Below are 47913 nucleotides of genomic sequence, written 5' to 3'. Positions count from 1 at the left end.
AAGCGGTGCGCGTGTGATTCTTGAGAACTCAACAGTGTGTCATATAAGTCGACGAATTAGTTTGTTTGTTTTTGCCTCGTCGGCTCTGCTCGGTGGCCAGCTTTGGTTGTTTGGGTGGGGTTGATGTTTCTTTGGTAGAGACGATGATATCGATGTCTATATGGATGTCGGTGTTTGTTTCTGTCAGGAAGATGGCTCTGTTTATTGTTGAAGCACGGGTTTTCTCGTGTTTTGTTTTCAATGGAGAGTTTGATCCTGGCTCAGGACGAACGCTGGCGGCGTGCTTAACACATGCAAGTCGAGCGGAAAGGCCCTTCGGGGTACTCGAGCGGCGAACGGGTGAGTAACACGTGAGTAATCTGCCCCTCACTCAGGGATAACCGCGGGAAGCTGCGGCTAATACTTGATATGACCACGTCTCGCATGGGGTGTGGTGGAAAGCGTTTAGTGGTGAGGGATGTGCTCGCGGCCTATCAGCTTGTTGGTGAGGTAGTGGCTCACCAAGGCTTCGACGGGTAGCCGGCCTGAGAGGGTGACCGGCCACACTGGGACTGAGACACGGCCCAGACTCCTACGGGAGGCAGCAGTGGGGAATATTGGACAATGGGCGAAAGCCTGATCCAGCAACGCCGCGTGAGGGATGACGGCCTTCGGGTTGTAAACCTCTTTCACCTCTGACGAAGCGCAAGTGACGGTAAGGGGAGAAGAAGGACCGGCCAACTACGTGCCAGCAGCCGCGGTAATACGTAGGGTCCGAGCGTTGTCCGGAATTATTGGGCGTAAAGGGCTCGTAGGCGGTTTGTCGCGTCGGGAGTGAAAACCAGGTGCTTAACACCTGGCTTGCTTCCGATACGGGCAGACTAGAGGTATGCAGGGGAGAATGGAATTCCTGGTGTAGCGGTGAAATGCGCAGATATCAGGAGGAACACCGGTGGCGAAGGCGGTTCTCTGGGCATTACCTGACGCTGAGGAGCGAAAGTGTGGGGAGCGAACAGGATTAGATACCCTGGTAGTCCACACCGTAAACGTTGGGCGCTAGGTGTGGGATCCATTCCACGGGTTCCGTGCCGCAGCTAACGCATTAAGCGCCCCGCCTGGGGAGTACGGCCGCAAGGCTAAAACTCAAAGGAATTGACGGGGGCCCGCACAAGCGGCGGAGCATGCGGATTAATTCGATGCAACGCGAAGAACCTTACCTGGGTTTGACATACGCCGGAAAGCTGCAGAGATGTGGCCTCCTTTTGGCCGGTGTACAGGTGGTGCATGGCTGTCGTCAGCTCGTGTCGTGAGATGTTGGGTTAAGTCCCGCAACGAGCGCAACCCTCGTCCTATGTTGCCAGCACGCCTTTCGGGGTGGTGGGGACTCATAGGAGACTGCCGGGGTCAACTCGGAGGAAGGTGGGGATGACGTCAAGTCATCATGCCCCTTATGTCCAGGGCTTCACGCATGCTACAATGGCCGGTACAAAGGGCTGCGATCCCGTGAGGGGGAGCGAATCCCAAAAAGCCGGTCTCAGTTCGGATTGGGGTCTGCAACTCGACCCCATGAAGTCGGAGTCGCTAGTAATCGCAGATCAGCAACGCTGCGGTGAATACGTTCCCGGGCCTTGTACACACCGCCCGTCACGTCACGAAAGTCGGCAACACCCGAAGCCGGTGGCCTAACCCCTTGTGGGAGGGAGCCGTCGAAGGTGGGGCTGGCGATTGGGACGAAGTCGTAACAAGGTAGCCGTACCGGAAGGTGCGGCTGGATCACCTCCTTTCTAAGGAGCTTTTATCAGTCACACGTCTGCTGCTCGTGCCAATCGTGGTGCGGGGGCTTTTAATTGTGTGGCGGCTCTTTTGTGGAATCGTCGATGAAGGGCATCCGGTTGTCTGGGTGTTCCTCGCTAGTACTGCAGCCTTCCTGGGTGACTGGGGAGTGGTGTGGGGAACGTGGGGGGCGTCGGGGTGGTTGGTTGTCTGTGTGGCGCACTGTTGGGTCCTGAGGGATCACGCGAGTGATACTTCAGTACCAAGGGCTTCATCCTTGAGGGGTTCGTTCCTTGATGGGGTGGGGTTGCCTCCTTTGTCTCATCACCTGGCCTTTGTGGTTGGTGGTGGGGGGTTGGTGGGTGTGTTGTTTGAGAACTGGACAGTGGACGCGAGCATCTTATTAATAGTGCTTGGTAGTTTGCGATAGATTTTGCAGCGTTTCTTTTCGCAGCGCATGCCCTTTGATTGGGGGTTGTGTTGTGTTGTGGTTTGTTTGACAAGCTATTAAGGGCACATGGTGGATGTCTTGGCACCGAGAGCCGATGAAGGACGTTGGAGCCTGCGATAAGCCCTGGGGAGTTGGCAACCGAGCGTTGATCCGGGGATGTCCGAATGGGGAAACCCAGCTGGAGTCATGTCCAGTTACCCGCACCTGAATATATAGGGTGTGTGGAGGGAACACCGGGAAGTGAAACATCTCAGTACCGGTAGGAAGAGAAAACAACAGTGATTCCGTGAGTAGTGGCGAGCGAAAGCGGAAGAGGCTAAACCATGTACGTGTGATACCCGGCAGGGGTTGCGTATGTGGGGTTGTGGGGTGCGTTTTGATCGGTCTGCCGGCTGGTCGCACAGTAAGAAACCAGAGTCGAAGTCGAAGCCCATTGGAAAGTGGGGCCGTAGAGGGTGATAGCCCCGTAGACGTAAAGCTCTGGCTGTGTGGACGTATTCCCAAGTAACACGGAACCCCTGAAATTCCGTGTGAATCTGGCGGGACCACCCGTTAAGCCTAAATACTCCTCGGTGACCGATAGCGGACAAGTACCGTGAGGGAAAGATGAAAAGTACCCCTGGCGGGGAGTGAAATAGTACCTGAAACCGTGTGCCTACAATCCGTTAGAGCCTTGAACTTGTTCGGGGTGATAGCGTGCCTTTTGAAGAATGAGCCTGCGAGTTTGCGTTGTGTTGCGAGGTTAACCCGTGTGGGGAAGCCGTAGCGAAAGCGAGTCCGAATAGGGCGTCTGAGTAGCACGATCAAGACCCGAAGCGGAGTGATCTATCCATGGGCAGGTTGAAGCGTGGGTAAGACTGCGTGGAGGACCGAACCCACTTCAGTTGAAAATGGAGGGGATGACCTGTGGATAGGGGTGAAAGGCCAATCAAACTCCGTGATAGCTGGTTCTCCCCGAAATGCATTTAGGTGCAGCGTTACGTGTTTCGCCTCGGAGGTAGAGCACTGGATAGCCGATGGGCCCGACCAGGTTACTGACGTTAACCAAACTCCGAATGCCGTGGCGTTAGAGCGTAGCAGTGAGACTGCGGGGGATAAGCTCCGTAGTCGAGAGGGAAACAGCCCAGACCATCAGCTAAGGCCCCTAAGCGGTGACTAAGTGGAAAAGGATGTGGAGTCGCAGTGACAACCAGGAGGTTGGCTTGGAAGCAGCCACCCTTGAAAGAGTGCGTAATAGCTCACTGGTCAAGTGATTCCGCGCCGACAATGTAGCGGGGCTCAAGTCATCCGCCGAAGCTATGGCATTCACATCCTCTTGAGTGAGGAGCCTTAACGGGTGTGTGGATGGGTAGGGGAGCGTCGTGTCGCGGGTGAAGCGGCGGAGTGATCCAGCCGTGGATGCGACACGAGTGAGAATGCAGGCATGAGTAGCGAATCACGTGTGAGAAACACGTGCGCCGAATGATCAAGGGTTCCAGGGTCAAGCTAATCTGCCCTGGGTAAGTCGGGACCTAAGGCGAGGCCGACAGGCGTAGTCGATGGACAACGGGTTGATATTCCCGTACCGGCGAAGTAGCGCCCATGACGAACCTGGTGATGCTAACCGTCCGAAACCCGTGTGACTGATCCCTTCGGGGTGAGGCGCGCGGGCGTAGCGCGGGACCCGAGCTGGTAGTAGTCAAGTGATGGGGTGACGCAGGAAGGTAGTCGGACCACGGCGATGGTTGTTCCGTGGCTAAGAGTGTAGGGAACCACTTAGGCAAATCCGGGTGGTTGTGTTTGATCACGATCCTGAGACTTGATGGGGACCCCGTATGGGGGAAGCCGATGATCCTATGCTGTCGAGAAAAACCTCTAGCGAGTTACGAGCCGCCCGTACCCCAAACCGACTCAGGTGATCAGGTAGAGAATACCAAGGCGATCGAGCGAACCATGGTTAAGGAACTCGGCAAAATGCCCCCGTAACTTCGGGAGAAGGGGGGCCGGATCCGTGACACCACTTGCTGGTGGTAGCGGTGATGGCCGCAGAGACCAGGCCCAAGCGACTGTTTATTAAAAACACAGGTCCGTGCGAAGTTGTAAGACGATGTATACGGACTGACTCCTGCCCGGTGCTGGAAGGTTAAGGGGACCGGTTAGACGCCTTTGGTGTCGAAGCTGAGAACTTAAGCCCCAGTAAACGGCGGTGGTAACTATAACCATCCTAAGGTAGCGAAATTCCTTGTCGGGTAAGTTCCGACCTGCACGAATGGAGTAACGACTTGGGCGCTGTCTCAACCGTGGACTCGGCGAAATTGCACTACGAGTAAAGATGCTCGTTACGCGCGGCAGGACGGAAAGACCCCGGGACCTTTACTATAGTTTGGTATTGGTGTTTGGTTCGGCTTGTGTAGGATAGGTGGGAGACTGTGAAACCTCGACGCCAGTTGGGGTGGAGTCAACGTTGAAATACCACTCTGGTCGTACTAGATGTCTAACCTAGGTCCATTATCTGGATCAGGGACAGTGCCTGATGGGTAGTTTAACTGGGGCGGTTGCCTCCTAAAGTGTAACGGAGGCGCTCAAAGGTTCCCTCAGCCTGGTTGGCAATCAGGTGTTGAGTGTAAGTGCACAAGGGAGCTTGACTGTGAGACAGACATGTCGAGCAGGGACGAAAGTCGGAACTAGTGATCCGGCGCTGGCATGTGGAAGCGGCGTCGCTCAACGGATAAAAGGTACCCCGGGGATAACAGGCTGATCTTCCCCAAGAGTCCATATCGACGGGATGGTTTGGCACCTCGATGTCGGCTCGTCGCATCCTGGGGCTGGAGTAGGTCCCAAGGGTTGGGCTGTTCGCCCATTAAAGCGGCACGCGAGCTGGGTTTAGAACGTCGTGAGACAGTTCGGTCCCTATCCGCCGCGCGCGTAGGAAACTTGAGAAAGGCTGTCCCTAGTACGAGAGGACCGGGATGGACGAACCTCTGGTGTGCCAGTTGTTCTGCCAAGGGCACGGCTGGTTAGCTACGTTCGGGAGTGATAACCGCTGAATGCATCTAAGCGGGAAGCACGTTTCAAGATGAGGTTTCCCACCCACTTGATGGGTTAAGGCCCCCAGTAGATGACTGGTTTGATAGGCCGGAGGTGTACAGCAGTAATGCCTAGCCGACCGGTACTAATAGGCCGAGGGCTTGTCATACAAGCCATCATCACCACACAAACCCCTCACGCTGACTGGTTGTTGGTGGGGTGTTGTGAAGAGGACATGCAGAATCTGTGTGTGCTGCCGAAGCGTTATTGAGAAACTTTTTGTGAGTGTTCGCGTCCACTGTCTGGTGTCTGAGACAACACACCATGCACACCCGAGCCGTCGATGGTTCCCCGTTGGTGGGGGGTTGTTGGTGGTGGGCGGGTGGGTGTCAAGTCAATAGAGTTACGGCGGTCATAGCGAGAGGGAAACACCCGGTCCCATTCCGAACCCGGAAGTTAAGCCTTTCAGCGCCGATGGTACTGCGATCGAGAGGTCGTGGGAGAGTAGGACGCCGCCGGACATTTCTTCTAGTAGGGGTTGTCGTGACCTTCGGGTCACGACAACCCCTACTTTCATTTCTGCACGTCGGCACGGGCGCTCGGCCCGGTCAGGACGGCTCAGAGCACCCGCATCATCGCGCCGATGCTCGGCTTCGGCTGGAACGACGTGGCCTTCTCGGGCAGCAGACGCCCCGCAGCGACGGTGCGGGCGAGCGCGTCGTAGCCGACCGTGGGCACGAGCACCACGAGGCGTGGCTCGTCCTGACGGGCCGGCGACACGAGGCGCGCCAGTGCGCTCTCGGCGGAGTGGTGGTGCTCGATGGTGTGGTCGGGGACGACGCTGAGCAGGTCCCGGTGGAGCACCTCCACCGGAAGGACCCCCTCGTCGACGTCGACAGCCCACGAGCGCTCGCCGTCGGTCACGACCATGGTCTGCGGACCGAGCGCCCGGAGCTGCTGCTCGGCGGTGAGGTCCCGGAGGCGTGCTGTCGGCGCGACGCGCGCCGCGTCGACCAAGGCGGCGGCGTCGATGCCGCGCACCACCCGGTGGATGGCACCGAGGAAGAGGGGCGTGGACGTCTGGTCGACGATCATGACCAAGCCGTGCTCCCAGCCCGTGCCGGGCTCGGTGCGTTGCAGCTGCTGGTAGGCCGCGAGGCGGTGGTGCCCGTCGGCCACGACGAGGTCCGCTCCGTGGTGTGCCGCGACGAGGCGTGCCTGGAGGTCGGGATCCGTGACGCGCCAGTACTGGTGACGCTGGCCCGCGCGGTCGACGAAGTCGGTGTCCGGGGCGGCGTCGGTGGCGTCGTCGATCGCGGTGCGCGCTTCCGCGGTGCCGCGGTGCACGAGCAGCAGCGGGGCGGGGTTCACCCGCATGGCCCGCATGCGACCGGCGAGCTCGACGGCCTGCCGGCGGTCGACGTGCTCGTGGGGGCGGATCGCCGGCGTACCGGTGCCGGGCACGAGGTCGGCCAGGCCGACCACGGCGCGGACGGTGAGCCCCTGACTGCTGTACTCGTGGACGTACAGCGCCGGTGCGTCGTCCTGCGTCAGGTTGCCCAGGCGTCGCCAGCGCTGGATGCGTTCCGTGACCGCGCGGTGGGGCCGTGCGAGCAGGCGTGCGGACGCCGGGTCCCCGACCCGGGCGGGGGAGAGGCGCGTCGCGCCGAACGGTGCGAGGCGGAAGGGCCCTCGGACCGCGTGGGCGGCGGTCTCGTCGGCGGGGTCCACTGTCGCATCGTATTGTGCAGCGGCAAGGCTGACCGAAGGGGTGCGTGGTGCTGGAGTCGACTTCTGGTGCGTTGGCGGAGGAGCACGACGTGGTCATGCTCGACCTCGACGGCGTGGTGTACGTCGGGCGGGCGGGTGTGCCCGGAGCCGCGGCGTACCTGGGGGAGGCGCGCGAGCGGGGCGCCCGCCTGGCCTTCGTGACGAACAACGCCTCGCGTCCCCCCAGCACGGTCGCCGCGCACCTCGCCGAGGTGGGCGTGCCGGCCGAGGAGGCCGACGTGGTGACGTCGGCGCAGGCGGCGGCACGCGTGCTGCGGGAGCGGTACGGCGCGGGTGCCCGCGTGCTCGCCCTGGGGGCCGAGGGGCTGCTCGAGGCCCTGGCGGCCGAGGAGCTCGTCCCCGTCGGCGTGGAGGACGACGCCGACGCCGCGGTCACGGGCTACGGCCCCGACGTGCTGTGGCGCGACATCATGGCGGCGTCCGTGCGGATCCGCGACGGTCTGCCCTGGGTGGCGTCGAACACCGACCACACCATCCCGACGCCGATGGGCGTGGCGCCCGGGCACGGCGTGCTCGTCGACATGGTGCGGCGGTTCACGGGAGTGACGCCGACCGTCGCCGGCAAGCCGGAGCGGCCGCTCCTCGACACCACGACCGACCGGTGCGGTGCCACGCGTGCCCTCATGGTCGGCGACCGCATCGACACGGACATCGTCGGGGGCCGTGCCGTCGGCGTACCCACGCTCCTCGTCATGACGGGAGTCACCGGTGCACCGGAGCTCGCGGCGTGCCCGGCGGAGGAGCGGCCGACCTACGTCGCAGCGGACCTGGGTGGGCTGCTGGAGCCGCAGCCCGCGGTGGCGCCCGGCGCGACCGGGGACGGGGTGACGGGCCGTGCGGACACCGGTGGCTGGAGCGCCGCGGTGCACGACGGCGTGCTGCGCGTCGACGGCGAGGGCTCCGCCTCCGACTGGTGGCGTGCCGTCGCGGTCGCCTGCTGGCAGCACCTCGACGCGACGGGCACGGCTGCGGACACGACCGCTGTCCACAGCCCGGTGGCGCCGTCCGCCGCGGGGACGACCGACCGGTAGCCTCGGACGCATGCCGGAGAACCCAGGTGCGCCCGACGTCGACCTCGACGACCGCGCGGCACCCGTGTCGCCGACACCCACCGGCCACGACGACGTGGACGCCCTGCTCGCGGAGCTCGGGAGCCTCGCCGGCGCCCCGGTGGCGGAGCACGTCGCCGTCTTCGAGCGACTGCACCTCGGGCTGCGCGGCGTGCTCGACGCCACGACGGCGGGCTGACCGTGCCTCCCCGACGACTGCGCCTCGACGCCGAGCTGGTACGGCGCCGGCTCGCCCGCTCCCGCGAGCACGCCAGCGAGCTCATCGCCGCGGGCCGCGTGCGGGTCTCCGGGGCCGTCGCCACGAAGCCGGCCACCGGGGTGACCACCGACGTCGCGATCGTGGTGCGTGAGGATCCCGACCGCCCTGACTTCGTCTCGCGCGGCGGCCACAAGCTCACCGGTGCGCTCGACGCCTTCGGCGCGCGCGGCGGGCTGACGGTGGCGGGGCGCCGCTGCCTCGACGCCGGGGCGTCGACCGGCGGGTTCACCGACGTCCTGCTGCGCCGCGGGGCGGCCGAGGTGGTCGCGGCGGACGTGGGCTACGGCCAGCTGGCGTGGAGCATCCGCCAGGATCCGCGCGTCCTCGTGCGTGACCGCACCAACATCCGCGACCTGACCCTCGAGCACACGGCGGGTCCGGTCGGTGTCGTCGTCGGCGACCTCTCCTTCATCTCCCTCACCCTCGTCCTCGACGCGCTGGTGGCGGTGACCGACCCGGACGGGGACCTGGCCCTCATGGTCAAGCCGCAGTTCGAGGTCGGCAAGGAGCGGGTCGGCAAGGGCGGCGTCGTGCGCGAGCCCGGGCTGCGCACCGAGGCCGTCGCGACGGTGGCCGACGCGGCGGCGTCCCGCGGCTGGGGAGCGATCGACGTCGTCACCAGTCCGCTGCCCGGCCCGTCCGGCAACGTCGAGTTCTTCGTGTGGCTGCGTCACGGGCCGGCGCGCATCGGCGTCGCCGAGATCGAGGCCGAGGTGGCCCGCGGACCGCTGGCCGAGGCGGAGCACGGCGAGGAGGTGTCGTCGTGACCGACGCACCACGCCGGGTGCTCGTGCTGACGCACACGGGCCGCGAGGACGCGCGCGCGGTCGCCGAGGAGATGGTGCGGGAGCTCGCGCGCGGAGGACTGGACGTCGTCGTCCCCTCCGACGAGGCGCCCGACCTCGAGCTCGCGAGCGTGCCGGGCCCCGTGCACGTCGCGGAGGACCACGAGCTGCCGGGCCTCGGGCTCGAGCTCGCGGTCGTCATCGGCGGCGACGGCACGATCCTGCGTGCCGCGGAGCGGACGCGCGCGGCCGGCACTCCGCTGCTGGGGGTCAACCTGGGCCACGTCGGGTTCCTCGCCGAGGCCGAGTCCGACGCCGTGGCGACCACGATCGAGGCGATCCTCGCGCGGGCCTACGCCATCGAGGAGCGCCTCGCGCTCGCGGTCACCGTGTTCCACGGCAAGGAGGTCGTCGCGCGCACCTTCGCGCTCAACGAGGCCTCGGTCGAGAAGGCCTCGCGCGAACGCATGCTCGAGGTCGTCGTGGAGATCGACGGTCGTCCGCTGTCGCGCTGGGGGTGCGACGGTGTCGTGCTGGCGACGCCGACCGGGTCCACGGCGTACAACTTCAGTGCCGGGGGCCCGGTGGTCTGGCCCGAGGTCGAGGCGCTGCTCATGGTGCCGATCTCGGCCCACGCGCTGTTCGCGCGGCCGATGGTGGTGGCGCCGACCTCGGTGCTCGCCGTCGAGCTCGTCGCCCCGGGCGTGGGGGCGGGCGTGGGGGCGGGCGTGCTCTGGTGCGACGGCCGCCGCACCGAGGACCTGCCCCGTGGTGCTCGGATCGAGGTCACCCGCTCGGACCAGCCGGTGCGGCTGGTGCGGCTGCACGCGGCGCCCTTCGCCGATCGGCTGGTGGCGAAGTTCGGGCTCCCCGTGGAGGGGTGGCGCGGAGCCGCGGAACGACGACGCAGCGAGCGCGAGGCGCGGGACGGAGGTCGTGGTGCTTGAGGAGATCCGGATCAGCTCGCTCGGGGTCATCGACTCCTCGACCCTGCAGCTGGGCCCGGGCCTGACGGTCGTCACGGGTGAGACGGGCGCGGGCAAGACGATGGTGGTGACCGCCCTGGGACTCCTGCTCGGCGGCCGCGCGGACTCCGGCGCCGTGCGCACGGGGGCGCGAGCTGCCCGGGTGGAGGGCGTCGTCGACGTGTCGGGGCTCGGTGGCTTCGCCGCGGCGGTCGAGGACGCCGGCGGCGTCGCCGAGGACGACCGGGTGGTGCTGGCGCGCAACATCGCCGCCGAGGGGCGCAGCCGCGCGTTCGCCGGCGGCGCCTCGGTCCCGGTCGCGGTGCTCGGCGAGCTGGCCGGCCCGCTCGTGGCGGTCCACGGACAGTCCGACCAGCACCGGCTGCTCCGTCCGGTGGCACAGCGCGAGGCCCTGGACCGCTTCGGGGCCGCTGAGGTCGGGGAGCTGGCTGCGGCGTACCGGACGGTCTTCGACGAGCTCGTCGCCGTCGAGCGCGAGCTCGCCGACGTCGTCACCCACGCCGCGGAGCGCGCCCAGGAGGCCGACCTGCTCCGCTTCGGTCTCGAGCAGATCGCCGCCGTGGAGCCGCAGCCGGGGGAGGACGAGGAGCTGGCGGCGGAGGAGTCGCGGCTGGGGTACGCCGACGAGCTCCGCACGGCCGCCGAGCGTGCCCGCGAGGCGCTCTCGAGCGAGCAGGGGACGCCGGACGCACTCGGGGCCGTCGCGGCGGCGCGGCACGCCCTCGACGGCGTCGTCGAGCACGACCCGGCCATCGCGGCGCTCGCCCAGCGGCTCGCCGAGGTCGGCTACCTGATGACGGACGTGGCGGCCGACGTGGCGTCGTACGCGTCCGGGGTCGACACCGACCCGCAGCGGCTCGCCGCGGTCTCGGAGCGACGGGCGGCGCTGACGGCGCTGACGCGGAAGTACGGCGAGACGATCGACGCCGTGCTCGCCTGGAGCGAGCGGTCCGCGCGGCGGCTCGCCGAGATCGACCTCGCCGACGACAGCGTCGGCGCGCTCGAGGCGCGGCGGGCGGAGCTGCGCGGCCGCCTCGCGGCGGCGGGACAGGCCCTCAGCGCCGCCCGTGCGTCGGCAGCGGCCGACCTGGGGGCCCGGGTGGAGGAGGAGCTCGCCCACCTCGCCATGCCCCACGCCCGCTTCCGCATCGCCGTCCGCCAGGTCGAGGTCGCGCCCGGCGAGGGTGACGGCGAGCGGGAGCCGCTCGAGGTCGACGGTCGGCGGCTGCGCTTCGCGGCCCACGGCCTCGACGAGGTCGAGATGCTGCTGGCCGCCAACACCGGCAGCGACCCGCGGCCCCTGTCGAAGGGCGCGTCCGGCGGCGAGCTCTCCCGGGTCATGCTGGCGCTCGAGGTCTCCCTCGCCGCCACCAGCCCCGTGCCGACCTTCGTCTTCGACGAGGTCGACGCCGGGGTCGGGGGCAAGGCAGGCATCGAGATCGGACGCCGCCTCGCGGCGCTCGCCGTGCACAAGCAGGTGCTGGTGGTCACCCACCTGCCGCAGGTCGCGGCGTACGCCGACACGCACGTCGTGGTGCGCAAGGAGAGCGACGGATCGGTCACCAGCTCGGGCCTCGACGTGCTCGACGACGCGGCGCGGGAGCACGAGCTCTCCCGGATGCTGGCCGGCCTCGAGTCGTCCGACACCGCGGTGGCCCACGCCCGGGAGCTCCTCGCGACGGCCGCGACGAGCCGCTCCCGGCGGCCGCGGACCCGCGCGGGCTGATCCCGCCGGGCCCGTGGCCCGTGCCACCCGACGCGCCCGGCCCGGGGTGCGCGATCCGGGGCTCCATCGCTGTCACCATGGTCCCGCCATGAGACTCCGCACGCGCTCCGACGCCACCGACGTCCTCCCCGGCCACCGCGGCACCGTCCGTGTCGGTCGCCGGGTCTCGAACCTGTTGCCCCGCATCCGCAGCGGGGACGTCGCCTGCGTCGACCTCGTCGACATGGACACGAGCACGGCCCAGGCGCTCCTCGACGCCGGCGTGTCCGCGGTGCTCAACGTGCAGCCGATGATCTCGGGCCGCTACCCCAACCGCGGTCCCCAGCTGCTCGTCGACGCCGACGTGCTCGTCGTCGACTCGCTCGGCGAGGCGGCGCTGACGACCATCCGGGACGGCGCTGACGTCCGCGTCCACGAGGGCGCCGTGCACGCCGCCGACAAGGACGGCGCGCTGCTCGCCGAGGGGCGCGAGGTCGACGGGCCGCTCGTGCAGCGCCTGCTCGCCGGTGCCCGGGAGGGCCTGACCAGCCAGCTCGACACGTTCACCCACAACGCCAGCGAGTTCCTGCGCCGGGAGCAGGACCTGCTGCTGCACGGTCAGGGCGTGCCGGAGATCGAGACGGCCATCGAGGGTCGACCGGTCGTGCTCGTGGTGCGCGGGGAGAGCTCCGCCGCCGAGCTGGGCGACCTGCGACGGTTCATGGCCGAGCAGCGTCCCGTCGTGATCGGCGTGGACCGCGCGGCCGACGACCTGCTCGAGGCGGGGCACCCGGCCGACGTCGTCGTGCTCAGCAGCGGCGTCGACTCCGCTCTGCCCTCGACGAAGGCGCTGAAGGCCGCGACGGACGTCATCGCGGTCGTGCCCGAGGGGATCAGCCGCGAGGCCACGGCGCAGCTCGACCGCCTCGGCGTGCGCCCCAACAAGGTGCAGACCCAGGCGACGGCCGAGGACGTCGCGCTGCTCGTCGCCGACCGCGAGCAGGCGTCCGTGATCGTCGGCGTCGGCGTCGCCGCCACGCTGCCCGACTTCCTCGACCGCCAGCGCTCCGGCCTGGCCAGCACCTACCTCACCCGGCTCAAGGTCGGGCGCCGCCTCGTCGACGCCTCGACCGTGCCGACCCTCTACTCCGGGCGCCTGCGTCCCGTGCACCTGCTCCTGCTGGTGCTCGCGGGCTTCGTCGCGCTCGTCGCCGCCATCGCCGTGACGCCGGCGGGCCAGCTGTGGGGCGAGGACATCGCCGCCTGGTCCCGCGACGTCGTCGACTACCTCCGAGGACTCCTCCCGTGATCTCGTTCCGCCACCACGTCGCCTCCCTCGTCGCCGTCTTCGCCGCCCTCGCCGTCGGCGTGGTGCTCGGCGGCGGCCCGCTCTCCGAGCTGGGCCGCGACGACGACGAGCCGGCCCCCCAGCAGACCTCCGACTCCTCCGCCCACGCGGCGTACGGCGACGAGTTCGCCGAGGCCTCGGCCTCGACGCTCTATGGCGACCGCCTGAGCGGCCAGCAGGTGGCCGTGCTCTCCCTGGCGGGGGCGGACACGGAGATCACGGACGGGGTCGTCACGCAGCTCGAGGCCGCCGGCGCGCAGATCGCGGGTCGCTACGAGGGGCGCACCAACCTCACGAGCCCCGACCAGCAGGGCATGGTCGACTCGCTCGCCACGCAGCTGACCGAGGACCTCGACCTCGGCGACGCCGTGCCGAGCGACCTGGCGTCGCACGAGCGGATCGGCCGTCTCCTCGGCCGGGCGGTCGTGAGCACCCAGCCCGAGGGCGAAGCCGCGGACACGACGTCGGGCACGATCCTCGACGTCATGGAGACGGGCGAGCTCGTCACGGCGCCGACCGAGCGGGTGGGCCGCGTGCCGTTCCTCGTCGTGGTGATGGGGGAGGAGCGCGATGACGCGACCGCCACGGCGCTGCTGACGGGTCTCGTCAGCGGCCTCGGCTCGGCGGCCCTCGGTGAGGTGGTCGTGGGCTCGACCGACTCCGGGGACGACGGCGACCTCGCGCGGCTCCGGGCGGAGGACCTCGGCGACGTGGCGACCGTGGACGGTGGCGAGACGCTCGTCGGCCAGGTCAGCGCGGTGCTGGGCCTCGCCGCGGTCCGCGACGGCGTGGCCGGCGCGTGGGGTGCGTTCGGCAACGACGGCGCCGTGCCCGTGGCCGCCGCGGGCGCGCCCGGCGGCACCGACGACGACACCGCCGACGGCGAGTGACCGGCTCGGGGCGGTCGACACGCACCGCTCCGAGCCCGCCTGGACCGACCACGACGATTTCTCCGGTAGGGTGGAAGCCCGTGAAGAACCCGACCCCCACGAAGCACGTATTCGTCACCGGGGGCGTCGCCTCCTCGCTCGGCAAGGGGCTCACCGCCTCCAGCCTCGGCAGCCTGTTGAAGGCGCGCGGGCTCACGGTCACGATGCAGAAGCTGGACCCGTACCTGAACGTGGACCCCGGCACGATGAACCCCTTCCAGCACGGTGAGGTGTTCGTCACCGACGACGGTGCGGAGACCGACCTCGACATCGGTCACTACGAGCGGTTCCTCGACACCGACCTCAACCAGATCGCCAACGTCACCACCGGGCAGATCTACTCGACGGTGATCCAGCGCGAGCGCCGCGGCGACTACCTGGGCGACACCGTGCAGGTGATCCCCCACATCACGAACGAGATCAAGGACCGGATGCTCGCCATGGGCGGCGAGGGCATCGACGTGGTCATCCACGAGATCGGCGGCACGGTCGGCGACATCGAGTCCCAGCCGTTCCTCGAGTCGGCCCGCCAGGTGCGCCACGAGGTCGGCCGCGGCAACGTCTTCTTCATCCACGTCTCGCTGGTGCCCTACATCGGGCCGTCCGGCGAGCTGAAGACGAAGCCGACGCAGCACTCGGTGGCCGCCCTGCGCTCCATCGGCATCCAGCCGGACGCGGTCGTGTGCCGCGCCGACCGCGAGCTGCCGCAGTCGATCAAGAGCAAGATCGCCCTCATGTGCGACGTCGACGAGGAGGCGGTCGTGACGGCGGCCGACGCGCCGTCGATCTACGACATCCCGAAGGTGCTGCACCGGGAGGGACTCGACGCCTACATCGTGCGCCGCCTCGACCTGCCGTTCCGCGACGTCGACTGGACGACGTGGGACGACCTGCTGCGCCGCGTGCACCACCCGGCCGACGAGGTCACGGTCGCGCTCGTGGGCAAGTACATCGACCTGCCCGACGCCTACCTCTCCGTGGCCGAGGCGCTGCGGGCCGGCGGGTTCGCCCACGCGACGAAGGTCCACCTGCGCTGGGTGCCCTCCGACGAGTGCGCGACGCCCGCGGGGGCTGCGCGAGCGCTCGAGGACGTCGACGCGATCTGCGTCCCGGGCGGCTTCGGCGTGCGCGGCCTCGAGGGCAAGCTCGGTGCCCTCACCCACGCACGCACCAACCGCATCCCGACGCTCGGGCTCTGCCTCGGCCTGCAGTCGATGGTCATCGAGTACGCGCGGAACGTCGCCGGCCTCGCCGCGGCGGACTCCACCGAGTTCGACCCCGCGACGCCGGAGCCGGTGATCGCGACGATGGCCGAGCAGGCGGCGTACGTCGAGGGGGCGGGCGACCTGGGCGGCACCATGCGCCTCGGGCTCTACCCGGCCGACCTGGCCGAGGGCTCCACGGTGCGGCGGGTGTACGGCGCGGCGCAGGTGCACGAGCGGCACCGCCACCGCTACGAGGTGAACAACGCCTACCGGGAGCGCCTCGAGCAGGCGGGCCTCGTGTTCTCCGGGCTGTCCCCGGACCACGAGCTCGTCGAGTTCGTCGAGCTGCCGCGCGAGGTGCACCCGTACTACGTCTCCACCCAGGCGCACCCGGAGCTGAAGTCGCGCCCGACGCGACCGCACCCGCTGTTCGCCGGTCTCGTCGAGGCGGCGCTGGTGCGTCAGCGCGAGCTCCTCATCCCGCTGCGCGAGGACGGCGCGGCCGCCGAGGCGACGCACGGCGACACCGCCGTCGCGACCGAGGAGGTCTGAGCCGTGGCCGAGCTGCGCGACGAGCCGGCCTCCTGGCCGGTCACGGCGTCCGAGGACCTGCACCGCGACGGCTGGGTCGTCGCCCTGCGGGCGGACCGCGTCGCGCGGCCCGGCGCCGACGACGAGGCGCCGTTCCGCCGCATCGTGCTCGAGCACCCGGGTGCCGCGGTGATCCTGGCGCTCGACGCCGAGGACCGCGTCTTCTGCCTCCGGCAGTACCGCCACGCGGCGCAGATGCGGTTCGTCGAGCTGCCCGCGGGCCTGCTCGACGTCGCCGGCGAGGACGCCCTCGGCGTCGCGCAGCGCGAGCTGCGCGAGGAGGGGGCACTCGTCGCCGAGCGCTGGACCCACCTCGTCACGACCTACCCCTCGCCGGGCATCAGCAGCGAGAAGGCCTCGATCTTCCTCGCCGAGGGGCTGACGGAGACCGACCGCGGCGACTTCGTGCTCCGGCACGAGGAGGCCGACATGGAGGCCCTGTGGGTGCCGTTCCAGGAGCTCCTCGACGGGGTGCTGGAGGGGCGCATCACCGACGCGCCGGTCGTCATCGCGGTGCTGACGCTGCACGCCCGGCGGGCGCGTGGGGCGGGGGAGCCGTCCTGACGACCGTCGACGCGGGCCCGCCACCGGCCCTCGGCGAGCCGGTGGGCGCCGGGGACCCGGTCGGGCACGCCGTCGCGGCGTACCTCGACCACCTGCGCACCGAGCGGGGCGCGGCGGGCAGCACGCTGGCGTCCTACCGTCGCGACCTGCGGCGCTACCGGGCGTTCCTCGACGGTCGTGGCGTGCACGACCTCGCCGCCGTCACGCCCGAGCTGCTGGGCGGCCTCGTGCCGGCGCTGCAGGGCGGGGACGGCGAGCACCCCCCGCTCGGCGAGGCGTCCGTCGCCCGCACGCTCGTCGCGGTGCGCGGCCTGCACCGCTGGGCGTGCCGCACGGGGGCGACCGCCCTCGACCCCGCGGCGACGGTGCGCGCCCCGGTCCTCGTCCCGCGCGCCCCGCGCTCGCTCACCACCACCGACGTCGAGGCGATCCTCGCCGCCGCAGGAGCCCCGGGCACGCCGCTCGCGCGCCGCGACCGCACCCTGCTCGAGGTGCTCGCCGCGACCGGTGCCCGGATCTCGGAGACCGTCGGTCTCGACCTCGCCGACGTCGCCCTGGGCGACCGCACGGTGTGCCTGCGCGGCCCGGGCGGGCGGAGCCGCGTCGTACCCCTGCCGGAGTGGGCGGCCACCACCCTGCGTGCCTACCTGCTCGAGGTGCGGCCCGCCCTGGCGCACGAGACGACCGCCGTCTTCGTCAACGCCCGCGGCGGCCGGCTGTCGCGCCAGAGCGCGTGGACGGTGCTCGTGCGGGCCGCGGAGCGGGCCGGCGTCAGCGAGCACGTGTCGCCCCACACGCTCCGCCACTCCTTCGCCGCCCACCTCGTCGAGGCCGGTGTCGACGTGCGCGAGGTGCAGGCGCTGCTCGGGCACGCCTCGGCGGCGACCACGCAGCGCTACGCGCCGGGTCAGCCGGGTCAGCCGGGTCAGCCGGGTCAGCCGGGTCAGCCGGGCGTCGGGGGCGACCGGTGACGGCCGACGCGTCCGTCGCGACCGGCACCGGGCCGCTCCTGGCGGTCGCGGACGCCGGAGCGGACGCCGACGCGCTCTATGAGGGCTTCGCGGCGTGGGCCGCCTCGCGGGGCACGGCCCTCTACCCGCACCAGGACGAGGCCGTCATCGAGCTGCTCGGCGGCGCCAACGTCGTGCTCGCGACGCCGACCGGCTCCGGGAAGTCGCTCGTGGCGGCCGCGGCCGTGACGGCGGCGCTGGCCGAGGACCGCGTCAGCTTCTACACCGCCCCGATCAAGGCGCTCGTCAGCGAGAAGTTCTTCGACCTGTGCGCGCTGTTCGGCGCCGACAACGTCGGCATGCTGACCGGTGACGCCGCCGTGAACCCCGATGCGCCGATCATCTGCTGCACGGCCGAGATCCTCGCCAACCTCGCGCTGCGCGAGGGGGAGCGCACGGACGTCGGCCTCGTGGTGATGGACGAGTTCCACTACTACGGCGAGCCCGACCGCGGCTGGGCCTGGCAGGTGCCGCTGCTGACCCTGCCCCACGCGCAGTTCCTGCTGATGTCGGCGACGCTGGGCGACACGACGCGGCTGCGGGAGGACCTGACGCGCCGCACGTCGCGGCCGACGGCCCTCGTCGACGACGCCCCCCGGCCCGTGCCGCTCGACTTCCGCTGGTCGCTCACGCCGCTCGGCGAGACCCTCGAGGAGCTGGTGACGACGCGGCAGACGCCCGCCTACGTCGTGCACTTCACCCAGGCGGCCGCGGTCGAGGGCGCGACGGGCCTGCTGGGCTCGGGCGGCCTCACCGCCCTGACCGGCCGCAAGGACGAGGCGTGGAAGGATCAGAAGGCGCGCATCGCGGAGCGCATCGGCGACTTCCGCTTCGGTGCCGGCTTCGGCAAGACCCTGTCGCGGCTGCTGCGCTCCGGGATCGGCGTCCACCACGCCGGGATGCTGCCGCGCTACCGGCGCCTCGTCGAGCAGCTCGCCCAGGAGGGCCTGCTCGCGGTCATCAGCGGCACCGACACGCTCGGGGTGGGCATCAACGTGCCGATCCGCACGGTGCTGTTCACCGGGCTCGCCAAGTTCGACGGGTCCCGCCAGCGCATCCTGCGCACGCGCGAGTTCCTCCAGATCGCCGGCCGTGCGGGTCGGGCGGGCTACGACACGATGGGGTACGTCGTCGTCCAGGCGCCCGAGCACGTCATCGAGAACGAGCGGGCGAAGGCCAAGGCCGAGGCGAAGAACGCCGCCAACCCGAAGAAGAAGAGCAAGGCGCAGCTGAAGAAGCCGCCGGAGGGCGCGGTCGTGTGGTCGGAGCAGACCTACGACAAGCTGGTGGCCGGCGCGCCCGACCCGCTCGTGCCGCGGATGCGCGTCACCAACGCGCTGCTGCTCGCCGTGCTGGCCCGGGAGGAGGACGCGTTCGGCGTGCTCCGGGCGCTGCTCCTCGACAACCACGAGGACCGCCGCACGCAGCTCAAGCTGGCCCGCCGCGCGCTGCGCCTCATGCGCAGCCTCGTGACGTCGGGCGTCGTCCGGCGGCTCGACGAGCCGGACGAGCACGGGCGCCGCTACGTGCTGACGGAGGCGCTGCCCGTCGACTTCGCCCTCAACCAGCCCCTGGCTCACTTCGCGCTCGCGGCCCTCGACGTGCTCGACCCGGAGTCGGAGACCTACACGCTCGACGTGCTCTCCGTCGTCGAGGCCGTGCTCGACTCCCCGCGGCAGGTGCTCGCGGCGCAGCAGTTCACGCTGCGGGGCGACGCGGTCGCGGAGATGAAGGCCGACGGTCTCGAGTACGACGAGCGCATGGCGCTGCTGGAGGAGATCACCTGGCCGCAGCCGCTCCGCGAGCTGCTCGAGGCGCTCTACGAGACCTACCGCGCCGCGCACCCGTGGCTGCCGGAGGACGCACTGGCCCCGAAGTCGATCGTGCGGGAGATGTTCACGCAGGCGATGGGGTTCACCGACATGGTGAGCCGCTACGGCCTCGCCCGCTCCGAGGGCGTGCTGCTGCGCTACCTGTCCGACGCCTACCGCACGTTGCGCCACACCGTGCCCGAGCGCCACCGCACGCCCGAGCTCGACGAGATCGTCGAGTGGCTGGGGGAGACGGTCCGCCAGACCGACTCCAGCCTCGTCGACGAGTGGGAGGCGCTCACCGCGGACGATCCCGACGCCGTACGCCGCGCCGCGGCCGAGCGCGCCGCCGGCGGCTCGCCGGTGCCCGGGGGCGGCCGTCCCCTCTCGCAGCAGCCGGCGTTCCGCGTCATGGTGCGCAACGCCGTCTTCGCCCAGGTGCAGCGCTTCGCCCGCGACGACCTCGACGGGCTGGTGCGCGCCGAGCGGCTGGCGGCCGACCGGGTGGAGCCGCCGCGGGCGGTGCAGGTGGGCCGCTCGGTCTGGGACGCCGCCATCGAGGACTACTTCGCCGAGCACGACGAGCTCCGCACGGGCGCCGATGCCCGGGGCCCGGCGCTGCTGTCCGTCGTCGAGGACCGCGGGCCCGCGCCCGGCTGGCCCGACGGGCCGGGCGACGAGGAGCCGCCCGAGGTGCGCCGCCTGCGGGTGACGCAGACCCTCGACGACCCCGAGGGCCACCACGACTGGGTGATCGAGGCCGTGGTGGACCTCGACGCCTGCGACGACCTGGGCGAGCTGGTGATGCTCACCACCGGGGTCCGCCGGCTGTAGAGTCGCGGCGTACGACGAGTCGCCGTGTCGACATCGACGAGCGCTGCACCGAGGAGCCGAGGAACGCGTGACCGACCCCCTGTTCGACACCGCACCGGCGGTGACGCCCACCGTCCCCGTGGGCGACCTGGGACCGACGGGTCGCCCCATGCCGTCCTTCCCGGAGCCGCCGCCGGTGACCCACCACGGCAACGCCCGCGTCGTGGCGATGTGCAACCAGAAGGGCGGCGTCGGCAAGACGACGACGGCGATCAACCTGGGTGCGGCTCTCGCGGAGCTGGGCCGCACGGTGCTGCTCGTCGACTTCGACCCGCAGGGGTCGCTCTCGGTGGGCCTGGGCCTGAACCCGCACGAGATGGACCTCTCGGTCTACAACCTGCTCATGGAGCCCGACGTCACCATCGACGACGTCGTGGTCGAGACCGGCGTGCCGGGGATGGACCTGCTGCCCTCCAACATCGACCTGTCCGCCGCCGAGGTGCAGCTGGTGCACGAGGTGGCCCGCGAGCAGACGCTGTCGCGGGTGCTGGCGTCGGCGGTGGAGCGCTACGACGTCATCATCATCGACTGCCAGCCCTCCCTGGGGCTCCTGACCGTCAACGCGCTCACCGCGGCCGACGGCGTGATCGTGCCGCTGGAGTGCGAGTACTTCGCGCTCCGCGGCGTCGCCCTGCTCAAGACGACCATCGACAAGGTGGCGCAGCGGCTCAACCCCCGGCTCGTCATCGACGGCGTGCTCGGCACGATGTACGACGGCCGCACCCTCCACGGCCGCGAGGTCATGGAGCGGCTCGTGCAGGCCTGGGGCGACACCGTGTTCCACACGGTGATCCGCCGCACCGTGAAGTTCTCCGACTCGACGGTCGCGGGCGAGCCCATCACGAGCTATGCCTCGAAGTCGACCGGCGCGGACTCCTACCGCCAGCTCGCCCGGGAGGTGCTCGCCCGGTGGCCCGGCGCGTGAGCCTGCCGTCGGCGGACGACCTGTTCCGGCCGACGACCGAGCCCGCGCCCGCCCCGCAGCCCGCACCCGAACCGGCGGCACCGCCCGCGGGGGCCGCGACGTCCGCGGGGGCGGCTGCGCGCCGTACGAGCGGCCGGGTGAAGCACGACGAGAAGATGACGGTCTACGTGACGTCGGCGGAGCTGCTCGAGCTGGAGTCCGCGCGACTGCGGCTGCGTGCCGAGCTGGGGACGGCGGTGGACCGCGGGCGCCTCGTGCGCGAGGCCGTCGCCCTGGCGCTGGCGGACCTCGACGAGAACGGTGCGGACTCGGCGATCGCCCGTCGGCTGAGCGGCGAGGGATGACCGCGCCGGCGCCCGAGGCCGTCGCCGGCGGATCGGCGTTCGCCGTGCGCCTCGACAACTTCGAGGGGCCGTTCGACCTGCTCCTCACCCTCATCTCCAAGCACAAGATGGACGTCACCGAGGTCGCGCTCTCCCAGGTGACCGACGAGTTCATCGCGCACGTCAAGGCCGGGGGACCGGTCTGGGACCTCGAGCAGACGACGTCCTTCCTGCTCGTCGCGTCCACCCTGCTCGACCTCAAGGCGGCGCGCTTGCTGCCGTCGGCCGAGGTGGAGGACGAGGAGGACCTGGCCCTCCTCGAGGCGCGGGACCTGCTCTTCGCGCGGCTGCTGCAGTACAAGGCCTACCGCCAGGTCGCAGGCGTGCTCGAGCGCCGGCTCGCGGACGAGTCCCGGCGGCACCCGCGCGCAGTCGGGCTCGACGAGCGCTTCGCGACCCTGCTGCCCGAGGTGCTCATCGGGATCGGGCTGGAGGAGTTCGCCCGGCTCGCCGCGGCGGCGATGGCGCCGAAGGTCGCGCCGGAGGTGTCGCTCACCCACATCCACGCGCCCGCCGTCAGCGTGCGCGAGCAGGCGGCGCTCGTCGTCACCGTGCTGCGCCGCCAGGGCACGGCGACCTTCCGCACCCTCGTGGCCGACGCCCCCGACCGGCTCACGACGGTCGCGCGCTTCCTGGCCCTGCTGGAGCTGTTCCGCGAGGGGCTCGTGGCCTTCGACCAGGTGGTGGCCCTCGGTGAGCTGAGCGTGCGGTGGACCGGTGAGGACGCCGACGCCGACGTGCTCGACGGGGTGGACGAGTTCGACGGCGCGCCGGCGACCCCGGTGGGTCCGGCCGCCGGTCGGGAGGAGGACGCATGAGCGAGACCGCAGGTCCGGACCAGGTCCCGGCCTCGGACCCCGACGGGCCGGTCGTGGTGCCCGCGGCCGAGCTGCGGCCCAGCCTCGAGGCGCTCCTCATGGTGGCCGACCAGCCCCTGCCCGCCGTCGTGCTGGCCTCCGCCGTGGGGCGGGGCACGGCCGAGGTGGAGGCGGCGCTGCACGCCCTGGAGGCGGAGTACGCCGCGGACGGGCGCGGCTTCGAGCTGCGCAACGTCGCGGGCGGCTGGCGCTACTACACGCGCGAGGCGCACGCGGCGGTGGTCGAGCGCTTCGTGCTCGACGGGCAGTCGTCCCGCCTCACGCAGGCCGCCCTCGAGACGCTCGCGATCGTGGCCTACCAGCAGCCGGTGTCCCGCGCCCGGATCTCCGCGGTGCGGGGCGTCAACGTGGACGGCGTCATGCGCACCCTGCTCGCCCGCGGACTGGTCGCGGAGTCGGGCCAGGACCCCGTGACGGGCGCGCACCTCTACCGCACGACGTCCTACTTCCTGGAGCGCATCGGCATCACGAGCCTCGAGGACCTGCCCGAGCTGGCGCCCTACCTGCCCGGGCTCGACGAGATGGAGGAACCCCCGGCATGACCATCGAGACCGACGACGAGGGCCTCATCCGCCTGCAGAAGCTGCTCGCCCAGTCGGGCGTCGCCTCGCGCCGCAAGTGCGAGGAGCTGATGCTGGACGGCCTCGTCACCGTCGACGGCGAGGTGGTCACGCGCCTCGGCACCAAGGTGGACCCGCGGGTGGCGGTGATCCGCGTCGACGGCCGACGGCTGCCGCCGGTCTCGCCCCACGTCTACCTCGTGCTCAACAAGCCGCTGGGCGTCGTGTCGACGATGAGCGATCCCGAGGGCCGGCGGAACCTGGGTGACCTCGTGGCGGACCGGCCCGAGCGGCTCTTCCACGTCGGGCGGCTCGACACGGACACCTCGGGCCTCATCCTGCTGACCAACGACGGGGACTTCGCGCACCGCATGGCGCACCCCTCCTTCGAGGTGGACAAGACGTACGTCGCGGAGGTCGACGGCCAGGTGAGCCGCGAGACCCTGCAGGAGCTGCGCGACGGCGTGACCCTGGACGACGGGCCGGTCACCGTCCGGTCCGTCAAGGTCGTCGAGAAGGGTGCCGGCGGCGCGACCGGACGCACGATCGTCGAGCTCGTCATCCACGAGGGTCGCAACCGGATCGTGCGGCGCCTGCTCCAGCACGTCGGTCATCCCGTGCGCCGGCTGACGCGCACGAAGATCGGGCCCGTCGAGCTGCGCGGACTGCGGGGCGGCGAGCTGCGGGACCTCACGCGCGAGGAGCTCGGCGCGCTCCTGGACCGCGCGCAGCTCTGAGGCGGGCCCGGCCGCGCCGTACGGCGCCGCTATCCTCGCCCGGTGCCCGATGAGCCCGCCGGTCGAGACCCGCAGCCCCGTGACCCCCGGGCGGGGGACCCGGTCACGGGCCCGGTCCTCGTCGTCGGCGTCGGCCTGATCGGCACCTCCGCGGCCCTCGGCCTCGCCGCCGTCGGCCACGACGTGCTGCTGCGCGACCGCGTCCCCGAGAACGTGCGCACGGCCTCGGGGCTCGGCGCGGGACGGGCGGCCACCGAGGCCGACGACCCCGACGTCGTGCTCGTCGTCGTGGCCGTGCCCCCCGACCTGGTCGGCCGCGTGGTCTCCGAGGCGCTGCTGCGCCACCCCCAGGCGGTCGTCACCGACGTCGGCTCGGTGAAGGAGGCGCCGCTGCGCGAGGTGCTGGCCGGGCCGGCCGCCGCGCACGCGGAGCGGTACGTCGGCTCGCACCCCATGGCGGGCAGCGAGAGGTCGGGCCCGCTGGCCGCCTCGGCCTCGTTGTTCGAGGGCCGGCCCTGGGCCATCACGCCCCACCCCCGGTCCGCGCCGGACGCGGTCGAGCTCGTCGAGTCCGTCGTGCGCGTGTGCGGGGCGACGCCCGTGTGGCTGACGCCCGGGGAGCACGACCGCGCGGTCGCGCGCACGTCGCACGTCCCGCACCTGGCCTCGGGGCTCGTCGCCGGTCTCCTCGACGGGGCCCCGGAGCAGCACCTCACGCTCTCGGGCCAGGGCCTGCGGGACGTGACGCGCATCGCCGCCGGCGCGCCGGGGCTCTACGGCCAGATCGTGGCGGGCAACGCGGAAGCGGTCGTCGAGCTCCTCGGCGACCTGCGCGCGCAGCTCGACGTCCTCATCGCCACCGTCTCGGCCGGCGACCGCGCCGGGCTGGAGGAGATCCTCCAGCGCGGTGTGCGCGGCACACGGGCGATCCCGGCCAAGCACGGCGGGCCGCCACGCCCGATGCGGTCGGTGTGGGTCTCCGTGCCCGACCACCAGGGCGAGCTCGCGCGGCTGTTCGGCGACGCGGTCGCCAGCGGCGTCAACATCGAGGACATCCGCATCGACCACGACCCGGGCCGCCCCGTCGGCCTCGTCGAGCTCGTCGTCGACGAGCTCCGTGCCGAGCACCTGCTGACGTCGCTGGAGGAGCGGGGCTGGGTCACGCACCGGTAGGGTGCTCGCCCGTGAGCACTCCGACCACGCCGACCTCCGCCCACCCCGACAGCCCCTCCGCGACCCTCGTGATCGCGGTCGACGGCACCTCGGGATCGGGCAAGTCGAGCACCTGCCGCGGCGTGGCCGACCGGCTCGGCCTGGCCTACCTCGACACCGGCGCACAGTTCCGCGCCGTCACCTGGTGGATGCTCCGGGCCGGCGTCGACGTGCACGACGCCGACGCGGTGGCCGCGCGCGCGCACGAGCCGCGGCTCGTCTCGGGCACGGACCCGCTGGCCCCCACCATCGTGGTCGACGGCGAGGACGTGTCGGGCCCGATCCGCACCGACGAGGTCAACGCCGCCGTCAGCCCCGTCGCGGTCGTGCCGGCCGTGCGGACGCGCCTGCTGGAGCTGCAGCGCAGCATCATCGCCGGTGTGCTCGCCGAGGGCCGCGGCATCGTCGTCGAGGGCCGGGACATCGGATCGGTCGTCTGGCCGGACGCCCCGGTCAAGGTGTACCTGACCGCCGACCCGGCCGCCCGCGCCGCCCGGCGGTCCGCGGAGGAGGGCGGCTCGGACGTCGCGGCCACCGAGCAGTCGCTGCTCGCCCGGGACGCGATCGACTCCGGCCGCACCACCGCCCCGCTCGTGCGGGCCGACGGGGCGGTCGAGATCGACACGACGCCGTACACCCTGGAGCAGGTCGTCAGCCAGGTGGCGGCCCTCGCCGCGGGCGCGCGTGCCCCCGGGGTGGTCGAGGCGCGGTCGTGACGGTCGGCCCCTCGCGGCCGGTCCGCCTGCCGTCCCGCTGGCTGCTCCACGGCGGTCGGCCCACGACGCGGTTCCTCATCCGGCGGCGCTTCGCGGTGCGGGTGCACCACGCGGAGAACGTGCCGCGGCGGGGCGGCGTCGTGCTCGCGGCCAACCACATCGGCCTCGTCGACGGCCCCCTGCTGGCGATCTTCAGCCCACGTCCGGTGCACGCCCTGACGAAGTCGGAGATGTTCGCCGGGCCGCTCGGGGCGTTCCTCCGCACCTGCGGACAGATCCCGCTCGACCGGTTCCACGTCGACCGCGCGGCGATCCGCACGTGCCTGCGGGTGCTCGCCGGCGGTGGCGCGGTGGGCATCTTCCCCGAGGGACGGCGGGGCCCGGGCGACCTGTCGCGGTTCCACCGCGGGGCGGCGTACCTCGCCCTCGTGGCCGGGGTCCCCGTCGTACCGGTCGCGATCCTGGGGTCGCGCGAGCCCGGCGGACGGAGCAACGACCTGCCACGACGTGGTGGAACGGTGGATCTCTACTACGGTGAGCCCCTACGGCTGCCGCAGCAGCCGTGGCCCCGCACCCGGGAACAGGTGGAGGAGGCCTCGTTGTTGCTGCGACGCCACATGTTGAGCACGATCGACGCCGCGCGTGCGGCGACCGGGCGCGAGCTGCCCGGTCCGCTGGCGCCCGACGACCTCGACGAGGACCCGTACACGGGGCTCGTCCACCGCGAACCAGGAGCACCATGACCGAGCACGACGACCAGCCCGCCCTCCCCGACGACCCCTCGACGTTCGAGGGGTTCGAGGGGTCTGAAGGGTTCGAGCAGGACGGTCCCGTCGCCCCCGTGCCGGTCCTCGCGATCGTCGGCCGTCCCAACGTGGGCAAGTCGACCCTGGTCAACCGCATCATCGGCCGCCGCGAGGCCGTCGTCGAGGACCGGCCGGGCGTGACGCGCGACCGGGTGTCCTACGACGCGGAGTGGAACGGACGCGCCTTCACGGTCGTCGACACCGGCGGGTGGGACCCCGACGCGCGGGGCCTCGCCGAGCGCATCCGCGAGCAGGCGGAGATCGCGGTGTCGCTGGCCGACGCCGTGCTCTTCGTGGTCGACGCGACCGTCGGCATCACCGACGCCGACGAAGCGGTCGTCCGGGTGCTGCGACGCGCGGAGAAGCCCGTCGTGCTCGCCGCGAACAAGGTCGACGACCAGCGCACCGAGGCCGAGACCTACGGGCTGTGGAACCTCGGCCTCGGCGAGCCGCACCCCGTGTCCGCGATCCACGGCCGCGGGTCGGGCGACCTGCTCGACGCCGTGCTCGAGGTGCTGCCCGAGCCGCCGCCGGTGCAGCCGACCGAGGTGGGCGGCCCGCGTCGCATCGCCATCGTCGGCAAGCCCAACGTCGGCAAGTCCTCCCTCCTCAACAAGCTCGCCGGCGAGAACCGCGTCGTCGTCGACGACGCCTCCGGCACCACGGTCGACCCCGTCGACGAGCTCATCGACTTCGGTGGCCGGGCCTGGCGCTTCATCGACACCGCCGGCATCCGCAAGCGGGTCAAGGAGGCGTCGGGCCACGAGTACTACGCCTCCCTGCGCACCACCACCGCCATCGACCGGGCCGAGGTCGCCGTGCTCGTCATCGACGGCGGCCAGTCGATCTCCGAGCAGGACCTGCGGATCGTGCAGACGGTCCGCGAGGCCGGTCGGGCGCTCGTCATCGCCTTCAACAAGTGGGACCTGGTCGACGAGGAGCGTCGCTACTACCTGGAGCGCGAGATCGAGCGCGAGCTCGTCCAGGTGCAGTGGGCGCCGCGGATCAACGTCACGGCGCGCACCGGCTGGCACATCGACCGCCTCGTGCCGGCGCTCGACCGGGCGCTCGAGGGCTGGGAGACGCGGGTCGGCACCGGCGCGCTCAACTCGTTCCTCGGTCGCCTCGTCGCCGAGCACCCGCACCCGGTGCGGGGAGGCAAGCAGCCCAAGGTCCTCTTCGGCACGCAGCCGTCGACGGCGCCGCCGACGTTCATCCTCTTCACCTCGGGGAAGCTGGACGCGTCGTACGAGCGCTACATCGAGCGCCGCCTCCGCGAGGAGTACGGCTTCGTGGGCACCCCGATCGTGATCCAGCAGCGCGTGCGGGAGAAGCGGAAGCGCTGATCGCCGCTGCTGCGGGCAGCGCGGTGCTGCTGCCCGCAGCAACGGGTCGGCCGGGGAGGTCCGTCGCGGCAGGCTCGCGGCATGAGCGACGACCGGACCCCCCTGCTGGGCAGACGCACCGCCGAGGAGCTCCTCGCGCAGCGTGTGCTGCTCCTCGACCGACCCCTCGACGACGAGAACGGCAGCCAGCTGTGCGCGCAGCTCGTGCTGCTCGCCGACGAGGACCCGACCACCGACATCAGCCTCTGGATCCACTCGCCGGGCGGCTCCGTGCCGGCGATGCTCGCTATCAGGGACACGATGCGGCTCCTGCCGAACGACGTGTCGACCGTGGCGCTCGGCATGGCCTACAGCGCCGGCCAGTTCCTGCTGTGCAGCGGCACCCGGGGCAAGCGCTTCGTGATGCCGCACGCCAAGGTGCTGATGCACCAGGGCTCGGCCGGCATCGGCGGCTACGCGCCCGACATCGAGCTGCAGGCCGAGGACCTGCGCTCCGTGCGCGACACGGTGCTCGCGATCATCGCCTCTGCGACGGGGCAGCCACTGGAGCGGGTCTTCTCCGACTCGCTGCGCGACCGCGTCTACACGGCCGAGGAGGCCGTCGCCTACGGCTTCGCCGACGCGGTGGTGAGCGACCTCGCGCAGCTGCGCCCCGGCGTACGCCGCTCGATCGGCGTCACCGCGCGGGCGGGTGTGCCGGTGGCGGGTGCTCCGGGGGTGGGTGCTCAGGGGGCGGGTGCTCCGGGGGTGGCGCGATGAGCGGGTACGTGATCCCGAACGTGGTGAACCGCACGCCCCGGGGCGACCGGGTGACGGACGTCTACAGCCGCCTGCTGGAGGAGCGGATCGTCTACCTCGGGACGGAGCTCGACGACGGGGTGGCCAACGCGCTCATCGCCCAGGTGCTGCACCTCGAGGCCGAGAGTCCGGACCTGCCCGTCAACCTCTACATCAACTCCACGGGCGGGTCGCCGGCGGCGGTGCTGGCGGTCTACGACACGCTCCGGTTCGTGCGGGCCCCGGTGGCCACGACGTGCGTCGGGCAGGCGTTCTCGTCGACGGCACTGCTGCTCGCGGCGGGCGACCCGGGGCAGCGGGCGGTGCTCCCGCACGCGCGGGTGCTGCTCCACCAGCCGGCCGGGCAGGGCCGGGGGACGATCCCCGACCTCATCCTCGCGGCCGACGAGATCCTCGCCGTGCGGTCGGAGCTGGAGGAGGCGCTGTCGCTGCACACGGGACAGGACGTCGCGACCCTGCGGCGCGACACCGACCGCGACCGGATCCTGCGGGCCGACGAGGCGGTCGCCTACGGGCTGGCCGACGCGGTGATCCGGCCGGAGCCTGCGTCGCTGGTCTGAACCCGGTGCCCGGTGCCCGGTCGTGGTGCGTGGCCTGCGGATTCCGGGGGTCTGGCACCACGACCCGGGTGGAGGGCCGCGCTCAGGCGACGAGGGCGAGGGGAGCGCAGGCGCGGGGTACGACGGCGGCCGGCCCCTCGACGGGCCGGGGTGCGGCGACGGGCAGCGAGCGGGGACCGACGGGGGCGGGGCGCGTCGCGGGAGCCGGGGCGAGGTGCCGCAGGTCGCGGGCGACCTCCGCGGCGAGGTCGAGCAGCGTGAGGTCGAGAGCACCCGCGACGGCGGCGAGGATCTCGGAGGAGGGGTCCTTGCGGCCGCGCTCGACCTCCGAGAGGTACTGCGTCGAGACCCCCGCCCGCTCCGCCGTCTCGGCGAGCCGCTCGCCGCGCTCGTGGCGGTGCCGGCGCAGGACGCGGCCGGTGAGCTCGCGCCACAAGGGCTCGGGACGGCTGGTCGGGGTGGTCCCGGGGGTGGTCGCGGGGGTGGTCGCACGGGTGAGCTGGCCCATGGCGCGATGCTAGGCGCGAGGGGGCGTGCGGGCGGCCTCGTTCTGCTCTGGGCGGAACCTGGTTCCCCGGCGCTCGGGACGGGCCGGAGCGCTCGCGGGTGGGGACACCGGCTTGCGAGAGTCGAACAAATGTTCGATCATCGAGGAGTGTCCGTTCCCGCTCTCGCCCCCGCCTCGGCGCCAGGCTCGGCCGACGACCTGGTGGCCCGGCTGCGCCAGAAGGTCGCGGCCCTCGAGGGCGGGCCGGCGCGGCTGACCGTGCCCACCCATCCGTCCCTGGGGGGCCTGGTGCAGCTGCGGGCGGGGGCGGTCTACGGGGTCGACTCTGCTCGACTGGCGCTGCTCCTGATGGCCGGGGCGTCGGCCGCGGGGGAGTGGACGGCGGTCGTCGGATGGCCCGACCTCGGTGTCGAGGCGGCCGTCGAGCTCGGGGTCGAGCCGTCCCGCACCGTGCTCGTCCCCGAGCCCGCCGACCTGTGGCTGGAGGCCACCGCGGCGCTCGTCGACGTCGTGCGGCTCGTGGTGCTGCGCCCGCGCACGCGGGTGGACGCGCGGGCCGCGAGCGTCGTCGAGGCGCGGCTGCGCAAGCGCTCCGCCGTGCTCGTCGTGTGGGGCGACTGGCCGCGCTGCGAGGCGCGGCTCGAGGTCGAGGAGAGCCGGTGGTCCGGGCTCGACCACGGCGACGGCCGGCTGCGGGAGCAGCAGGTGCGCGTCGCCGTACGGCGCGGAGCGGCCCCGCCGCGCCACGGTGAGCTGCAGCTGGGGAGGGCGGGGTGAGCGGCTCTGGTCGGGTGCTCGTCGTCTGGTGCCCGGACTGGTCGGTGGTCGCGGCGCTCACGGAGGAGGGGCTCTCGACCGCGGTGCCCGCCGCGGTGCTGGGCCGCAACGTCGTCGAGGTCTGCAACGACGCGGCGCGTGCGGAGGGGGTGCGCCGGGGGATGCGGCGGCGTGACGCCCAGGCGCGTTGCCCCGAGCTGGTGCTGCTCGACGCCGACCCCGACCGCGACGCACGTGCCTTCGAGACGGTGCTCGGCGTGGTCGAGCGGTTGCGCCCCGGGGTCGCGCCGCTGCGTCCCGGGCTGATGGCGGTGCGGGCGCCGACGAGGTTCGGGGGCGGGGAGGCGCACGCGGCGGCGCTCTACGCGGAGATGCTGGTCGAGGCCGGCGTCTGGGACGTGCGGATCGGCATCGCCGACGACGTCTTCACCGCCGAGCAGGCGGCGCGTCGGGCCGGGGTGCAGGCCCACGAGGTGGTGGCGGCCGGCGGCTCCTCGGCCTACCTGCGGGGGCTCCCGGTCGACGCCCTCCTCGCCGACCCGGAGGCGGACGAGCTCGTCTCGCTGCTCCACCGGCTCGGCCTGCGCACGCTGGGCGAGCTCGCCGAGCTCGCTCCGGGGGACGTGTCGCGGCGCTTCGGTGCCTACGGGCTGCAGGTGCACCGGCGGGTCCGCGGGGAGACCGCTGGCCCGCTCGCGGCGCGCACCCCGCCGCCCGAGCTGGCGTGCGAGGTCGCCTTCGAGCCGCCGCTCGACTCGGTGGAGGCGATCTGCTTCAGCGTGCGCACGACGGCGGAGCGGTTCGTCGCCGGGCTCGCCGAACGCCAGCTCGTCGGCACCGCGGTGCGGGTCGAGGCGTCCTGCGCCGGCCCGCGCGGCGAGGACGTCGTCGTCTCGTCGCGGGAGTGGCTGCACCCCCGCCACTTCTCGGCGCGCGACCTCGTCGACCGGGTGCACTGGCAGCTGCAGGGGCAGGCGCAGGGATCGGTGCGCAGCCGTCGTGCCGTGGTGGCGGTGACCGAGCCGGTCACGCGGGTGCGCTTCGTGCCGGCGACCGCCGAGCCGGCGGCCGCCCACGCGGAGGGCCTGTGGGGCGGAGGAGCCTCCGAGCTCGTCGAGCGGGGGATGGCGCGGGTGCAGGCGTTGCTGGGGTACGACGCGGTCCGCGTCCCCGTCGCCCAGGGAGGCCGCACGCCCGCGGCGCGGCAGACGTCCGTGCCCTGGGGGGAGCGGAGCCGGGTGGTGCGCTCGCCGCAGCAGCCGTGGCCCGGGCAGATCCCCGGACCGGCGCCCGCGCGGGTCTTCGCCGAGCCGCTGCCCGGTGAGCTGATCGACCACGCCGGTCTGCCCGTCGAGGTCGACGAGCGGGGCTGGGTGAGCGCCGAGCCGGCGACCGTGCGGGTGCCCGACGTGGGCTGGTTGCCGGTCGACGCCTGGGCCGGCCCGTGGCCCATGGACGAGGCGTGGTGGGAGGAGACCGGTTCGCCGCTGCGGCGGGCCGCGCGGTTCCAGGTCGTCGGCGTGGACGGCCGGGCCTGGCTGTTGGCCAGCGTCGACGGCGGGTGGTGGATCGAGGCGGGCTACGACTGAGCGGCGCCCGCCCGGCGCTGCTCGATCGGCTGGCTCGTCTCGATCGGCTGGCGCAAGATCGTGCGAAGGCGCCCGGGAGCGGTCTTCCGCACGTCGGACAGGTAGATCTCGTGGTGCGCACCCCGCGGTCGGTAGCCGTGCTGCGGCATGAACTCGTCGTGCATCCGCGCGATGGTCGGTCCCTCGTCGTCGTAGGGGCCGACATGGAGCGTCTGGACCGCGAGCCCCTCGGTGATGGTCGTGAACGTGATCCGATCGACCTCCGCGAGGTCCCGCCTGCCACGGGCACGCTCGATGCCGGCAGTGACGACGTCGTCCGTGACCCATGAGGGCTGGGCGATCATCATCTGCCAGCTCCAGGCGTCCTTGTCGCGGGCCGTGAACACCCGCAGGTCGTCGGCCCACCAGAGCCCTTCGAGCGGGGCGACGGTGTGCTTGCGGCCCAGCTCCTCGATCGCGACCGCCCGCACGCCGTACGACGACGCGTAGAGCGCCTCGACCACGTCCGCGTAGAGCCGGGACGTGTTGGGGTCGCCCTCGCCCCGGGCCGTGAGGAACGCGATCGCCGGGACGTCGACGACCTCGATCCGCGTCGTGGCGCGGTAGGGGAGCCGGGGGTCCCGCTTGAGGTCGTGGTTGTCCATCGGTGTGCGTCTCCCGGTGTCAGCCGCGCTCGGTGGGGTGGGTGCGCCAGTCGGCCCAGGTCGGGAGGCGGGATGCCTTCTTCAGTGCGGTGAGCAGGGGGGCGTCCGCACCCTCGGGCGGGAGGGTGAGGACGGAGCGGTCGTTGCCCGCGCCGGTGTCGATCGGCCAGGGCAGCTTCAGGGACGGGTCGAACGCGTGGACCAGTCGATCCTTCTCCGGCCGTCGTCCACGCGGGCCGAGGTGCGTGAGCACGCTGTCGTCGACCAACGCCGTGAAGCCGTGGGCGAGGCCGGCTCCGACGTAGAGCCCGGCGGCCGGCGGCGCCGTGGCGGTGGTGGGCGGCGCCGTGGCGGTGGCGGGCGGCGCCGTGGCGGTGCCGGTGGCGGTGGTGTCGGGCGGCTCGCTGGCGCGGGCCGCCAAGCGGACCTCGTGGTGACGGCCGAACGACGGCGAGCCCACGCGCACGTCGACCACGAGCACGAGCACCTCGCCGCGACTGCACGTCAGGTACGCCCAGTCCGCGGGCCTCGGCAGGGGCGAGAACCGCAGCCCGTGGACCACGCCGAGCATCCCCTGCACGTGGTGGATGTGCCCCACGTCGAGCGGATGGCCGACGGTGGCGCCCAGGTCGGGCGGGATCAGCGCTGTCGCGTCCGACGACGTCGCCTCCAGCGGCAGCTCCCAGAGCCCGGGAAGGGTCTCGCGCGCAGTCACGCGGTCAGGCTAGTCGCCGCGCGCGTTGTGTCGCGTGGCTCGGTCGGGGCCGGTCGCTCACGTCCGCCTCGTGAAGCGGAGCTTGCCGGTGCCGAGTCGTTCGACGAGGTAGAGCGGGTCGTGGATCTGGTGGTGGTGCTGGTCGCAGAGGAGGCAGCCGTCGTTCACGGTGGTGTGGCCGCCGTTGAACCATGCGGTGAGGTGGTGGGCGTGGGTCTGGTGGGGTGGTCTCGTGCAGCCTTCGGCGACGCAGCCGCCGTCCCTGATGGCCATCGCGAGGCGCATGGCCCGGGTGTGGAAGCGGGTCGTGCGGCCGAGGTCGAGGACCTCGCTCTTCGTGCCGAGCACCGCGGGGATGATCCCCGCCTCGCACGCCAGGCGTCGTGCCTCGGATGCACTGAGGGTGCCGCCGGTGTCGAGGGACGCTGAGGCGAGGCCCCCGCGGAGTGATTCGAGGGTCATGGTGACGACGACGGTCGCGCCCATGCCACCGGTGGCGGGGAGGTCCTTGTGGTCGAGCATCTCCAGCAGCTGTTGGAAGGCCCGTCCGTAGCGCTCCGGTGTGGGCCGTCCGGTGACGAACCGCTGCTCGGGGTCCTCGTTGGTGTTGAGGTGCTTTGGTGCGGCGTAGGCGTCGAGGGCTTTGCGGAGCATCGCGCCGTGCAGCTCGGGCAGGGTGAACCGTCCGTGGACCTTGCCGTGCCCGTCGGAGACCATGCTGAGCCGTGAGGCGGCTCGGGCCTCGCGCTCCTCGCGTTCGAGGAGAGCGGCGTCGTGTGCTTCGCCCACCTCGGGTGCGATGACGGTGAGGATCTTCTTCCCGAGCGCTCGTAGGGCCTTCGCGTCGTGGTCGGCGGCGAACCCGACCAGCGTCTCCTCCGCCAGCAGCCGCAGCTGGTCCGGTAGCTCGTCGGGTAGCGCGTCGAGGGCCTTGACGATGACGTCGGCCTGCTCGGTGTTGACGACGCCGGTCAGGCAGCCGGGGCCGAGGTGGGCCCGGTAGCGCCCCGCCGCGCTGACGCCCGTCGTGCTGAGGCCAGCGTCGACCACCGCGCCGCCCGGCTCAGCACCGGACTCAGTGCCGGGCTCAGCGTCGGTTGCGGTGCCGTCGATGGCCCCACCGACGCGGGCGAATCGGTAGGCATCGCGGCGGGTGATGGTCGCGGCGTTCGCCAGCCACACCGCAGCGGTGGAGGCACCGTTCTGTCGGTGCAGCTCGACGTCCTCGGCGTGCTGCACGAGCACCGCGACCAGTGCGGAGGCTCGTGCTACGAGGCGGTGGGCGTCGATGAGCGCGGCCCCGGTCTGCGGGGCACTCAACCATCCGAGGCCGGTGCGCCCGTCGGCGTCGAGCACAGCTGTGGCCCCCCGGATGGCCTCCAGCACCGGATGCCCCAGGTCGACCCCACCCGCACCCGAGGCGACCCCGGGCACCGCCCACCCAGGCTCGGGCTCCGCGACGGGCTCAGACGCGTCGTACCGACCCTCCCGGTCCACGATCCGGCACCCCAGCGTCGCCTCCGCAGGCCACTCCCCGGTGGTGAAGGCGTGCTCCAACCAGTCCGGCACCGGCTCGTCGACCAGGAACTCGCCAGGGGGCTCCGGCACCGGTGGCTCGAAGCCATCGGCGTCACCAGAAGAGCTGACCCCCGTCATGGCCACCACTCAACCCGCACCCACCGACAGTCCTGAGCGAGACCCGACCAGGCGACGTACCGGCTGTGGAAGAAGAATCCATCCCGAACACATGTTCGATAAAGTGCCACCATGGGATGGAACAACCCGGCGGTGCCGTGGAGCGAGCTGGAGCGGCGGTTGTCGGCGCGCCCCGGCGCTGACGACGCACCGATCTCGCGTCGGCGTCGGCGACGACCAGAGAGTGTCTCGGTGGAGGCGCCGGTGGGTGCGGTGCCCTACGCGGAGCTGCACTGCCACAGCCACTACAGCTTCCTCGACGGGGCGAGCTCGCCGGAGGACCTGGTCGTCGAGGCCGCTCGTCTGGGGCTCCACGGGATCGCCTTGACCGACCACGACGGGTTCTACGGGGCGCCGATGCTGGCCGAGGCGGCCGCCGCGGTGGAGGGTGCTGCCCTGCGGACGGTGTACGGCGCGGAGCTGTCCCTCGGGCTGAGCGGTCCGCAGAACGGGGTGGCCGACCCGGAGGGTGCCCACCTGCTGGTGCTGGCCCGCGGGGTGGAGGGCTACCACCGCCTGGCGGCCGCCATGACCGACGCGCACCTGCGCGGCGACGAGAAGGGACGGCCGGTCTACGACATCGACGAGCTCGCGGAGCGCGGGCGGGGCCACTGGATGGTGCTGACCGGTTGCCGCAAGGGCACGGTCCGCACCGCTCTCGCCTCGGGCGGGCCCCGCGCGGCGCGGGCGGAGGTCGACCTGCTGGCGCAGCGGTTCGGTGCGGACAACGTCACCGTCGAGCTCTCCCACCACGGTCGCCCGTCCGACCGGGAGACCAACGACCTGCTGGCGGCCGTCGCCGCCGACCTCGGCCTCCCGGTCGTGGCCACCAACAACGTCCACCACGCGACCCCGGCGGGTCACCGGCTCGCGGGCGCGGTGGCGGCGGTCCGCGCACGACGCAGCCTGGGCGACATGGACGGCTGGCTCCCGGCGGGCCCGGCGGCCTACCTGCGCAGCGGGGCGGAGATGATGCGTCTGCTGGGGCGGTACGACGGGGCGGTCGCCCGCAGCGTGGCGCTCGCCGACGAGCTGGGCTTCGACCTGCAGAAGGCGAAGCCCCGGCTGCCGTCGCGCGGCGTCCCGACCGGCTACACGGCGGCCAGCTGGCTGCGGGAGCTGGTGGACCGGGGGTTCGCGCAGCGGTACGCCGGTCGCGACGTCGAGCACGAGGCGCGCGAGCGCATCGAACGGGAGCTGGCCGTCATCGAGGACAAGGGCTTCAGCGGCTACTTCGTGATCGTCCACGACATCGTCGCGTTCGCCCGCGAGCAGGAGATCCTCTGCCAGGGGCGGGGGAGCGCCGCCAGCTCGGCGGTCTGCTACGCGCTGGGGATCACGGCGGTGGACGCGGTGTTCTACCGGCTGCCCTTCGAGCGGTTCATCTCCGTGCACCGTGACGAGGAGCCCGACATCGACGTCGACTTCGACTCCGACCGACGCGAGGAGGTGATCCAGTGGGTCTACGACACCTACGGCCGGCACAACGCGGCCCAGGTGGCCAACGTGATCACCTACCGGCCGCGCATGGCGGTCCGTGACGCCGCGAAGGCGCTGGGGCACTCGACGGGCCAGCAGGACGCCTGGAGCAAGCAGGTCGACGGCTGGGGGCGCGAGGTGGACCGCAGCCTCGACATCCCCACCCCGGTGGTCGACCTGGCCGAGCAGCTCGTCGGTGCTCCACGACACCTGGGGATCCACTCGGGCGGCATGGTGCTCACCGAGCAGCCCATCGGTGAGGTGGTGCCCATCGAGCGGGCCCGGATGGACAGGCGCACCGTCATCCAGTGGGACAAGGACGCCGCTGAGTCGATGGGCCTGGTGAAGTTCGACCTGCTCGGTCTCGGCATGCTGGGCGCGCTCGACCACATGATGCGGCTCGTGCACGAGCACACCGGGGTGCGCTGGCGCCTGGACACGGTGCCGCGCGAGGAGCCCGAGGTCTACGACATGCTGTGTCGCGCCGACTCGATCGGCGTGTTCCAGGTCGAGAGCCGGGCCCAGATCGGCACCCTCCCGCGGCTGCAACCTCGCTGCTTCTACGACCTCGCGATCGAGATCGCCCTCATCCGTCCCGGGCCCATCCAGGGTGGTGCCGTCCACCCCTACGTGCGGAGGGCGACGGGCAAGGAGCCGGTGTCCTTCGACCACCCCGACCTCGAGCCCGTCCTCGAGCGCACGCTGGGCGTGCCGCTCTTCCAGGAGCAGCTGATGGCGATGGCGGTCGCGATCGGCGACTGCAGCCACGACGACGCCGACCTGCTGCGCCGTGCCATGGGGTCGAAGCGTGGTGTGGAGCGCATCGAGTCCGTGAAGGAGAAGCTCTACGCCGGCATGGGGCGTCGGGGGATCACGGGGCGCAAGGCCGACGCGATCTACGCCCAGATCCTCTCCTTCGCCAACTTCGGCTTCGCCGAGTCGCACGCACTGAGCTTCGCGTTGCTGGTCTACCACTCGTCGTGGTTCAAGCTGCACCACCCGGCAGCGTTCCTGGCGGGGCTGCTGCGCAACCAGCCGATGGGTTTCTACTCGCCGCAGTCGCTCGTCGCCGACGCCCGGCGCCACGGGGTCAAGGTGCTGCGTCCCGACGTGCTGCGCTCGTCGGCGCAGGCCGACCTCGAGCGACTCGCCCCCGACGCGGAGGTGCCGGCGACGGCCTTCCCGGAGCAGGTCGAGCACCGGCGGGACGGTGACTTCGCCGTGCGGCTCGGCCTCGACGAGGTCAAGGGCATCGGCCTCGACGTGGCGCGGAGGATCGTCGAGGAGCGACGGGTGGCGCCGTACCGGGACGTCACTGATCTCTCGCGGCGCGTCGACCTCACGACGACGCAGCTCGAGGCCCTGGCGACGGCGGGCGCGCTGGGCGGGTTCGGACTGAGCCGCAGGGAGGCGCTGTGGGCGTCGGGCTACGCCGAGCGTGGCGACCACCTGCCCGGCACGACGCCCGCACCGGCCGCGCCGACGCTTCCGGGCATGACGGAGGTGGAGGAGACGCTCGCCGATCTCTGGGCGACGCGCATCTCACCGGAACGACACCCGGTCGAGCACTTGCGGGAGCTCCTGCACGACGCGGGGGTGCGTGCCGTCACCGACCTCACCGGGCCCGTCGAGACAGGGGGCGTGGAGCACGGACGGCGCGTGCACGTGGCCGGGTTGGTCACCCACCGGCAGCGTCCGGGCACGGCGCAGGGCATCACGTTCCTCAACCTCGAGGACGAGACCGGGATGCTCAACGTCGTGTGCTCGGTGGGCGTGTTCACCCGCCACCGCCACGCGGCGCGCAACCGGGTGGCGGTGGTGGTGCGCGGGATCGTGGAGCGCAACGACGGGGTCACCAACCTCGTCGCGGACCGCATCGAGGCGATCGACGTCGTCGTGCCCGGAGCGGGTCAGGTGCTCCAGGCCCGCGCACGGTCCCGGGACTTCCGGTGAGGCGACCTCAGAGCAGGGAGGCCACCAGGAGCACCCCGCCGACGAGCGGCGGTGACAGCTGGATGAGGGCCGGGCGTGCCTTGGCCGGCGAGCTGAGCACCAGCACGAGACCGGCGGCCACCATCGAGGCGGCTGCGAACAGCACCAGCGTCAGCCCCACCGTCCGCTCGTCGAGCGCCACCAGCACGGTGCCGATCGCGATGCCGAGGGCGAGGAACAGGTTGTAGAAGCCCTGGTTGAACGCCATCTCGGCGGTCTGCTCCGCCTGCTCCGGCGTGGTGCCGAAGACGGCACGTGCGCGGGAGCGCCACCACACCGACTCGAGCAGGAAGATGTAGAGGTGGATGAGCGCCGCCACGCCCGTCAGGACCAGTCCGGCCACCAGCACGTCGATCTCCCCTCCTGCCGGGCAGCGCGTTGCCGCCGGCCGCATCAAACCGCAGGCGCCCGGGTGGGGTCCAGCGGACGGACCCCACCCGTCGGGATCACCCGCCGACGCGCACGACCATCTTGCCGACGTTCCCGCCGCGCATCATCGAGCGGAACGCGTCGACGGCGTTCTCGATCCCGTCGACGACGGTCTCGTCGTGGTTGATGCGGCCCTCGGCGAACCATGTCGCCATCTTCTCGCCGAACTCGCCGGAGAGGTGGGCCCAGTCGCCCAGCGTGAAGCCCTTCAGGGTCAGGCCCTGGGTGATGATCCGGAACATGTTGCGCGGGCCGGGCACCGGCTCCTCCGCGTTGTAGCCCACGATCGCGCCGCAGAGGGCGGCGCGGCCCCCGCGGTTCATCGCGCCGAGCGCCGCCTCGAGGTGGTCACCGCCGACGTTGTCGAAGTAGAGGTCGACGCCGTCGGGGGCGGCCTGGGCGAGCTGCTCCGCGACGGGGCCCGCCTTGTAGTCGATGGCCGCGTCGTAGCCGTACCGCTCCGTGAGCAGACGGCCCTTCTCGGGTCCGCCCGCCGAGCCGATGACACGGCCGGCGCCGAGCAGCCGGGCGAGCTGGCCCGCGGTGCTGCCGACCGCGCCCGCGGCGCCGGAGACGAAGACGGTGTCGCCCTCCTCGATGCCGGCGATCGCGGTGAGGCCGACGAACGCCGTCAGGCCCGTCATGCCGAGCACGCCGAGGTGCACGGAGAGCGAGGTGCCCGGCACCTCCTGCACGGGCCGGAACCTCGACGCGGTGCCCTGGGCCACGTCGCGCCACCCGAGGTCGTGTCGCACCGCGGTGCCGACGGGGAGGCCGTCCGATCGTGACGCGACGACGCGGCCCACCGCGCCACCGGTCATGGTCTCGCCGAGCGCGAACGGCGGGATGTAGCTCTTGCCCTCGTTCATCCGGCCCCGCATGTAGGGGTCCACGGACATGAACTCGTTGGCCACGCGCACCTCGCCGTCGCCCAGCGGCGGCAGCTCGACCTCCACGGTGCGGAAGTCGGCGTCGTCGGGCCAGCCCTGCGGGCGGCGGACGAGCTGCACCTGGGTGCTGCGGGCGGTCGTGGACGTGGCGTCGGTCATGGGTTCCTCTCTCGATCTGTTCCGGCGGACCCGATCCGGGGCAGCACCGGACAGCATGGCTGCATGATCCGCAACGTCGTCGTGGGTGTCGTTCATCCGGGTGTGACCACCGTCAAGGTCGAGGAGGCGCTCCAGGCCCTGCGCGACCTGCGCGTCGACGGGCTCGAGCTCCGGCTCGTCGCGGGCCAGGACCGAGGTCTCCGCTCCGGCAACGCCTCCTACGCGCTCACGGTCGACTTCGCGACCGACGAGGACTACCGGCGCTACGACCGGGACCCCGAGCACAACCGCATCCGGGACGAGCTGTTCGCGCCGATCTCGGCGTCGATCCAGCGCATCCAGTTCGCGCTGCCCGACGGAGGCGCCGCTGAGCGGGGTTCGACGCGTTGGCCCCCGGCGCTAGCGTGACCGGGTGACGGACACGACGCCGGCGGCCAGCGCCGAGCCCGGTGCAGGAGCGGCGGTCGACACCGCCGACGAGTGGCAGCCCGACCCCCACCGGTGGCGCATCCTCGGGGTGAGCCTCGTGGTCGGCTTCATGGTGCTGCTCGACGTGACCATCGTGAACGTCGCCATCCCCTCGATGCGGTCCGGGCTCGAGGCCGCGCCGGGCACGATCCAGTGGGTCGTCTCGGGCTACGCCCTCGCCTTCGGGCTCACGCTCGTGACCGGCGGTCGCCTCGGTGACGCCTACGGTCGTCGTTGCCTCATGGTCATCGGCCTCCTCGGCTTCGTCGCCTCGAGCGCGGCGGCGGGCCTCGCCCCCGACGCCACCTGGCTCGTCGTCGCCCGTCTCGTCCAGGGCGCGTCGGCCGGCCTGCTGACGCCCCAGAACTCGGGCCTCATCCAGACCCTGTTCCGTGGTCGTGAGCGCGGCGTCGCCTTCGGCACCTTCGGTCTGGTCGTCTCCGTCTCGTCCGCCCTGGGGCCGGTGCTCGGCGGCCTCATCATCGCCGTCGCCGGCGCCGAGGACGGCTGGCGCTGGATCTTCCTCGTCAACGTCCCGATCGGCCTCCTGCTCCTCGTGCCGATCCTGCGGCTGGTCCCCGGCCGCGACCCGGCCAGCGGCGCCGGCCGCGTCCACCTCGACCTGCTCGGGGCGGTGCTGCTGGGGGCGACCGTCCTGGCCGTGCTCATCCCGGTGGTGAACGTGGAGGGCGGCACGGTGGCGCTCCTGCCGCTCCTCGTGCTGGTGCCCGTGTTCGCGGTCGCGTTCGTGCGGTGGGAGCACCGCGTCGTACGGCGCGGGGGAGCCCCGCTGCTCGACGTGGGCCTGCTGCGTCGCACGCCCGGCTACGCGAGCGGCGTCACCATCGGCGCCCTCTACTTCACCGGGTTCACCGGCGTGTTCCTCGTGCTCAGCGTGTTCCTGCAGGAGGGCCGCGGCCTCACGGCCCTGCAGGCGGGCCTGCTCCTGTGCCCCTTCGCCGTCGGGTCGGCGGTCGCCTCGCCCGTCGCGGGCCGCGTCGTGGACCGCGTGGGACGCGTGCTCACCGTCGGAGCGCTCGTCGTCATGCTGAGCGCCCTCGTGGTGCTGGCGCTCGTCGTGCCCGCGGGGCTGCCGCTCTGGCTCGCGCTGTCGGTGCCCCTGCTGGTGGCGGGTGCGGGCGGTGGCGCGGTCGTCTCGCCCAACATGACCCTGTCCCTCGCTGACGTGCCCACGCGGATGGGCGGTGCCGCGGGCGGCGCTCTCCAGACGGGTCAGCGGATCGGGGCGGCCATCGGTGCCGCCGTGACCATGACGGCGTACCAGGTGGCGGTCGAGCGGCTCGACGACCCGGACGTGGCGCTGCGGTGGGGGATCGGCACGTCGACCGCCCTGCTCCTGGCCGCGCTCGTCGCGGCCGTGTGGTCGTGGCGGTCCGAACCGCACCCCGGCGGGGCCGGCTAGACCGGCTAGACCGGCGGCGGCACGTCGCGCGGGCCGCCCCACTTGTCCGACCAGGTCGGCGGGGAGGCGAGCGTCGCGAGGAGACGGTCCAGGTCGTCGTCGAAGGCGACGATCTCGCCCTGGGCGGGACGCACGAACCCGCGCTCGACCATCCGGTCCCGCATCTCCCGCAGCGGGGACCAGAACCCGTCGACGTCGAGGAACCCGCTCCGCTTGGCGTGGATCGACAGCTGCGCCCACGTCCACTGCTCGGCGACCTCCTCGAGCGTGCCGGCGCCACCAGGCAGCGTGAGGAAGGCGTCCGCGCGCTCCGCCATGAGGGCCTTCCGCTCGTGCATCGTCTCGACGACGAGGAGCTCGGTGCACCCGGTGTGGCTGAGCTCGCGTGCGTCGAGCGCCCGGGGGATCACGCCCACGACGTCGCCCCCGGCCGCGAGGGCGGCGTCGGCGACCGTGCCCATGAGGCCGACCCGACCCCCGCCGTACACCACCGTGGTCCCACGCTCCGCGAGCGTGCGCCCGACGAGGCGGGCGGCCTCCTCGAACGCGGGGGAGTCGCCGAACGACGACCCGCAGAAGACGGCGACAGCGCGCAGGGACGAGGGTGGCGTGGCGGTGGGGGGCACGGGCCGGGAGGCTACCCCGCCCTCCCGACGATGCGGCGACGACCTAGAGCAGCGCCCCCGCGACGAAGCGCGCCAGGTCGCGCGCCTCGGTGGCGGAGATCGTGTGGCCCAGCCCGGGGTACGACGCGGTGGTCGCCGTCGTGTGCTCCGGCAGCCAGGTGTCGGTGCGGGCGACGGCGTGCGGCGCGATGACGGTGTCGGCGTCACCACGACCGGAGAAGACGGGCGGCCGGGTACGGCGCAGGACCGCGTCGCCCGCCACCTCGCCCTGCAGCACGAAGCCGCCGAGCAGCCCGGCGCCGGCATACCGGTCGGGCCGGGTGCGGAGGAGCTGGGACGCCACGAGCCCGCCCTGGGAGAAGCCGACGGGCAGGACCGTGGTCGGGGCGGGGACGTGCGCCGTGACCCAGGCGTGGGCCGCGTCGACGCCGGGCGCGACGTCCGCCGGGTCGGGGCTGCCCGGTGTCGAGATCGGGAACCACGCGTGGCTGCCCGGTGCGAGCTCGAGCGGCGCGCGCAGCAGCGCCCAGGCGACGCCGTCGGGGAGGAGCCGGGCGACGCCGAGGAGCGTGCCCTCGTGGGCGCCGTAGCCGTGCGCCAGCACCACGGTCGGGCGGCCGTCGTGCTCGCCGTCCTCCCAGCTCGTGGTCGCCGTGGTCACGCGGAGGATGCTCATGACAGTTGAGGCTACAACCGACAGTGGGTGCCGCTGGCGCCCGGTGGCAGAGTGAGCGTGTGGCGGATCCTGATCAGCACCAGAGCGACGTGACCGCGGAGGCCGTCCGCTCCGTCGAGCCACCCGGTCAGGGCGGCGAGTCGCTGGTGACCGTGCTGGTCGCGCTCGCCGCCAACGCCCTCATCGCGGTCGCGAAGTCCGTCGCGGCCGCGATCACGGGCTCGGCCTCGATGGTGGCCGAGGCAGCGCACTCCTGGGCCGACACCGGCAACGAGGTCGCGCTCCTCGCGGCGGAGCGCCGGGGCGGTCGCCCGCGCGACGCCGCACGGCCGCTGGGGTACGGGCGCGCGGCGTACCTCTGGTCCCTGGTCGCGGCCTTCGGTCTCTTCACGGCCGGCTCGGTGCTCTCGCTGTGGCACGGGGCGACCTCGCTCTGGGCGTCGCTGCAGGGCACCGCGGAGGCCGAGTCGCCGGCGTACACGCTCAACTACATCGTGCTCGGCGTCGCCTTCGTGCTCGAGGGCATCTCGTTCCTCCAGGCGCTCCGCCAGGTGCGCCGCGAGTCGGCCCGCTGGCACCTGCGGCCGCTGTCGTTCGTCTACCGCACCTCGGACCCGACCCTGCGCGCCGTCTTCCTCGAGGACTCCTCCGCGCTGATCGGCCTCCTGCTGGCCGGGGCCGGCGTGCTCGCCCACCAGCTGACGGGCGACCCGGTGTGGGACGCGCTCGGCTCGATCGCGGTCGGCGTGCTGCTCGGCGTCGTCGCGCTGTTCCTCATCCGCCGCAACATGGACTACCTGCTCGGCGAGGGGGTGCCGCCCGCGCTGCGGACGTGGCTGCTCGACCAGCTGCGCGACCACCGCGAGGTGGCGCGGGTGACCTACCTGCACCTGGAGTACGTCGGGCCGCGGCGGGTCTTCATGGTCGCGGCCGTCGACCTCGTGGGCGACGCCCCCGAGCCGGAGGTGGCGCGGCGCCTGCGGGCGCTGGAGGCCGAGCTCGAGCGGAGCGCGATGGTCGAGGAGGCCGTGCTGACGCTGGCGACGGTCGAGGAGCCCGACCTCACCTGAGGATCGTCGGTCGGGGGAGCGGATCAGAGGTGGTCCGGCACGATGAGCGCGTCGGGATCCTGGCGCACGGGCATCGCGGCGACCGCGATCCGCAGCACGGCGGCACCCGCCGCGACGGCCTTGCGGCGCTTGCGCTCCGCAGTGGCGTCCCAGGCCCCGGGCTCGTTGCGGTCCGCGCGCTGGCGGAGCGCCTCCTCGGCGGCCGCCTCGTACTCCTCGTCCGAGAACGCCGGCGGCGCACCCACCGTCGGGCGCTCGGGAAGCGCGGTGAGCGCCGGCAGCACGAGGTCGCCGGCGGCGGCGAGCAGCGGGTAGCGATCACCCTTGGAGAGCGTGTCCCACGACGTGCCGCCCGCCCGGCTCCGCAGCAACCGGGGAAGTGCCTCGAACGACCGCGCGGCCACGGCCTCGACGGCGACGGTCATCTCGCGCTCGGTGAACTTCACGGGTCTCCTCTGCTCGCGGCGGGTGCCGCGGGTCGGTTCCGGTGCTGGGAGCCACCGTACGGCGCGGGTCGGGCCCGCTGCCCGGGGTACCGGCCCCGCATGACCACCGACCCGAGCGAGCGCCGCGTGCAGGCTGACCCCCACGACGACCACGACCAGGACGCGGAGCCGCCCACGCCGGACGGTCGCGAGCCCGACACGAGCCAGCTCGACCCCGACTCCGAGCCCGCCAGCGACCCGGACCCGGCGCCCGGCGACGCCTGAGGCGCCCGCGTGACGGAGCCCACCGCCGTACGCCGCGGGCGGGTGCGCGTCGGGGTCTCCGGCTGGCGCTACCCCCGGTGGCGCGGTGACTTCTACCCGAGGGGACTGCCCCAGCGGTCGGAGCTGACCTACCTCGCCGAGCGGATGGACACCATCGAGCTGAACGGCTCGTTCTACTCGCTGCAGCGACCGACGAGCTACCAGCGGTGGCGCACCCAGGTGCCCGACGACGTGGTGCTGGCGGTGAAGGGGTCGCGCTACATCACGCACATGCTGCGGCTGCGCGAGGTGGACCAGGCCCTGGCGAACTTCTTCGCCTCCGGGGTGCTGGCGCTCGGTCACCAGCTCGGCCCGGTCCTCTGGCAGCTGCCCGAGCGCCACGAGCTGGACGTCGACCAGCTGCAGCGGTTCCTCGGGTCGCTGCCGCGGACGACGGGGGAGGCGCTCGACCTGGCGCGCCACCACGATGCGCGCCACCACGATGCGCGGCTCGACGACCGGGCGTGGTTGGAGATCGACGAGGACCGTCCGCTGCGTCACGCGTTCGAGCCGCGGGCCTCGTCGTTCGTCTCCCCGGTCGTCGACGACCTGCTCGGCGAGCACGAGGTGGCCCTCGCGGTCGCGGACACGGCGGGGCGCTGGCCGATGTTCGGTCAGGTCACGGCGGACTTCGTCTACGTGCGACTGCACGGGTCGACAGCGCTCTACGCCAGCGGCTACACGCCCGCGGAGCTCGACGCCTGGGCGGTGCGGATCGAGGGCTGGGCCACGGGTTCCGACACGCCCGACGGGCGTCCCCGCGACGTCTACGTCTACTTCGACAACGACGCCCGCGGGTTCGCCCCGCACGACGCCGTCGCCCTCGCCGCGCGCACCCGCGGACCCGATGCGGGGGGTACGGCGGGGCTGGGGTAATGTTCCGACCGCTCCGCCCGGTGACCCTGGGCGGGCTTCGGGCTGTGGCGCAGCTTGGTAGCGCACTTGACTGGGGGTCAAGGGGTCGCAGGTTCAAATCCTGTCAGCCCGACCGAAGAACGAGCAGGTCAGAGGCCGTCTCCGCGGATAGCGGGGGCGGCCTCTTCTGTGTCTGGGGGAGCGCGTCGGGAGCAACGCTCCTCGGTTCAGCTTCCCCAGGTCGGAACCGCGTGCTTCGAGCGGACTGGCTCCTCGACCGCCGGACGCTGAGTGTGAACGTACGTCCAAGATGCGTCGGCTGCGGCGGCTGCGGGACGGGGGCAAGTCCGGTCGAACAGCCGTCGGCAGGATCTGACGAGAGCCACGGCACGAAGAACTGGCCTCCGATGGTGACGTCGTGGCCGGTCGAGAGATCCTCGGCGTGACGTAGCGGTAGTAGGAGCCGCCGACGATCACGTGGGGCGAGACCCGGACGCTGGGCGTCGCAGCCCGGAGTCGGCCGAAACGCCGCTCGAACTCGGCATCGCCTGTTCGGCACTGCCCGGGCCTGAGGCTCTTGTAGGCTCCGAGCAGTCAATCCTGGGGGCGACAAACGTGCGCAGTTCGACGATCGTCAGGGCGGCCGGAGCCGCCGCAACAGTGGTGCTGTCGGTCGTGGGGCTCGCCGCCCTGCTGCCGTACTCCGCCTCAGCGGCGGGAGACGTCCCATCCACGTCCTCGGTGCTGGCGCCCGACATGCCCCAGGCCATCGCGGAGCCCGGCGCCCCACCCGTTCCGGCCGGGTGGATCGTCTCGCCGGGCACCAAGTCGGGCACCCCGACCCTCGACTCCGTCGTCGGCGTCTCGGCCCCGCACCTCACCCACACGGCGGTGGTACGTGGCACGCGTGCGACGTACCAGTGGATGCTCGACGGCCGGCCCGTGAGCGGCGAGACCGACCCGACTACCGTCCCCGGTCCTGAGGCGCTGGGCCGCCGGCTGACGCTGGACATCGCGTTCACGGCGCCGGGCTACGCGCCGCGCGCGGGCACGTTCCACTTCGGCGTGGTCGCCCTGCGGGCCGTGCCCGCCGGCTGGGTCTCCGCCTCGCCGAGGGTGGACGGGCCCGCGCGTTTCGGTCGCGCCCTCACCGTCCGCGGCCCGGTTCTCACCCACACTGCGATCGCATCAGGCGCGACGGTGCACTACCGCTGGTTCGTCGACGGAGTCGCAGCGCCCGGCGCGACCGGGCCCACCTGGACGCCGAACCAGGCGGGCGATCTCGTGGTCGGAGTCACGGTGGCGAAGCCCGGCTGGAAGCCCTTGGCGTTCACGCTCCGGCTCGGTTGGATCATCTGAGGGCTGGGAGCGACCCGCCACGGACCACCCCGTGCAGCGGTCTGCCCCCACATCCATCTGGTGAACGACGGAGCTCATCGTCGGTTTCGTCGGGCCCATCGACGAGCTGGAGCGCGAGGAACTCCTGAGATGCGTCGGGCGAGCGGCGCGCACGTCGAACCCGGCTCGACCCCGCCGTCTGGACGCCGCCTCATGGTTGGCAAATTGGCTACGCTCGGCCTCAGCGAGGCGACGCGATGCGCGTGCCGCCCGCCCGAGAGCGGAGGCCGACCGGTGCACGAGGATCTCGAGGCGCGCACGACTCCCCGACTGCTGGCCGTCGTGGTGGTGCAGCTGCTCGCGTTGTCGCTCGTGATCAGCCTCCTCGTCCGAGCGATTGCCGACGGCTGGGCGATCACGGACGGGGCCCTCCAGGTCGGGCTAGCAGCCGTCGTGCTGGCCGGGATCGTGCTCTACCGGCGTCGCCGAGGTGAGCGGCTCTCCATCGGTGGGTCGTCCGTCGCCAAGGTCGTCGTCGGGGCCGTCGTGATCGGCCCGGCCGCGTTCTTCCTCGGCGTCGCGACGGGGTTCGTCCTGGATGCCACGTCCATCCGGGTGGCCTTGGTGGTGGCGCTGGCCGGCCTCGCCATCGAGGCCGGGGCGCGCGGCCTGATGCGGCGGCAGGGCGGACGCGACCGTCGGTAGCGGGGTGGGGGGGGGGGGGGGCGGGGGGGGGGGGGGGCCCCCCCCCCCCGGGGGGGGCCCCCGGCCCCC

Annotated in this window: 42 protein-coding genes, 1 tRNA gene and 3 rRNA genes; 36 read left to right on the top strand and 10 right to left on the bottom strand. The window is 72.0% G+C overall.

Translation table 11 applies throughout. The features are described 5' to 3' along the window. Positions 1-237: 237 nt before the first annotated feature. The 3 genes from G3T38_RS09630 (at position 238) to rrf (ending at position 5730) form a co-directional block, all read left to right on the top strand. Positions 238-1763, top strand: a 16S ribosomal RNA gene (locus tag G3T38_RS09630). A 486-nt stretch (positions 1764-2249) separates the two neighbouring features. Continuing rightward, positions 2250-5378: ribosomal RNA gene (locus G3T38_RS09625) — 23S ribosomal RNA — on the top strand. A gap of 235 nt (positions 5379-5613) precedes the next feature. Continuing rightward, positions 5614-5730: ribosomal RNA gene (gene rrf, locus G3T38_RS09620) — 5S ribosomal RNA — on the top strand. The 16S, 23S and 5S rRNA genes sit together here, the layout of an rRNA operon. Before the next feature lie 97 nt (positions 5731-5827). On the opposite strand, the gene G3T38_RS09615 is transcribed toward rrf, so the two are convergent. After that, on the bottom strand, positions 5828-6940 hold the full coding sequence (locus tag G3T38_RS09615) for a DUF1015 family protein (RefSeq protein WP_163772061.1): 1113 nt from the start codon (positions 6938-6940) through the stop codon (positions 5828-5830). Between the two features lie 47 nt (positions 6941-6987). On the opposite strand from G3T38_RS09615, the gene G3T38_RS09610 reads away from it, so the two are divergent. From G3T38_RS09610 to G3T38_RS09505, 22 genes are all read left to right on the top strand, one after another. Further along, complete coding sequence (locus G3T38_RS09610; protein WP_338037568.1) at positions 6988-8031, top strand: HAD-IIA family hydrolase; 1044 nt, start codon at positions 6988-6990, stop codon at positions 8029-8031. A gap of 10 nt (positions 8032-8041) precedes the next feature. Continuing rightward, complete coding sequence (locus tag G3T38_RS09605) at positions 8042-8248, top strand: hypothetical protein (RefSeq protein ID WP_163772060.1); 207 nt, start codon at positions 8042-8044, stop codon at positions 8246-8248. A 2-nt stretch (positions 8249-8250) separates the two neighbouring features. Then, the gene (locus G3T38_RS09600) at positions 8251-9096 is read left to right on the top strand and encodes a TlyA family rRNA (cytidine-2'-O)-methyltransferase (RefSeq protein WP_163772059.1); all 846 of its coding nucleotides are present in this window, start codon (positions 8251-8253) and stop codon (positions 9094-9096) included. Continuing rightward, on the top strand, positions 9093-10061 hold the full coding sequence (locus G3T38_RS09595; protein WP_163772058.1) for an NAD kinase: 969 nt from the start codon (positions 9093-9095) through the stop codon (positions 10059-10061). Before G3T38_RS09600 ends, G3T38_RS09595 begins: the two co-directional genes overlap by 4 nt. Continuing rightward, on the top strand, positions 10054-11826 hold the full coding sequence (recN, locus tag G3T38_RS09590) for a DNA repair protein RecN (RefSeq protein WP_163772057.1): 1773 nt from the start codon (positions 10054-10056) through the stop codon (positions 11824-11826). Before G3T38_RS09595 ends, recN begins: the two co-directional genes overlap by 8 nt. 88 nt (positions 11827-11914) lie before the next feature. After that, a complete protein-coding gene (gene steA / locus G3T38_RS09585) occupies positions 11915-13114 on the top strand; it encodes a putative cytokinetic ring protein SteA (protein WP_163772056.1) in 1200 nt (399 codons plus the stop codon). After that, positions 13111-14043: a copper transporter gene (locus tag G3T38_RS09580; RefSeq protein WP_163772055.1), complete on the top strand. Its 933-nt coding sequence runs from the start codon at positions 13111-13113 to the stop codon at positions 14041-14043. The genes steA and G3T38_RS09580 overlap by 4 nt, the downstream gene beginning before the upstream one ends. Positions 14044-14123: 80 nt before the next feature. Beyond that, a complete protein-coding gene (locus G3T38_RS09575) occupies positions 14124-15839 on the top strand; it encodes a CTP synthase (RefSeq protein WP_163772054.1) in 1716 nt (571 codons plus the stop codon). Between the two features lie 3 nt (positions 15840-15842). After that, positions 15843-16442, top strand: a complete 600-nt coding sequence (locus tag G3T38_RS09570; RefSeq protein WP_163772053.1) for an NUDIX domain-containing protein — start codon at positions 15843-15845, stop codon at positions 16440-16442. Between the two features lie 41 nt (positions 16443-16483). Beyond that, positions 16484-17413 (top strand): tyrosine-type recombinase/integrase, encoded by a 930-nt coding sequence (locus G3T38_RS09565; RefSeq protein WP_163772052.1) that lies wholly within the window; start codon positions 16484-16486, stop codon positions 17411-17413. Further along, entirely contained in the window at positions 17410-20097 is a 2688-nt protein-coding gene (locus G3T38_RS09560; protein ID WP_338037567.1) for a DEAD/DEAH box helicase, read from the top strand. The genes G3T38_RS09565 and G3T38_RS09560 overlap by 4 nt, the downstream gene beginning before the upstream one ends. A 67-nt stretch (positions 20098-20164) precedes the next feature. After that, entirely contained in the window at positions 20165-21061 is an 897-nt protein-coding gene (locus G3T38_RS09555) for a ParA family protein (protein WP_460786267.1), read from the top strand. Beyond that, positions 21046-21405, top strand: coding sequence for a hypothetical protein (locus tag G3T38_RS09550; protein WP_163772051.1), 360 nt, complete (start codon positions 21046-21048; stop codon positions 21403-21405). Before G3T38_RS09555 ends, G3T38_RS09550 begins: the two co-directional genes overlap by 16 nt. Then, complete coding sequence (locus tag G3T38_RS09545; RefSeq protein ID WP_163772050.1) at positions 21402-22262, top strand: segregation and condensation protein A; 861 nt, start codon at positions 21402-21404, stop codon at positions 22260-22262. The genes G3T38_RS09550 and G3T38_RS09545 overlap by 4 nt, the downstream gene beginning before the upstream one ends. After that, a complete protein-coding gene (gene scpB, locus G3T38_RS09540) occupies positions 22259-22864 on the top strand; it encodes an SMC-Scp complex subunit ScpB (protein ID WP_163772049.1) in 606 nt (201 codons plus the stop codon). Before G3T38_RS09545 ends, scpB begins: the two co-directional genes overlap by 4 nt. Further along, positions 22861-23619 (top strand): pseudouridine synthase, encoded by a 759-nt coding sequence (locus G3T38_RS09535; protein ID WP_163772048.1) that lies wholly within the window; start codon positions 22861-22863, stop codon positions 23617-23619. Before scpB ends, G3T38_RS09535 begins: the two co-directional genes overlap by 4 nt. A 42-nt stretch (positions 23620-23661) precedes the next feature. Next, positions 23662-24792, top strand: a complete 1131-nt coding sequence (locus G3T38_RS09530) for a prephenate dehydrogenase (RefSeq protein WP_163772047.1) — start codon at positions 23662-23664, stop codon at positions 24790-24792. Positions 24793-24803: 11 nt separating this feature from the next. Next, positions 24804-25547 carry a (d)CMP kinase gene (gene cmk, locus G3T38_RS09525; protein ID WP_338037566.1) on the top strand — a complete coding sequence of 248 codons (744 nt, stop codon included), beginning with the start codon at positions 24804-24806 and terminating at the stop codon, positions 25545-25547. Further along, entirely contained in the window at positions 25544-26290 is a 747-nt protein-coding gene (locus G3T38_RS09520; RefSeq protein ID WP_163772046.1) for a 1-acyl-sn-glycerol-3-phosphate acyltransferase, read from the top strand. Before cmk ends, G3T38_RS09520 begins: the two co-directional genes overlap by 4 nt. After that, positions 26287-27699: a ribosome biogenesis GTPase Der gene (der, locus tag G3T38_RS09515; protein ID WP_163772045.1), complete on the top strand. Its 1413-nt coding sequence runs from the start codon at positions 26287-26289 to the stop codon at positions 27697-27699. Before G3T38_RS09520 ends, der begins: the two co-directional genes overlap by 4 nt. Before the next feature lie 81 nt (positions 27700-27780). Continuing rightward, complete coding sequence (locus tag G3T38_RS09510) at positions 27781-28458, top strand: ClpP family protease (RefSeq protein ID WP_163772044.1); 678 nt, start codon at positions 27781-27783, stop codon at positions 28456-28458. Continuing rightward, on the top strand, positions 28455-29057 hold the full coding sequence (locus G3T38_RS09505; RefSeq protein WP_163772043.1) for a ClpP family protease: 603 nt from the start codon (positions 28455-28457) through the stop codon (positions 29055-29057). The genes G3T38_RS09510 and G3T38_RS09505 overlap by 4 nt, the downstream gene beginning before the upstream one ends. Positions 29058-29139: 82 nt before the next feature. Here the strand turns inward: G3T38_RS09505 and G3T38_RS09500 are convergent, their stop codons facing one another. Next, complete coding sequence (locus tag G3T38_RS09500; RefSeq protein WP_163772042.1) at positions 29140-29565, bottom strand: helix-turn-helix domain-containing protein; 426 nt, start codon at positions 29563-29565, stop codon at positions 29140-29142. Between the two features lie 147 nt (positions 29566-29712). Here G3T38_RS09500 and G3T38_RS09495 point away from each other — a divergent pair, with 147 nt between their 5' ends. Together G3T38_RS09495 and G3T38_RS09490 are read left to right on the top strand one after the other, a co-directional pair. After that, positions 29713-30342: a hypothetical protein gene (locus G3T38_RS09495; RefSeq protein WP_163772041.1), complete on the top strand. Its 630-nt coding sequence runs from the start codon at positions 29713-29715 to the stop codon at positions 30340-30342. Further along, positions 30339-31931, top strand: coding sequence for a Y-family DNA polymerase (locus tag G3T38_RS09490; protein WP_163772040.1), 1593 nt, complete (start codon positions 30339-30341; stop codon positions 31929-31931). The genes G3T38_RS09495 and G3T38_RS09490 overlap by 4 nt, the downstream gene beginning before the upstream one ends. Here the strand turns inward: G3T38_RS09490 and G3T38_RS09485 are convergent. Genes G3T38_RS09485 through G3T38_RS09475 form a run of 3 tightly spaced genes read right to left on the bottom strand, consistent with a single transcriptional unit; the run spans position 31922 to position 34946 of the window. Next, positions 31922-32575: a GyrI-like domain-containing protein gene (locus G3T38_RS09485; RefSeq protein WP_163772039.1), complete on the bottom strand. Its 654-nt coding sequence runs from the start codon at positions 32573-32575 to the stop codon at positions 31922-31924. The two genes, G3T38_RS09490 and G3T38_RS09485, sit on opposite strands and share 10 nt — an antisense overlap. A gap of 19 nt (positions 32576-32594) precedes the next feature. Further along, on the bottom strand, positions 32595-33290 hold the full coding sequence (locus G3T38_RS09480) for a dTDP-4-dehydrorhamnose 3,5-epimerase family protein (protein WP_163772038.1): 696 nt from the start codon (positions 33288-33290) through the stop codon (positions 32595-32597). Between the two features lie 57 nt (positions 33291-33347). Next, on the bottom strand, positions 33348-34946 hold the full coding sequence (locus G3T38_RS09475) for an HNH endonuclease signature motif containing protein (protein ID WP_163772037.1): 1599 nt from the start codon (positions 34944-34946) through the stop codon (positions 33348-33350). Positions 34947-35057: 111 nt separating this feature from the next. On the opposite strand from G3T38_RS09475, the gene G3T38_RS09470 reads away from it, so the two are divergent. Beyond that, positions 35058-38417: an error-prone DNA polymerase gene (locus G3T38_RS09470; protein WP_163772036.1), complete on the top strand. Its 3360-nt coding sequence runs from the start codon at positions 35058-35060 to the stop codon at positions 38415-38417. Positions 38418-38424: 7 nt separating this feature from the next. On the opposite strand, the gene G3T38_RS09465 is transcribed toward G3T38_RS09470, so the two are convergent. Then, complete coding sequence (locus tag G3T38_RS09465; RefSeq protein ID WP_338037565.1) at positions 38425-38799, bottom strand: DUF1304 domain-containing protein; 375 nt, start codon at positions 38797-38799, stop codon at positions 38425-38427. A gap of 103 nt (positions 38800-38902) precedes the next feature. Continuing rightward, the gene (locus tag G3T38_RS09460; RefSeq protein WP_163772034.1) at positions 38903-39934 is read right to left on the bottom strand and encodes an NADP-dependent oxidoreductase; all 1032 of its coding nucleotides are present in this window, start codon (positions 39932-39934) and stop codon (positions 38903-38905) included. 63 nt (positions 39935-39997) lie between these two features. On the opposite strand from G3T38_RS09460, the gene G3T38_RS09455 reads away from it, so the two are divergent. Then, positions 39998-40342, top strand: a complete 345-nt coding sequence (locus G3T38_RS09455) for a Dabb family protein (RefSeq protein WP_163772033.1) — start codon at positions 39998-40000, stop codon at positions 40340-40342. 4 nt (positions 40343-40346) lie between these two features. After that, positions 40347-41825, top strand: a complete 1479-nt coding sequence (locus G3T38_RS09450) for an MFS transporter (protein WP_338037564.1) — start codon at positions 40347-40349, stop codon at positions 41823-41825. 5 nt (positions 41826-41830) lie between these two features. Here G3T38_RS09450 and G3T38_RS21020 read toward each other — a convergent pair whose 3' ends face one another. After that, a complete protein-coding gene (locus G3T38_RS21020) occupies positions 41831-42451 on the bottom strand; it encodes an LOG family protein (protein ID WP_338037563.1) in 621 nt (206 codons plus the stop codon). 43 nt (positions 42452-42494) lie between these two features. Continuing rightward, a complete protein-coding gene (locus tag G3T38_RS21015) occupies positions 42495-43127 on the bottom strand; it encodes an alpha/beta hydrolase (protein ID WP_194247569.1) in 633 nt (210 codons plus the stop codon). A gap of 59 nt (positions 43128-43186) precedes the next feature. Between G3T38_RS21015 and G3T38_RS09440 the strand changes: the two genes are divergently transcribed. Continuing rightward, the gene (locus G3T38_RS09440; RefSeq protein ID WP_338037562.1) at positions 43187-44197 is read left to right on the top strand and encodes a cation diffusion facilitator family transporter; all 1011 of its coding nucleotides are present in this window, start codon (positions 43187-43189) and stop codon (positions 44195-44197) included. A 23-nt stretch (positions 44198-44220) separates the two neighbouring features. On the opposite strand, the gene G3T38_RS09435 is transcribed toward G3T38_RS09440, so the two are convergent. Then, positions 44221-44643, bottom strand: a complete 423-nt coding sequence (locus G3T38_RS09435) for a hypothetical protein (RefSeq protein WP_163772031.1) — start codon at positions 44641-44643, stop codon at positions 44221-44223. A 99-nt stretch (positions 44644-44742) separates the two neighbouring features. On the opposite strand from G3T38_RS09435, the gene G3T38_RS09430 reads away from it, so the two are divergent. The 5 genes from G3T38_RS09430 to G3T38_RS09410 all read left to right on the top strand — a co-directional run bounded on the left by G3T38_RS09430 (position 44743) and on the right by G3T38_RS09410 (position 47844). Continuing rightward, positions 44743-44907 carry a hypothetical protein gene (locus G3T38_RS09430; RefSeq protein WP_163772030.1) on the top strand — a complete coding sequence of 55 codons (165 nt, stop codon included), beginning with the start codon at positions 44743-44745 and terminating at the stop codon, positions 44905-44907. A 9-nt stretch (positions 44908-44916) separates the two neighbouring features. After that, positions 44917-45822 carry a DUF72 domain-containing protein gene (locus G3T38_RS09425; RefSeq protein WP_338037561.1) on the top strand — a complete coding sequence of 302 codons (906 nt, stop codon included), beginning with the start codon at positions 44917-44919 and terminating at the stop codon, positions 45820-45822. A gap of 38 nt (positions 45823-45860) precedes the next feature. Further along, a tRNA-Pro gene (locus tag G3T38_RS09420) sits at positions 45861-45934 on the top strand. Positions 45935-46416: 482 nt separating this feature from the next. Next, positions 46417-47160: a hypothetical protein gene (locus G3T38_RS09415; protein ID WP_163772029.1), complete on the top strand. Its 744-nt coding sequence runs from the start codon at positions 46417-46419 to the stop codon at positions 47158-47160. A gap of 273 nt (positions 47161-47433) precedes the next feature. Next, positions 47434-47844 carry a hypothetical protein gene (locus G3T38_RS09410; protein WP_163772028.1) on the top strand — a complete coding sequence of 137 codons (411 nt, stop codon included), beginning with the start codon at positions 47434-47436 and terminating at the stop codon, positions 47842-47844. The last annotated feature ends 69 nt before the right edge of the window (positions 47845-47913 follow it).

This window comes from Nocardioides zeae (assembly GCF_010686755.1).
Taxonomy (GTDB): domain Bacteria; phylum Actinomycetota; class Actinomycetes; order Propionibacteriales; family Nocardioidaceae; genus Nocardioides; species Nocardioides zeae.
Note: the sequence above shows the minus strand (reverse complement) of the source record. Positions and strands in the feature narration are given on the sequence as shown.

Bases quoted from the DNA above. Each gene is read 5' to 3' on its own strand.
- G3T38_RS09460 (WP_163772034.1), bottom strand. From the start codon at position 39,934: ATGACCGACGCCACGTCCACGACCGCCCGCAGCACCCAGGTGCAGCTC.
- scpB (WP_163772049.1), top strand. From the start codon at position 22,259: ATGAGCGAGACCGCAGGTCCGGACCAGGTCCCGGCCTCGGACCCCGAC.
- G3T38_RS09485 (WP_163772039.1), bottom strand. From the start codon at position 32,575: ATGGACAACCACGACCTCAAGCGGGACCCCCGGCTCCCCTACCGCGCC.
- G3T38_RS09505 (WP_163772043.1), top strand. From the start codon at position 28,455: ATGAGCGGGTACGTGATCCCGAACGTGGTGAACCGCACGCCCCGGGGC.
- der (WP_163772045.1), top strand. From the start codon at position 26,287: ATGACCGAGCACGACGACCAGCCCGCCCTCCCCGACGACCCCTCGACG.
- G3T38_RS09535 (WP_163772048.1), top strand. From the start codon at position 22,861: ATGACCATCGAGACCGACGACGAGGGCCTCATCCGCCTGCAGAAGCTG.
- G3T38_RS09470 (WP_163772036.1), top strand. From the start codon at position 35,058: ATGGGATGGAACAACCCGGCGGTGCCGTGGAGCGAGCTGGAGCGGCGG.
- G3T38_RS09605 (WP_163772060.1), top strand. From the start codon at position 8,042: ATGCCGGAGAACCCAGGTGCGCCCGACGTCGACCTCGACGACCGCGCG.
- G3T38_RS09545 (WP_163772050.1), top strand. From the start codon at position 21,402: ATGACCGCGCCGGCGCCCGAGGCCGTCGCCGGCGGATCGGCGTTCGCC.
- G3T38_RS09455 (WP_163772033.1), top strand. From the start codon at position 39,998: ATGATCCGCAACGTCGTCGTGGGTGTCGTTCATCCGGGTGTGACCACC.
- G3T38_RS09500 (WP_163772042.1), bottom strand. From the start codon at position 29,565: ATGGGCCAGCTCACCCGTGCGACCACCCCCGCGACCACCCCCGGGACC.
- steA (WP_163772056.1), top strand. From the start codon at position 11,915: ATGAGACTCCGCACGCGCTCCGACGCCACCGACGTCCTCCCCGGCCAC.
- G3T38_RS09510 (WP_163772044.1), top strand. From the start codon at position 27,781: ATGAGCGACGACCGGACCCCCCTGCTGGGCAGACGCACCGCCGAGGAG.
- G3T38_RS21015 (WP_194247569.1), bottom strand. From the start codon at position 43,127: ATGAGCATCCTCCGCGTGACCACGGCGACCACGAGCTGGGAGGACGGC.
- G3T38_RS09475 (WP_163772037.1), bottom strand. From the start codon at position 34,946: ATGACGGGGGTCAGCTCTTCTGGTGACGCCGATGGCTTCGAGCCACCG.
- G3T38_RS09430 (WP_163772030.1), top strand. From the start codon at position 44,743: ATGACCACCGACCCGAGCGAGCGCCGCGTGCAGGCTGACCCCCACGAC.